Here is a 57,671-nt window from a genome sequence, read left to right as displayed (position 1 = left end):
GCCAGACGCGGCGCAATCCAATGGGCCAGCATCGACGCACTGGCCGAGAGGGTGATGGTCTTGCGGCGCATACCAAAGAGCTCTTCGGCGCTTTGGTCCAGCGTGGTCAGGCCGTGACTGACATAAGGCAGCCACGCCTCGCCATCGACCGAAAGAACCACCCCGCGCGCCTGCCGAATGAAAAGCCGCACCCCAAGCCGCGCCTCAAGCTGACCGATCCGCTGGCTGATCGCTGCTTGCGTCAGGCCGGTTTCCCGCGCCGCGCCGGTGAAACTGCCGGTCCGCGCCGCAGCCTCAAACGCACGCACCCAATCCAGCGGAATATTGGAGAGTTGAGATACTGACATAAGCAAAACGCCCCCTCAGATACGCATTCCCTAAATTGAACTTATGAACGGATGCAGCGACACTGTCATCTGAAAACAGACCGTTCAATTCGAGACTCAAGGAAGGTAACCCAGATGTCCGAAGTAAAGATCGACCCGCAGGGTCAGGTTCTCACCCTTTCCATCAACGGCGAAGACACGAGGTTCCACGCGATGTGGCTGCGCGACAATGCCTGGGATGAAGACACCCGCGCGCCCGGCAATGGGCAAAGGCTTGTTGCCCTGCGTGACATTCCGGCCAACACGGCGATATCTGCGGCCTCGGTTGAACGTGGTCTGCTGACTGTCACCTTCACGCCGGAAATGAAAACCGTCACTTACGATCTGGGCTGGCTGGCTGACAATGCCTATGACCGACCGGCGCCCGAGGCCCGTGGTTGGCTTGGCCCGCGCATTGAAGCCTGGAACAGCGATTTGATGCACAATGTGCCGGTCGGGGATTTTGCCGAACTTTCCAAAGGGGGCGATGCGCTGAAGGACTGGCTGGGAAAGGTTACCAAATACGGCTTTGGCAAGGTCGTGAACGGCCCGGTGGAAAGTGGTGCACTGTTCAAGGTTGTTGATCTGTTTGGCTATGTGCGTGACACAAATTACGGCAAGCATTTCGAGGTGCGCACCGAAGTGAATCCGACAAACCTTGCCTTCACCGGGTTGGGCCTGCAAGCCCATACCGACAACCCATACCGAGATCCCGTGCCGTCTGTTCAGGTGCTCTATTGCCTCGAAAGCTCGGCCGCTGGCGGAGAGAATATGGTGGTCGATGGGTTTGCCGCTGCCCTGCGTCTGCGCGACGAAAACGAAGAGTATTTCGACGTTCTGGCGGATCACTGCGCCCGGTTCGAATATGCGGGGGAAGAGGGGGTATGCCTGACCTCCCGCCGTCCGATGATTGAACTGGCCCCGGATGGGGAGCTGATTGGGGTGCGGTTCAACAACCGCTCGCTGGCCGCTGTGACCGACGTGCCGTTTGAAAAGATGGAGACCTATTACGCCGCCTATCGCCGCCTGGGTGAGATTATTGATGACGAGGCAATGGAAGTGACGTTCCGGCTCGACCCTGGCGAAGGGTTTGTGGTCGACAACACGCGTGTATTGCACGCCCGCAAGGGATATTCCGGCGAGGGCACCCGCTGGCTGCAGGGCTGCTACTCCGACAAGGACGGGTTGCGGTCGACCTATGATGCGATGGTGCGGTCCGAACAGAAGGAGGCCGCAGAATGAAGCCGGATATCGACCAGCTGACGCCTGAAAATATCGTCGCGTTCATCGGTGGGATTTTTGAACGCCGCGGGGGGGAGGAGTATCTTGGCGAACCCGTGACCATGGCCGAGCACATGTTGCAGGGGGCAACGATTGCCGAGCAGAATGGACAGTCGGAGGAGATCATCGTGGGCGCCCTTTTGCATGATATCGGGCATTTCACCTCGGAATTTGGCACCTATCACCCGGATGACACCGAGGACCGTCACCACGAAGATGCAGGCGCCGAGGTGCTGGAGCGGTTTTTTCCCTCGGTAATCACCGATTGCGTGCGCTATCACGTGGCGGCGAAACGCTATCTCTGCGCCACCAAGCCCGAGTATTACAAACGCCTGTCGCCTGCATCGGCCCATACGCTGGAATTGCAGGGCGGGCCGATGAATGCGGAAGAGGTGGCAGAGTTTGCAGCCAACCCGAACCTCAAGGAAATCATCGCGGTGCGCTATCTGGATGAGGCGGGTAAGCGCGACGATATGGAGACGCCGGATTTCTGGCATTTTGCGCCGATGGTGCAGCGGATGGTAGATCGGCATTGTGGCTGAGGCAGGCTGGGGGTTTCACACCCCCAGACCCCCGTGAGGTATTTCAAGCAAGAAAAAGGGCGGGGTGTTGACCCGCCCTTCGTCATTTTAGATGTATGGTCAGGATCAGTCGATCACGCGCACCGCGCCTTTCGCCGCGGAAGACGCCAGCATTGCATAGGCTTTCAGCGCCTTCGAGACCTTGCGCTTGCGCGGCTCGGCGGGTTTCCAGCCCTTGGCATCCTGTTCTTTGCGGCGCGCGGCCATTTCCGCGTCCGAGATGGCGAGATTGATGGTGCGGTTCGGGATGTCGATCTCGATCTTGTCGCCGTCTTGCACCAGACCGATAGCGCCACCTTCTGCCGCTTCCGGCGAGGCGTGGCCGATCGACAGGCCCGAGGTGCCACCCGAGAAGCGGCCATCGGTCAAGAGCGCACAGGCTTTGCCCAGACCTTTCGATTTCAGATAGCTGGTCGGGTAAAGCATTTCCTGCATCCCCGGACCACCGCGCGGGCCTTCATAGCGGATCACCACCACGTCGCCTTCCTTGACCTTGCCGGTCAGGATGTTGTTCACGGCCGCGTCCTGGCTTTCGCAGACATGGGCCGTGCCGGTGAAGGTCAGGATGCTTTCATCCACACCGGCGGTTTTCACGATACAGCCATCTTCGGCGATATTGCCGAACAGAACGGCCAGACCGCCGTCTTTCGAAAACGCATGTTCAGCCGAGCGGATCACGCCGGTTTCGCGGTCGGTGTCCAGTTCCTTGAACCGGTTTTCAGTCGAGAACGCCTTGGTGGTGCGCACACCGCCGGGGGCCGCTTTAAAGAGCTGTTCGGCCTCGGGGTTATTGGCGACCTTGATGTCCCATTTGGCGATCGCCTCGCCCATTGTGGAGGAATGCACGGTTGGCACGTCATTGTGCAGCAGCCCAGCGCGCGAGAGTTCGCCAAGGATCGAGAAGATGCCACCGGCGCGGTGCACGTCTTCCATGTGGACGTTGTGGATGTTCGGCGCAACTTTGCACAGGCAGGGCACTTTGCGCGACAGACGATCCATGTCGGTCATGTCGAAATCGACCTCGCCTTCGTTGGCGATGGCCAGAAGGTGCAGCACGGTGTTGGTCGACCCCCCCATGGCGATGTCCAGCGACATGGCGTTTTCGAACGCTTCAAAGGTTGCGATTTCGCGCGGCAGCAGGCCTTTTTCTTCACCCTGATAGTGACGCTTGGTGATCTCAACGATCTTGCGGCCCGCTTCCAGAAACAGGCCCTTACGATCCGCGTGGGTCGCCAGCGTCGAGCCATTGCCCGGCAGCGCCAGCCCCAGCGCCTCGGCCAGACAGTTCATCGAGTTTGCGGTGAACATGCCCGAACATGACCCACAGGTCGGGCAGGCGTTTTCTTCGATATGCTGGACCTGCTCATCGGTGAAGCTGTCATCGGCGGCGGCAACCATCGCATCCACAAGGTCGATCTTCTTGGCGTCCAGATCGGCAATGTCGATCTTGCCCGCTTCCATCGGACCACCGGACACGAAGATCACCGGGATGTTCAGGCGCATCGCGGCCATCAACATGCCAGGGGTGATCTTGTCGCAGTTCGAGATACAGACCATGGCGTCGGCACAGTGGGCGTTGACCATATATTCCACGCTGTCCGCGATCACTTCGCGCGATGGCAGGGAATAGAGCATCCCGTCATGGCCCATGGCAATGCCATCATCCACCGCAATGGTGTTGAATTCCTTGGCCACACCGCCAGCCGCTTCAACCTCGCGCGCAACCATCTGGCCCAGATCCTTCAGGTGCACATGGCCCGGCACAAACTGGGTAAAGCTGTTCACGATGGCGATGATCGGCTTGCCAAAATCGTCATCCTTCATCCCGGTCGCGCGCCACAATCCGCGGGCACCCGCCATGTTACGACCATGGGTCGACGTTCTGGAACGGTAAGCTGGCATGTTTTCTCGCCTCTTGCAGTCAATTCTTCGGCACAGGGATTAGCACTGATGACCGGGTGAGGCCAGCGCGGAGTTGTGGCTCTTGCCTTGTTTTCCAGCGCCAAACTGTCCGATCAGAGGGCCAGCCCCGCACGCCGCCCATCGTAAAAGGCTGCGGCGGCATTGCGTGGCGCATGGGCGTCCCCGATCAGAACCGGGTCAAACCCCATTGCCCGCAATTCCTGCTTCAGCCCCATGCCGACCCGTTCCGCGGTGGCAAGCACAAGGCTGTCGGCTGGGATCCGGCAGGTCTCTCCGGTCAGGATACTGGCACAGTCGGCCCCGCAGACAGCCCCCTGATCCGACCAGCCCGTCACCACGGTTTCGGTTACAAAGCGCACGCCAAGCCGGGCCAGTTGCTTGCGTGCCGGAAGATCGGCGGCAGATCGGAACAACTCTTTGCCCACCACCGGGTCCGGGGTGACAATGGTCACGTCATGACCGTCCTGGGCCAGCTTCCAGGCGGTGCCAATACCGCGCCAGTTGCCCCCTTCGTCCAATACGATCACGGCCTTCCCCAGACGGGCATCGCGGGCCATGACATCCTCGGCACTGAACACATTTCCCCGCTCGATACCCGGCAGGGTGCCGACATGTGCCAACCCCTTCTGAAACCCGTTTCCAGCCGGAACAGAGCCTGTTGCGTCGACGATAAGATCCGCGCCGAACGCCGCAATCTCGGCCGCATCCAGATAGCTGTTGTAGCGAATGTCGACACCCAACGCGATGAGCTGGCGTTGATACCAATCGATCAGGTCGCTGATCTGCGCGCGCCGTGGCTGCAGGCCCGCCAAGCGAAATTGCCCGCCAAGCTCCGGACCGGCTTCGGCCAAGGTGACCCGGTGCCCGCGTTCCGCCGCCACCCGCGCACATTCCAGTCCCGCCGGACCAGCCCCGACCACAAGCACATTGCGTGGGGATTGCACCTTGCTGAACCGATCCCCACCCCATTCATGTTCGCGCCCGACCGACGGGTTGATCAGGCATGAGATCCAGTAGTCCCGCCCCCGCCGTCCCCAGCATTGCTGGTTGCACGACAGGCAGCCACGGATATCCTCTGCGCGATCTTCGCCCGCCTTTGCCACCAGATGCGGATCGGCAATCTGGCCGCGCACGATAGAGACAAGGTCCGCCTCACCCGCACCCAGAACCGTATTGGCATTTTCCGGGGTTCGGATATGGCTTTCTGCCGTGACCAGCGCGTGTTTGACGACGGATTTCAGCCGGGTTGCCAGATCCACACCGAGCTTTTCGCCATAGAGAAAAGTGGGCATCAGCTTGTAGAAATCGAAATACCCACCCGACCCGCAGGTGACATAATCCATCAGTCGCTCCGCATCATGCAGCGCGACAATCTCGGCGGTGTCTTCGCGGCTGAGGGCAGCCTCGACATCCGGTTCATCGGCAACAGACAGCCCGATGATGAAGTTGTCGCCACAGGCAGACCGGATGCGTTTCAGAATCTCACGCGAAAACCGGGTGCGGTTTTCCAGCGACCCGCCCCATTGGTCCTCTCGCTGGTTCGAAAACGGGGTCCAGAACTGGTCAATCAGACAATGATAGGCGGCCCAGACTTCGACCCCGTCGAAACCTGCCTTTTGACATCTGACAGCCGCATCGACGAAAGACTGGATGGTCTCTTCGATCTCAGCTTCGGACATGGCATGGCTGCCATCATTGTCGTGATAGCTTGGCCCGCCCGAAGGTGACCAGTTGGCGTGCCAGGAATTGTCCCAATCCCCATGCGCGCCCACATGGTAAAGCTGCTGGATCATCACCGCGCCATGGGCCTGCCCCACCTCGGTGATCCGCCTGAAATGGGGGATCACCTTATCCGTGGAGGGGCGAAAATTGCCACGGGTCAGCACCGCCGCCGGATGCACCGGCATCGGCTCAACCACAATCATCGCAGCGCCCCCGATGGCGCGTTCGCGGTAATAGGCCAGATGCTGATCCCCGGGCAGGCCGTCTTGGGACATATTGGTGGTATGCGCCCCGAACACCACGCGGTTTTTCAGCGTCTTGTGGCGCAGCCGGACCGGTTTGAAGATATGGGGGAAAGGCATTGGCGCACTCCGGTTTCCGCGTCAGAGATCCTTGACCAGCCGCAACGCATCATAGATCGCGGCATGGCAATTGCGTGCGGATACGGCGTCGCCGATGCGAAACAGCTGGAACCTGCCCTCCGGGTTGCGCAAGAGCGTCTGCGGGCGCCCTTCGATCAGCGCCTCCTGATCAACCGCCCCCCGGTTCGAGCTTTCCTCGCGCAGTGCGAAATAGAGCTCATCCATCGGCAAGGTGCCATAGTTCACCACCACCTGATCATATTGCGCCGTGCGGGTGAAATCCGAATAATCAGTGCCGATCGTTGCGGTCAATTTGTTGCCATCCCTGGCCACATCCAACAGGCGGCGGGTGACGGTGAAGGTGACGTCCTTGTCCTGAAGCGCGCGCATATAGGGCACGAGATTCATTGCCATGATGTCCGGTGCAAAAGTGCGGTCCGGTGTCATAACCTCAACCTTGGACCCGGCATGGGCGGCCATTTCTGCGGCCTGCAGCCCCGGATGATCACCGCTTTCATCATAGATCAGCACATGCTCTGCGGGTTTCACATCGCCCGCGATAATGTCCCATGCGGTGACCACGTTGGCTGCCTCTCCGCGCTGCTCGAACAGTTCGGTATTGGGCAGACCACCCGTGGCAACAATGACCACATCGGGATCCAGCGCCAGCACATCCTCGGCCTCAGCCCAGCTGTTGAACCGAAACTCCACGTCGCGCGCAGCACATTGCGCCATACGCCAGTCGATGATCGAGATCATCTCGCGGCGACGTGGGGAAAGCGCGGCCAGGCGCAGCTGCCCTCCGGGATCCGGTTGCGCTTCGAACACGATGACTTCATGGCCGCGCTCAGCTGCAACCCGCGCGGCCTCCAGACCGCCGGGGCCGGCACCGATGACAACCACTTTCTTCTTCTCATCTGCGGGCGTGACCTCATGCGGCATGGTCAGTTCGCGCCCGGTGGCGGGGTTGTGGATGCACAGGGCCTCACCCGCGCCATAGATCCGGTCCAGACAATAGGTGGCGCCGACACAGGGGCGGATGTCATCCTCGCGCCCCTCAATGATTTTGCGCACCACATGCGGATCGGCCATATGCGCGCGGGTCATGCCGACCATATCAAGCTGGCCCGAGGCAATGGCGTGGCGCGCGGTGGCCACATCGGGAATTTTCGACGCGTGGAACACCGGCAGGGTGACCGCCGCCTTGACCCGCCCGGCAAAATCCAGATGCGGGGCATTTTTCATCCCCTGCACCGGGATCATGTCGGTCATGGCCGGGTCGGTATGGATGCGCCCCCGGTTGATATTGAGGTAATCCACATCGCCGTTTGCCTCGAAGATCCGGGCGATCTCGAGCCCCATTTCTTCGTCGATACCGCCGGCCTGCGCCTCGTCAGGTGCAAACCGCACGCCGACAACAAAGTCGTCCCCCACCCGTTTGCGGACAGAGGCGATGATGTCATTGGTCAGGCGCAGGCGGTTTTCCAGGGTTTTTCGCCCGTAAGGACCGTCCAGATCATTGGACAGGGGCGAGATGAACTGATCTAGCAGATGGCCATGGGTCATGATTTCAACCCCGTCCATACCGCCCGCTTTCATCCGCTCGGCTGCGTCGGTGAAATCGGCGATGACATTCTCAATGTCCCAGTCTTCCGCAAGTTTCGGAAAGGCATGGTGGGCGGGTTCGCGGTGTTTGGTCGAGGACACGGCAGGCAGCCAGTCCCCCTTGGCCCAATGGGTGCGCCGCCCCAGATGGGTCAGCTGGATCATCACCGCGCAGCCATGTTCATGACAGCCATCGGTCAGCTGCCGGATCCAAGGCACCACTTCGTCCTTATAGGCAAGGATATTGTTGAAAACCGGCGGGCTGTTGCGCGACACCGCCGCCGACCCCGCCGTCATCGCAAGAGCCACCCCGGCCCGGGCACGCTCCGCGTGATAGGCCGCATAGCGTTGTTTCGGCATCCCGTCCTCGGGGTAGGCCGGTTCATGACTGGTGGTCATGATCCGGTTTTTCAGGGTCAGATGTTTCAGCTGAAAGGGTTGCAGCAGCGGATCTTTGGACATCTGTCTCTCCTCAATACCACATGTCGGCCATCGCGGCCTTTTTGCGCGCCATGAAGTCACACAGCGCGTCGTTCACGGCGTCGTCCAAGGGCGGCGCTTCGTAGTCGTTCAACAGCTGTTTCCAACGCTGGTTGGCGCGGGTCGCAGCATCAATGCCGCCCTGTTCATCCCATGTTTCCCACGGCTGGTTGTCATCCAGCGCACTGTCATAATAGGCGGTCTGATAATGGCGCAGGGTGTGGGCGGTTGAGAACAGATGCGCCCCCGGCCCGCCTTCGGCCAGCGCCTCAAATCCAAGCGTGTCCTCGTTGACCGCAATCCCGTTCAGGTAGGCGTGCAGCGCACCACACATATCGGTGTCCATCACGAATTTCTCGTATGACATCGACAAAAGCCCATCCAGAAAGCCCGCCGAATGCAGGATGAAATTGGCCCCGCATTGCACAGCCGACATCATGGACATCATGGATTGCTGCATTGCCTGCGCATCCGGCAATTTCGAGGTCGAGAAATTGCCCGCGCAGCGCAGCGGCATGTTCAGGCGTCGCGCCAGTTGCCCCATCACCAGTGACCCCAGTGCCGGCTCCGGCGTTCCAAATGTGGGGGAGCCAGAACGGAGCGACATCGAGCTGAGGAAACTGCCAAGGATCGCAGGCGCGCCCGGCCGCTCCAATTGCGTAAGGGCCGCCGACACCATGGTTTCCGCCAGGCATTGCGCAATCGACCCCGCCATGGTCAGCGGGCTGACCGCGCCCCCCAGAAGGAAGGGCAGGTGGATGGACCCCTGCCCCGCCCGCGCATAGGCCCGGATGCCCTGCGTTGTGACCCCATCCATCACCATCGGTGAGGTGGTGTTGAAATTCCCCATGATCACACAGTTCTGATCCACGTAATCAGAGCCAAACAGGATACGGGTCATCTCGATGCTGTCTTCGGCCCGCTCGGGCGCGGTGATTGATCCCAGAAACGGCCGGTCGGAGAATTTGATATGGCTATAGACCATATCCAGATGGCGTTTGTTCACCGCGATATCGGTGGGTTCACAGATCGTGCCACCGGAATGATGCAGCCAGGGCGAGCTTTGCCCCAGCTTGATCAGGTTCTGAAAATCCTCGATCGTGCCATAGCGCCGCCCCTTGTCCAGATCCATGACGAAAGGCGATCCATAAGAGGGCGCAAAAACCATCGACCGCCCACCGATCTCGACATTGTTTTTCGGGTTGCGCGCGTGCTGGGTGAATTTGGACGGCGCGGTGGACAGGATCTGGCGGACCATGCCCGGTGCGAATTTCAGGTTCCAGCTCTCTGCGGTAAGCTCTGTCACCTCGGCCCCGGCCCGGCGGAACATCTCTACCGTGTCCGGGTCTTCACGAAACTCGATGCCGATCTCTGACAGGATACGCTCTGCGGTCTGTTCAATCTCGACCAGCGCCCCCTCTTCCAGAAGGTCATAGGTCGGGATGCCCCGCGTGATGAAGGGCACCTCAAGATGCGGATTCTGGCCGGGTTGGCCGCTGCGTATTTCGCCCGCACCACGTTTTCGCCGCCGGCTTCGCACCGGTGCTGCGCTCTGATCAACCATGGCGTCCTCCCATTCGCAAAGGTGTATAGACAGTAGCGTCATTAAAATTGACACTTGTGTCAAGAAATACTAAACTTGAATCATGACAAAGTTGGAAAGCTCCAAGCGCCAGGGGGCAGAAAATGCCTGGCTATCCGCCGCATATGAGGTCCTGACCGAAAGTGGTGTGGAGGCCGTAAAAGTTGGTGTTCTCTCGAAAAAACTGGGACTTACACGGTCCGGGTTCTATTGGTATTTCAAGGATCGCGAGGCGCTGCTGGACGCGATGATCGCCCGGTGGGACGCAAAAAATACCGGCAACCTGATCCGGCAGACCGAAGCCTATGCCGACACGATCACCGAAGCGATGCTGAACCTGTTCGAGTGTTGGCTGGACGCGGACCTGTTCGATTCCCGGCTGGATCTGGCAATCCGCAACTGGGCCCGCAATGACCCCGACCTGCAACGCAAGATCGAACACTCAGACCGCCTGCGCGCCCGCGCCATTGCCGATATGTATCGCCGGTTCGGATTTTCCGACAAGCAGGCCGAGGTGCGCAGCATGACGGTGCTATATACCCAGATCGGCTATATTTCGATGCAGGTCAGCGAGGCCCTTGAAGAGCGCATCAATCTCATGCCGGACTATGTAGAGGTATATACGGATAAAAAACCCTCTGAACGTGAATTCGCCCGCTTCAAATCCAAGTATTTCCCAACCTGACCCTAACCTTTTGAGCAATTGCGCCACCGTTTTTTCCCTCCTACGAGCACATGATGAGGAATACAGGGAAAAGATGGCTTTTCCCCGTCACAAAGCTAAGATCAACCCCAAGGCGCTATGGGGTGATGGCTGACGGACAGGATAAACAAACGGGCCAAACAAACAGGGCAGACAAACGGGGCAGGCAACGGGGGGACGCGATGCGGGAACTGATACTGGGGATCTGGTTTCTCACCCTCGGGCTTTGCCAAGCGGCGCTGGGGGACACTCCGAAAATGGCGCGCCAGCTGACCATTGATGATGGCCTGTCGCAAAGCACCGTCCACGCGATCTACCCGGCGCATGATGGCCGGATGTGGTTTGCCACCGGGGACGGGATCAGCATTTTCGACGGTGCCCGGTTCAGCTATTTATATCGCAGCGAAACCCCCAATCATGGCTTGCAGACAAACTATATCTTTGGGCTGAAAGAGGATCTTCAGGGGCGTATCTGGGTTGCAACATTGGGCGGTGGCGTCAGCGTCTACTCGCAATCTGCGGAGTTTCTAACCGGGTTTCGCGCCCCGGATGGCGCTGCCCAAACCACCCTGCTGAATGACACCTATGACTTTGCGTTCGAACCGGATGGCGCCGTATGGGTCACCACCGGGGCGGGTGTTGTGAAACTGCCGCCGGATCGGGTCAACGCGGCGCTGAAGGCCGCCCCTCCTCCGGGAATGCTTCCGGTGATTGACGCGGAAGACGTCATCGACCCCAATGCGGCCCTGCGCCTTTTGCATCTTAAGGACGGTCGCCTGCTGGTGGGCACACAGGCTCGGGGATTGCTTCTGATTGATGATGCGGGCGACAATATTCGCCCCATTCGCCGGGACAATTCCGACCTGAGCGGTGATCGGATCATGGCCCTGTTCGCAGATGATCAGGACCAGATCTGGATCGGCACCGAAGAGGGGGGGCTGAACCTTCTGGACCCGTCCAGCCTGACGGTTAGCCAACCGATCGATCTGCCCGACAATGATGTGGAAAGCATCAGCCAGGGGCAGGATGGGCGTCTTTGGTTTGGCACCTGGTCACATGGCATCTTCGTGCATGATCCTGTCACCGGAGACACCGTCAATTACCGGGCACATCCGGGTCAGCCCCTTCGCCTTGGAAGCGACACTGTCATTGCCCTGACCGCCGGGAAAATGGGTCGCATCTGGGCGGGAACCTATGACCGCGGCGTCAGCAACCTGTCGCAATACCCGGATCCGTTTGAAACCTATTTCGCCTATTCCGAGGGAGATTCGGGCCCCGTCTCTGCCACGATCTGGTCCATGACCGAGGGGGTGGGGAAGTCACTTTGGGTTGGGTCCAAAAAGGGGCTCGACCGGCTGATCCGGGACGAAAAGCGGTTTGAACGCGTGGATCTGGGCAAGGGCGACCAGGATGTGCGCGCCATCCTGCCACTGGGGGATCACCTGCTGCTCGCCCTTCGCCGCCGCGGTTTGCACCTTTATGACTGGCGCACAAAAACCCTGACCCCAGTGTCGGAAGAGGGCGGAAACGCGCTGTTCCATGACCGGTTCATCCGGCTTTTGCTGCAAGATCAGCACGGACAGATCTGGGTCGGCACCCATTCTGGCGTTTTCACGCTGGACGAAAACCTGCAAACGATCCGCCACCTCCACAAAGACAATGGCGCCCTGCCCCACAGCCGCACCCGCGGCCTTTACGAGGGCCCAGAGGGCAATATCTGGATCGGCACCAGCGGAGGCCTGACCCGGTTCAACCCGGAAACCGGTGAGACGCAAACCTTTTCGGGGGCGGCCTATTTCGATGACAATGACGTGCGGGCGATCTATTGCCTGCCCGATGGGCGCATGCTGGTTGGCACCCAGGCTGGCATAACCATCCTGTCAAAGGACATGGAGCGTCTGGACCGCATCGGGCGCGCGGATGGGTTGCCGAACGAGACCATCTACAGCCTTCTGCCCGACCAGCAGGGGCAGATCTGGATCACCACCAACAATGGGCTGGCCCGGTATTCCCCGAGCGACGGAGACATTGCGGTTTACAAAAGCCGCGATGGGCTGCAAGGGGCCGAGTTCAATTTCAACGCCTATACCGCGCTGCGCGATGGCACCCTGGCGGTTGGCGGTGTGAATGGTCTGTCTCTGTTTCACCCCGACATGTTGCAGTCCAATCATATGCCGCCACGTGTCAGTTACATCCAACTTGACGAACAGGGCAGGCAGGTCACCCCAGCTCCAAATTATGAAAGGGTCTCGCCCGCCACGCTTGATATGGCGATTACGGTGGCGCATTACACCGACCCTGTTGCCAACCGGCTGCGCTGGCGCCTGGATCCGGTGGATACCCAGTGGCAGGAGGCCACAGGCTCTGTGCACAAACTGCGCCGTGAAAACCTTCAGCCCGGCTCTTATGATCTGCGTTTTCAGGGGATCAGCGCCGGCAATGTCACAGGGCCGGAACAGGTTCTGAGCTTTTCAGTATCAGCCCCCCTTTACCTGCGCTGGTATGCGTGGGTGGCATATTTACTGCTCTTGGTTCCCGCAATCCTGTTCATCCCATGGCTGCGCAACCGGGCCCTTCAGCAACGCACATCCGTTCTGGAAGCCATGGTGCAGGAGAAAACCCGCAAACTGGTTGCCGCCGACAAGGACCGGGCGCAGTTTTACGCCCGTGCTGCCCATGAAATCCGCACCCCGATCTCATTGATCAAAGCCCCCCTGCAGAGCATCGAGAAAACCGCCAAGCTCAGCCCGCAGAACCAGAAACTCCTGACGCTGGTCACCCGCGCCGTGGCCCGGCTGACGCAGCTGAGCGAAGAGATGTCAGAAGGAAGCAGGCAGAACAGGACCGATCCCAGCCAGCATGTCATTGCCAATCTGGATGGGGTGATCGAGCCGATCCTGTCCCTTTACCAAGACAGTGCCGCCCTGCACGGCGTTCGCTTTCAGACAGGGCTGGGCAATCTGGGGGTCGCCACAGTTGACCTGGAGGCGCTTGAGCTGATCACCCACAACCTCCTGTCAAATGCAATCCGGCATACGCCAAGAGGGGGCGCAATTGAGGTGCAGATTGCCCTTGAAAACCAGGTATTGAAGATGAAGGTCAGCAATACATCAAGCCTGCCTGAGGAGTTTATCAGAACCCTTCAGGGGCACCTGCCAGAAGATCAGAACGTGCCAACCCGTGGCGGTGAAATTGTGGGCGCACTGGTGCAGCGCAGCGGCGCTGATATCCATGTGGTGCCTGATCCGGCGACAATCACCCTTCGGTTTCCTGCGCGCCATAATCGCCCATTGCATACGCAGGCTCGTAACTCAGATGGCCCAGACAGCGAAACGCAGCCTCAGATCCTGATCGTTGAGGATGACCGCGAGCTGCGCCATTACCTGACGGGTGCCCTTGGGGAGCTGGGTAAAATACACAGCGCAGCCTCCTGCAGCACCGCCCGCCGCATGGTGCAGAAATACCCCCTTCACCTTATTATCTGCGACGTCATGCTGCCCGATGGCAGTGGGTTTGACCTGATCCGCGAGATCAAGGAATGCCCGGAGACATCCCATATTCAGGTGCTGTTTCTGACCGCGCTGTCAGGGGACCATTCGATGCGCGAGGGTCTGTCGGTCAGTGCCGATGATTATCTGACCAAACCCTTCGATATCGAAACCCTGATCGCGCGGATACGTCTGCGGCTGAACAATTACGATGCAATCCGCACGCATGTGCGCGCGCAACACACACAACATGATGCGCCACTTGAGAATGTCGAACTTGCGCCCGCCGACGAAAGATTGCGGGGCCAGATCGAAGCCCACCTGGTCGCTCACCTTGATCAGCCAGATTTTTCCGTGGATGATCTGGCGCGGCTTTGTGCCCTCAGCAAACGGAGTTTGCAACGCAAGCTGACCCTCCTGTTCGGGCAAAGTTTTTCTCAGCTTCTGTCCCAGCGCCGGGTTGAACACGCCGCCACCCTGCTGCGCAGGGGCATGGCGGTCAAAGAGGTGTATCAGGCCTGTGGCTACACCCACCCCTCCAGTTTTGCGCGCCGTTTCCGCCAGATCTGGGGGATGCAACCCAGCGAGTTCAAGAAGGGTGGCGACGGAGAAACGCAACAATCCGCGCCAGAAAAGAAACGCAACGCGCCTGATGTTAAACATCCATGAGTTGAACGCTTTCACCGTCGGCCACCATGACCTACCTATACCGTATCGGCGGTTTGCCAATTGGGGATGGACTTGCCCACTCGCATGATGGGCATTGATCGCGAAAGAGCTTCCGGGGTGTGAGTGACCCGGAGTATTTGAGCACCATCTGCCCTGGACCCCTAAAAGATTTCCTATTCGGGTCCAGGGAAATTCTCCTGCCACGGTATTTAATCTCGAGCGGCACTTCCCTGTCTCAGGTGAAAGTCGAAACGTTTTCGCGCCTGAAAACAGCATCTGGACAAAGCCAGTGACACCATGCTTGATGTCGAAATCAAGGATCAGCAGCTTGTGGATTTCCACAAGCAAAGCAAGCCCCATGCACAAGATGCTAGGATTGACATGGCACATCCCTATATTCTGGTTGCCCCAAATGGTGCCCGTCGCACCCACAGCGATCACCCTGCCCTTCCCGTCACATTGGATGAGATAGTTGCCACCTCTGCTGCCTGTCACGCGGTTGGGGCAAATGGCGTTCACCTGCATGTCAGGGAGGGGGACGGCACCCACTCTCTGGATGCGGGACGTTATCTTGAGACAATCGCGGCGATTAAGGACGCAGCCCCCGGACTTGATATCCAGATCACCACCGAGGCTGCGGGCCTGTTTGATGTTGCGACCCAACTGGCCTGCCTGAAACAGGTTGCGCCAGAATGGGCGTCGATTTCCGTGCGCGAAATTTCCCGCGATCCCAGCCTTGCAGAACAGGTCTATGGGACATGTGCAGCGCAAGGCACACGTGTTCAGCATATCCTCTATGATACCGACGATGCGGCATTGCTGGCGCATTGGCAGACACAGGGAATTGTGCGCGCCGGGCAGGTTGACCGCCTTTTGGTGCTGGGACGCTATGCAACCGGGCAAATCTCGCGCCCTGCTGATCTGGAACCGTTTCTGACAAATGGCACACCCAAAGACCCCTGGATGGTCTGCGCATTTGGCCCGCAGGAACATGCCTGTCTCACCCGTGCCGCCCATCTTGGCGGCGACCTTCGGGTGGGTTTTGAAAATGGGCTGACCGACGAACACGACACCCCCTGGGCTGACAACGCAGCATCGGTTGCCGCCCTGATATCCCGCCTGAAAGGAGATGTGGCATGAGCCAGAAAAGCCACGTATTTCCCCGCCACACCAAAGTCACCCTTCCCACCGCCATGGCGGGGGACGGGGCTTATCTGATTGACGACAAAGGTCAGAAATACCTGGATTGCGGCGACGCCGCCGTGTCCTGTCTGGGGCATTCAAACCCGGCGGTGATCAAGGCGGTTCAGGAGCAGGTGGAGAAAATCGCCTTTGCCCATTCCGGCTTCATGACCTCAGAACCCGCCGAGGCATTGGCAAGGCTGCTGATCCAGCACGCCCCCGGCGCTCTCGATCGGGTCTATTTCGTGTCCGGCGGGTCAGAAGCCACCGAAAGTGCAATCAAGCTGGCCCGGCAGTATTTCCTTGAAATCGGTCAGCCGGAACGGCGCCGGGTCATTGCCCGCAAACAAAGCTATCACGGCAACACGTTGGGCGCCTTGTCTGCGGGGGGCAATGAATGGCGCCGCGCCCAGTTCGCCCCGCTTCTGGTTGAGATGAGCCATATTGCGCCCTGTTATGAATATGTGGGCCGGAATGACGACGAAAGCAGCTTTGACTATGGGCAGCGTGTCGCCAACGAGCTTGAGAGTGAAATTCTGCGTCTTGGGCCAGATAGCGTGATGGCGTTCATGGCCGAACCGGTGGTCGGCGCCACGCTGGGCGCGGTTCCCTCCGTGGACGGGTATTACAAACGCATCCGCGAGATCTGTGATCAATATGGTGTGCTGCTGATCCTGGATGAGGTGATGTGTGGCATGGGGCGTACCGGACATCTGTTTGCCTGCGACCATGACGGCATCGCCCCGGATATCCTGTGCATCGCCAAGGGGCTGGGGGCCGGGTATCAGCCAATCGGAGCGATGCTCTGCACCGACAAGATATATGCCGCAATCGAGAACGGATCAGGGTTTTTCCAGCACGGGCACACCTATCTGGGCCATCCGGTCGCCACCGCGGCGGCCCTGGCGGTGGTGACAGAGCTGACCAGCCGTGACCTGCCCGCGCGCGCGGCCGCAATGGGCGACAAGCTGCAAGCCGCCTTGGAGGCACGCTTTGGACAACACCCAAATGTGGGCGACATCCGGGGGCGCGGATTGTTCCGTGGCCTTGAACTGGTCGCCGACCGTGACACGAAAACCCCGTTTGATCCGGCAATGGGTGTGGCAGGCAAAATCAAGAAAGCGGCCTTTGCCGCTGGATTGATCTGTTACCCGATGTCCGGCACCCGTGACGGGAAACATGGCGACCACATCCTGCTCGCCCCGCCCTTTATCATTACGGAAGAGCAGATTGACGAACTGGTCGACAAACTTGCGACAGCCCTTGCCACGGTGCTGTAAACCTAAACCGGAAACCGTCTCCCACCGGTGAAATACAAAAGTGGGTTCGATTGACCGGGAATGGTTTTGCGCCTTGCGCAACGCCGATCAAGCGGTTAAACGAACCCCGGCAGCCTCAATAGCTCAGCTGGTAGAGCAGGTCCTTCGTAAGGACAAGGTCGGGGGTTCGAGTCCCTCTTGAGGCACCAGTTTTCCAAACATTCCAATCCCGAACGCCCCTTGCTGCGTGGCACAAGCGCCGCACAAACGGTTTGGAGCGGTCAGGAAATATCCGGGAACACTGCAGTCTTTTTCACCGTCCCGTAAACAAAACTCGTATCAATCGAGGCGATCCCGCCGATCGGGTGGATGCGGTTGCGGATAAAATCTTCATAGGCCTGCAGATCCGGCACCAGCACCCGCAGCTGATAATCCATCGCCCCGGTCATCACGTGGCATTCCAGAACTTCGTCGATCAACCGCACCCGCTTTTCGAAATTCTGCACGTCCGCCTCGTTGTGACGCTCCAATCGTACCCGTACAAAAACCGTGATTGCCAACCCGTAGGCCGAGGCATCCACATCGGCGCTATACCCCTGGATCACACCGCTGGCCTCAAGGTTGCGCACCCGACGCAAACAGGGGGAAGGCGACAGGTTGACCTTTTCCGCCAGATCCTGATTGGTCATTCGCCCATCACGCTGAAGGGCCCGAATGATTTGTCTATCTTTACGGTCCATACACCCTCTCATTGGCAGATAATGCCAATATTATGTCCTTAGTTAGCAATATTGGCAATCCATTGCCTGTAAAACAGGCGCATTATAGCTCCAACCCAGAGAGGAGCCAATCATGATCAACACCCCCGGCTTTGCCACCCGCGCCATCCACCACGCTTATGACCCGCAAGAAAATGACGGTGCTCTGACCCCGCCGCTTCATCTGACCTCAACCTTCGCCTTCGAAACAGCGGAAGCCGGAGGGGAGATGTTTGCCGGTGAGCGCCAGGGACATATCTACAGCCGGATTTCAAACCCGACCTGTGACCTGCTGGAACAACGCATTGCCACACTGGAAGGGGCCGAGGCCGGTCTGGCCCTGTCCTCGGGTATGGGGGCCATCACCGCCGTGCTCTGGACCCTGCTGTCACCCGGAGACGAGGTGATCGTGGACAAGACACTTTACGGCTGCACCTTCGCCTTCATGCAGCACGGGCTGGCGAAATGGGGGGTGACAATCACCCATGTGGACATGACCGACCCGGAAAACCTGCGCGCCGCGATCTCGGAGCAGACCCGCGTCGTCTATTTCGAAACCCCGGCCAACCCGAACATGCGCCTCGTGGATATCGCCGCGATGTCAGAGATCGCCCATGCCAGCGGGGCCAGCGTGGTGGTCGACAACACCTATGCCACCCCCTTCCTGACCCGCCCAATCGAAATGGGCGCCGATATCGTGCTGCACTCGGCGACAAAATACCTCGGTGGGCATGGCGACGTGGTGGCCGGGCTGGTCGTGGGGACGCTGGAACAGATCACCGAGATCCGTCTGGTCGGCATGAAGGACATGACCGGGGCCGTGATGGCGCCGTTCAACGCCATGCTGATCCTGCGTGGATTGAAAACACTGGCGCTGCGGATGGAACGTCACTGCGCGTCGGCGCAGGTTGTGGCGGCGTATCTTGAGGCGCATCCGGCCGTCCGCACTGTGCATTTCCCAGGGCTGGAAAGCTTTGCCCAACATGAGCTCGCCTGTCGCCAGATGGCGCAACCCGGCGCGATGATCGCCTTTGAGATTGACGGCGGCATGACCGGGGGGATTGCCTTTATGAACGGGCTGAAAATGATCCAGCGCGCCGTCTCTCTGGGCGATGCCGAAACGCTGATCCAGCACCCGGCCTCGATGACCCATTCGACCTATACGCCGGAAGAACGCGCTGAGCATGACATCTCGGACGGGCTCATCCGACTATCGGTTGGTCTGGAAGAGGTCGCGGACATCCTGGCGGATCTGGATCAGGCCCTGCCACCAGCCGTGATGCAGGCGGCGGAGTAATCCGGGTTAAGGCGTGCGCGCATAGCCAGCCTTGACCTGCCTGATCGGGATCGAGGACTGGATCGACGCCACGCCCTCAACCTTGGTCAGGCGCCCCACCAGGAAAGCCTCGAAATCGCGCAATCCGGTGGTCGCGACCCGCATCAGGTAGTCGCGGTCGCCGGTCATCAGCCAGCAATCCACCACCTCGGGAAAGCTGGCAATGGCGGTCTCGAACTTCACCAGCGCCTCATCGATCTGCTTGTCCAGCTGGACCGAAACAAAGACCGAGACATCGAACCCAAGCGCGGCTTCGTCGATCCGGGCACCGTAACCAGTAATGATCCCGACCTGCTCCAACCGCCGGACCCGGCGGGCGGTGGGGGTCGGGCTGAGGCCGATCCCGTCGCTCAGATCCTGAACCGAGATGCGGCCATCGGCACTCAGCCGACGCAGGATCTGAATGTCAAACGGGTCAAGCTGAACGGTATCTGCCACGATGGCTCCTGAACTTAGTGATTTCCGCCATGATCGGTGGAAATTGAACCCTAAATCGCCGGGACGCTTCAAAGCAACCCTGTTATCCTGAGACCACCCCATCCAACGCATGTGGCTCAGGCCAAGACCAAAGGACCACGCTATGACCGAGCAAACATCAGCGCGTATTCAGCAGCTCAAAACCATTGAACAGCGCCTTTTGTGGCTGTCCCACTGGATGATTCACCATGCAAATCACATCCGCCCCAAGGCGGACGGGATCAAGGTTGGCGGGCATCAGGCCTCTTCCGCGTCGATGGTGTCGATCATGACAGCGCTTTATTTCTCGACCCTGAAACCTGAGGATCGGGTGGCGGTGAAACCCCATGCCTCCCCCATTTTCCACGCGATGCAATATCTGATGGGCAACCAGACCCGTGAGAAGATGGAGAACTTCCGCGGCTTTGGCGGGGTGCAAAGTTACCCCAGCCGCACCAAGGATATTGATGATGTGGATTTCTCCACCGGTTCTGTTGGTCTTGGCGTGGCGATCACCTCTTTCGCGTCGATCATTCAGGATTACATCACCGCGAAATCCTGGGGTAAGGACGCCCCGATGGGCCGCATGGTGGCGCTGGTGGGCGACGCGGAACTGGATGAGGGCAATATCTATGAGGCCCTGCAGGAAGGGTGGAAAAACGACCTGCGCAACACCTGGTGGATCATTGATTATAACCGCCAGTCTCTGGACGGGATTGTGCGCGAGGGGTTGTTTGAACGGATCGAAAAGATCTTTGACGCCTTCGGCTGGGACGTGGTGCGGGTCAAGCATGGCGCGTTACAGCGTGCGGCCTTTGACGAACCCGGCGGCGACAAGCTGCGGGATTGGATTGATGCCTGCCCCAACCAGGAATATTCGGCCCTGACCTTTATGGGCGGCGCGGTCTGGCGCAAGCGGCTGATGGACGATCTTGGCGATCAGGGGGATGTCACCGCCTTGATTGACCGGCGCAGCGACGAAGAGCTTGCCGCGCTGATGGAAAACCTCGGTGGCAACTGTGTTGAGACAATGGCCAACACATTTGCCGCCATCGACCACGACCGCCCCACCTGTTTCCTTGCCTATACAATCAAGGGCTGGGGCACGCCGATTGCGGGTCATAAGGACAATCACGGCGGGTTGATGAACAACACCCAGTTCGAGGCATGGCAAAAGCACATGGGGGTGGCCAAAGGGGAGGAGTGGGAGCCATTTGCAACGGTCGCCCAACCGGAAGAGCTGCGTCAGTTCCTGTCAAACATTCCCTTTTTCGCAAAAGGGATGCGTCGCTATCACGACGACAAACTGCCTGTGCCTTCCATCGGGATCGACTCCTCGCGCGAGATCTCAACCCAGATGGCGTTCGGCAAGATCCTTGACGATCTGTCCAAAGGGGACAGCCTGCTGGCCGACCGGATCGTCACCACATCCCCCGACGTTACCGGCACCACCAACCTTGGCCCCTGGGTAAACCGCCGCAAGCTGTTTGCCCGCAGTGCACAGGCCGACGCCTTCATCGAAAACCGCATCCCCTCAACCGCCAAGTGGGAGTTCACCCCTGACGGTCAGCATATCGAGCTGGGCATTGCCGAAATGAACCTGATGTTGCTTCTGGGGGCGGCTGGCCTGTCGCATTCACTGTTTGGCAAACGCCTTATCCCGATTGGCACGGTCTATGATCCGTTTGTGGCGCGTGGCCTCGATGCGTTGAATTACGCCTGCTATCAGGATGCGCGTTTCATTCTGGTCGGCACCCCTTCGGGTGTGACGCTGGCCCCGGAAGGCGGCGCGCACCAGTCGGTTGGGTCACCGCTGATCGGCATGTCTCAGGACGGGCTGGCCAGTTTCGAACCCGCCTTCGCCGATGAGCTTGCCGTGATCATGCAATGGGGCTTTGACTATGTTCAACGTGATGGCGAGGGCGATCCCGATGAACGCACCTGGCTCAGGGATGAAACAGGCGGGGCGGTCTATCTGCGCCTGACCACAAACCCTATTGAGCAGCCCGGCAAGCGGGTGGACGAGGCGTTCCGACAAGGCGCGATCGACGGGGCCTATTGGCTGCGCAAGCCGGGTCCGAACTGCGATGTGGTGCTGGCCTATCAGGGGGCGGTTGCGCCCGAAGTGATCAAGGCAGCCGGCTTGATCGGCGAAACCCGCAGGGATATCGGCGTGCTTGCGGTGACATCTGCCGACCGGTTGAACGCAGGCTGGACCGCCGCCCAGCGCGCTCGGTCGCGCGGCAACCATGCGGCCCAGTCCCATATCGAAACACTCATGTCCAATTTGCCCCCGCATTGCAAAATCATCACCGCAATTGATGGCCACCCTGCAACCCTGTCCTGGCTTGGGTCGGTCGCCGGACACCAGACCATCCCGATGGGAGTCGAGCATTTCGGCCAGACCGGCACGATTGGCGATCTTTACCGCCACCACGGCATTGATGCCGCTGCCATCGTGGAAAAGGTAAATGGGCTGACGGCGGGAAAATACGTAAAGCCCGCCTGATAAATCCTATCGACAAAAAACAGAAAAGGCGCGGGGTCCCGGACCCTGCGCCTTTTCCCTGTCTCAGCTGAACGCCGAAACGCTTTAATGCGATTTCTCGGTTGATACGTGATCAGAGGGCGTTGCCACAACTTCGCCCTCCAGGGGCAGGTCCGGTGTGGTTTCCTCTGGTTCAGAGGCAACCTCGCTCACCCTCTCCACCTCGACCGGCGCATCTTCACCGACAATCAATGGCATCATGTCCGCACCGCCGGACATCTGCCCTTCGGTTTCAGGCGCCTTGCTCCAGGACAGCGTGTCAAACCCGCCGCAATTGCCACAGACCGGTGCCCAGTCAGCATGGATGTGATTACATTTGTCACACACCCATTGCGGGCCGCGCGGCGCGGTCAGCGCACGGGCCAGAAGGGCGCGCACGGTTTTGTCTTCGGCGCCTTCCCCGCGCTCAATCGCGGCCAGAAGGGTCAGCACCCGCTGCGTGGGGTCATTCTCTGACAGATTGCCCAGCGCCTTGCGCGCAGCAACATAGTCACCGGCGGCCAGGTTCAACTCGGCCACCAGCATCCGCGTTTCCGCATCTCCCTCACGATGTTTGGTCAGGGCGCGGAACCGGTTCAGTCGGGCTTTCGGGCTTTCATCCGGCTCAATCTCGGCAAAGGCGGCGGCAATATCCGGGTGGGGCTGGGCGGTCCAGGCTTTTGTCAGCACACGGGTGGCGTAACGCGGCTTACCCTGTTCGGCATAGGTTCGTGCCGCCATGACAGCTGCGGGCACAAGGTCCGGCGACAGGCGGTTGGCCTCAATCGCTGCCTCACGGGCCTCGACGCTTTTGCCCTCAGCCAACACATCTTTTGCCTCGGACAGGGCCAGCACAGCATCCCGTCGCTTATGCACGTCACGCGGCAGGTTTCCGGTTTTCAGCTTTGTGGTCAGGGTTTTGCGCGCACCGCTCCAATCCCCCTCAGCCGCCTGCATCCCCAACAGAGCATCCTGCGTGCCCACGTGGCGCGGCTTCAGCGCCAGCGCCTTTTCGGCAAGTCGCATGGCGGTGGCTGTGTCACCTTCTTCAAGCTTCTGCTTCATCAGCCCACGCACGCCGACAAACTTGGTGCGCTCATCCGTCAGCAGCTTTTTGTAAACCTGGGTGGCTTTGCGCTTGTCCCCGGCCATTTCCGCCGCCTGCGCAGTAAGAAGGTTGGTCAGCTCCGGTCGGCGCAGATATTTTTCGGCCCGGTTGGCCTTTGCCATCGCGGTGGCACTTTCGCCAGAGGCAAGCGCCATCATGCCATCTGCCAGCGCCTCATAGCCTTTCTTTTCGCGGGACCGATCAAAGTAGCGCGAAATCGCGGTTTCATCGCCATTCAGGAACCGCAGCACAGCGCGCAGCAATCCGAAAAGGACAATCACCAGCCAGACCACGACAATCAGCACGCCAAACAGGATCACCGCCTGCAACGGACCAAGGTTGAGCTCAACCCCGGCGACGGCAACCTGAATGCCGCCATCAAGTTCCAGCAACGCCCCTGCCCCAAGGGTCAGGCCTGCAATCGCCACGACGAAAAGGATAATCTTGAAAAGAGACCAAAGCATCGGCGTGTCCTTATTTGCTGTTCACGAGCTGGGCGAGCGCATCACCGGCGGTGAGCGCATCCTTGCGGGTGGTGGCGGCGGCGATCCAATCGCCAAGGGCGGGCTGCCCGGCCTCGGGCATGGTCGCAAGTTCGGCAAGCGCCGCTTCGAGCTGACCAGATTTCAACGCCGCTTCGGCCCGCGACAGGATCGCGTCGGGGTCTGCCCCCTCTTTTGGCGATAGTGACCGGGTGCCCAATTGAAGGCGGAAGAATGCAGAGACCCGATCCATCTCACCTGCGGCGACAGCCGACCGGACCGCGGCATCAAGTGCGGCACGGGCGGCCTCGGGGAAGGCGGATTGCAGCGCCACCAGCGTTGGCACGCCTTTTTCCGCCACCTCAGACAGCGCCACTGGCGCCTCAATCCCGGCCTGCTGGCTTAGATCAAACAGCGCATCACCAAAGGGGCGGCCAGTATCCAGCGCCGCCAGCACACGCGCAAGCGCGGCCCGCGCGCCCGCTGCCTTGGCGGCTTCGGCGGCGTTTTGTTCCAGCGTTTTTGCATCCGCTCTGGCATCGGTGATTTTCGCCAGCTCCGCATCCAGCATCTGTCGCATCTGCTGAAGTTCCCGCTCATACGCGGCGGCGGCTGCAGCGGCGGCTTCCATTCCGGATCCCTGTGGCAGTTTTTCAACCGTGTGCAGACGATTTTCGAGCGCGGAAAGTTGGCTGCTCATCGCTTCCAGCTGCGTGCGAAGCTGGGCGAACTCGCCCGAGATCTCTCCCCGTGCCACATCAAGGCTGTTATCCGCCTGAAGAGAGGCCAGGGTCTCTGCCTGTTGGCGGCTTGCCACTTCCAGTGCCTCAAGCCGCTGTCCCTGCGTCACCAGGGCGGTGGCCAGCGGATCTTCGACAGGTCCCATTACAAACGGCCACTGATCCGGGTAGCGCGCTGCGCCGAACCCGATCACGGCCGCAATCGCTCCTCCGAACAGCAAGGGCAGGACGGTGCTGGAGCGGCTCGGAGCGGCAACAGGTGTCTTTTGCTGATCCGAGGGCTGCTGATCCGAGGACGCCTTGGGCTTCTCCGCTGCAGATTTCTCATCCTTTTCAGCGGTCGCCTGCGGCGTGTTTTTGGCAGGGGAGGTGGCCGAGGGTTTGGCCATGGGTTTGGACTGAGTGGTGTCCTTTGCCTCATCCGGTTTCGGTGCCACCCGTTCACCCGCTGCCTTTTCGCCAATCGGCTTTTCGGCATCATCGCTTTTCAAGGATGTTTCCTTGCTGGATGTGGTGGGTTTGGCTTGGGGCTTTGTCGGAGTTTTCGACGGGTTGGCGGGAGTTTCAGCCGCCCCCTCGGTTGCTTTGGCCTTGGCTTTGGTCTGGGCTTTGGAAGGACCCGATGGGGTTGTTTTTTCAGGTGTAGCAGATGATTTGACCGTTTCCGCAGCTTTCTCTTCAATCACAACGGCGTCTTCGACGGATTTCTTTACTGTCTTGCCCGCTTTGGCATCCGTCGCCTTGGACGAGCCTTTCGCAGGTTTACGGGAATTGGCCAATGTCTGAACCTCTCGAATCTCACATTTCAAATGAAGCAGGATCGCGCTTCATCAGATTAGCCCGCGCCCACCGGACCCTCAAGCAACCTTACTGCCAAGCATAGGGCAATCAAGTGTTACGCAGGGATGCGACAATCCTGCTCACCATCTCTGCCTGTGTCGGAGCGGGGCAAATATCAATCAGGTCACGGGCACTCCTGGCCTCCTGCCAGGCCTTTGCAACCGCATCACTCATGGCGATCACCGTCACACCGGGTCGGTCCCTGGGTATTTCTTTTGCAACCAAGCGCGCTGAGCGGGGGGAAAAAAGGGGAAGGATCACCCGACGCTCCCCTCCAAACAGATCCAGAGCGGGTTTGGAAAGGGGGCGGTGCACCTGATCATAAACCACCTGTTCTTCACATCCAAAATGCGCCGCCAGATCGGTCGAAACATGCGCACCACGCAGGTAAACCATTGGAAGATCTGGATTTAAATCTTTCCGCATCAAGCTGTCGGCATCTGGAGCGATACAGTCCACACTTGCCCCGGCCGCCGCTGCGGCACGGGCGGTGCGCGACCCGACACAATAGGCCCGTTTACCGGAGAGATCCCCGCGCACGCCATGAACTGACGTCAGCAGGACCGAGGCGTATCGGGACAGATCCGGCCAAGGCCCCACCGGCACAATCTCCAAAACCGGTGACAACACCGCCGGGATCGCCCCCCCAAACGCGGCTTCACACTCGGCCAAAACCCGCGTATTGCCCGGTTCAGGACGTGTCAGCAGCAAAACGGGAAGGTCGAAGCGGTCTGGCGACATGGCGGGCCTGTTGTCTCATCTTTGATAGGGTGTTACCCCGACACCAGATTTATCGCAACTCTGCCTGCCAAAAGCCTGTGCAAACGGAAAGATGCCGTGATGACAAAACCGCTGACACTTCTCGGGTTGGAAAGCTCTTGCGATGACACGGCCGCCGCCGTGGTCCGACATGTTCCCGGCGCATTGCCCGAAATTCTGGCCTCTGTCGTGGCGGGACAGACCGAGCTTCATGCGGATTTCGGAGGGGTTGTGCCAGAGATTGCTGCGCGGGCACATACCGAAAAACTCGACCTGTGCGTGGAAGACGCCCTGAGGCACGCCGGGATGAGCCTTACAGAGATGGATGCCATTGCAGTGACCGCCGGACCCGGTCTGATTGGGGGCGTTCTGGCAGGTGTGATGTGTGCAAAAGGTCTGGCAGCCGGATCGGGCCTGCCACTGGTCGGCGTGAACCACCTTGCCGGACATGCCTTGACCCCACGCCTGACCGACCATGTGCAGTTTCCCTATCTGATGCTGTTGGTTTCGGGTGGGCATTGCCAGTTTCTGATCGTCAAAGGCCCGGAAGAATTCACCCGCCTCGGCGGCACAATTGACGACGCCCCGGGCGAGGCTTTTGACAAGACCGCCAAATTGCTGGCCCTGCCACAGCCGGGGGGGCCTTCGGTCGAACGCGAAGCACGGAATGGGGACGAAAAGCGCTTTCGGTTCCCGCGCCCGCTTCTGGATCGACCGGGATGTGATATGAGCTTTTCCGGCCTCAAAACCGCGCTTTTGCGCGAACGTGACCGGCTGGTGGCCGAATGTGGCGGTTTGCGTCGCACTGATCGCACCGATCTTTGTGCCGGGTTTCAGGCAGCGGTGCGGGACGTGCTGGTTGAGAAGTCACGTCGGGCCATGGAAGAATATATGACCCTGTCCCCCCACACGCCCACACTTGCCGTCGCGGGGGGCGTTGCCGCAAACAAGACCCTACGCGCTGGGTTAGAGACTGTTTCCGATGCGTTTGGCGTAACATTCCTTGCCCCCCCACTGGCACTTTGCACCGACAATGCGGCAATGATCGCCTGGGCAGGTCTGGAACGGTTTCGCTCCGGCAAAAGCGACGGCATGACCCTGTCCGCCCGTCCCCGATGGCCGCTTGACCGCTCGGCCCCGGCCATGCTGGGATCAGGCAAGAAAGGAGCAAAGGCATGAACATCTCTGTTCTTGGCGCGGGGGCCTTTGGCACCGCACTTGCCATATCCTTGGCCAACGAAAACCAGCCCGTCACATTATGGGCGCGCGATCCCGCCGACATGCAACAGGCCCGCGAGAACAAACGCCGTTTGCCGGGGGTGCAGTTTCCCACGCTGCTAACGGCCACGGCAGACCTGAACAGGGCCACAGAAGCAGAGATCCTTCTGCTGGCGGTTCCGATGCAAAAACTGTCCGCGTTCCTGCAGGACAATGGGGCGCGTCTGTCCGGCAAAACCCTTGTGGCCTGTTGCAAGGGGATTGATCTTACAACCGGGCTGGGACCGGCTGAGGTGATCCGCAAGCACATCCCTGATGCCCAGCCAGCCATCCTGTCCGGCCCCAGTTTCGCAGTGGATATTGCCGGGGGACTTCCCACTGCGCTGACACTTGCAACTGAGAATGGCAAAACGCTGCAACAGGCGCTTTCGACACGCAACTTACGCATCTATCGGTCCTCTGACCTGATCGGCGTCGAAATCGGTGGCGCGTTGAAAAATGTTGTGGCGATTGCCTGTGGAATTGCAATTGGCGCGGGCCTTGGTGAAAGCGCGCGCGCGGCCCTGATGACCCGGGGCTATGCCGAAATGCAACGGTTTGCCGTGGCCCAGGGGGCCCTGCCCGAGACGCTGGCGGGGCTGTCCGGATTTGGCGATCTGGCGCTCACCTGCGCTTCGGAGAAATCACGTAATTTTGCATTTGGCTTTGCACTTGGGCGGGCAGAAACCCTTCCGGAAGGCACAACGGTCGAAGGCAAGGCAACCGCCAAGGCGGTGGCGGCCCTGGCACGTGATCAGGGGATCGACATGCCGATCGCTGAAATGATCGTCGCGGTTCTGGACAAACATTTAACAATCAAAGAGGCGGTTGAGGCCCTTTTGGCCCGCCCCCTGAAGGAGGAATAAATCATGCTGGTGGCAGTCATTTGCACGGATAAGGAAGGCGCAATTGAAACGCGCAAAGCCAATCGTGACGCCCATGTGGCCTATCTGAAAGAAACCGGCGCAGTTCAGGCCGGTCCGTTTCTGAATGGCGAGGGCATGATGTATGGCTCTCTGATCATCCTCGATGTCGAAGATATGGACGCCGCCAGGGCCTGGGCCGCAAATGACCCCTATGCCAAGGCCGGTCTGTTTTCCGATGTCCGGCTGGAACAGTGGAACAAGGTGATCTGATGCAATACTGGCTGTTCAAATCCGAGGTCTCGACCTGGAGTTGGGACCAGCAGCTTGCCAAGGGGGACGCGGGCGAAGAATGGGATGGTGTGCGCAATTACCAGGCACGCAACCACATGCGGACCATGAAGATCGGGGATCTCGGGTTCTTTTACCATTCGCAGAAAGACAAGGTCATTGTCGGGGTTGTTGAAGTCTGCGCCGAGGCGCATCCTGACAGCTCAACGGATGATCCGCGCTGGGAATGTGTGGACATCAAAGCGGTGCGCACCCTGCCCAGGCCCGTCTCACTGGCGATGTGCAAGGAGGATCTGCGCCTGTCTGACATGGTGCTGGTCAATAACACCCGCCTGTCGGTCCAGCCCGTGACACCCGAGGAATGGGCCATCGTGCTGGAACTTGCCGGAGAGACCCCCTGAGGCCATACTTCCTTTCACGACGCAAACAGGAAGGAAATGCAGATGGGAAGTCTATCCGTTCTGGTGGCCGCTGTGGCAACCTATGCTTTCGGCGCCCTGTGGTACATGGCCCTCGCCAAACCCTGGGTGACAGCATCCGGTGTGGCGATTGGTGAAGATGGCCGCCCGTTGAATGCAAGAGACCCCAAACCCTACATCATCGCCTTTGTCATGGCGCTGCTGGTCGCGGGCATGATGCGCCACGTCTTTACGATGGCCGGCATTGAGGGGGCGGGCAAGGGTCTGGTGACCGGTCTTGGGCTGGGGCTGTTTGTGGCTGCCCCGTGGATCGTGAACAATGTGATGTTCTCGGATCGATCCAAGGCACTGATCTGGCTTGATGGCGGGTATGCTGCGGGTGGATGCGCTGTCGCAGGCCTTGTCCTCGGCATATTCTGAGGGCTGTTCTGCCCCACCAAAACAAAAAACCGGCCTCCGCCGGTCCATAAAAAAGGAGAGGGACCGCGACCCATCGGACCCTCTCCTTCCACCCCACGTGCTCCCTCAGCACCACACGTGTTCAAAAATCTAAGAGGTCCGACCGTCCTGGTCTTCATGTATCATCTAGCGGAATTTCTAAGAGAAAATCAATCTCGTTTCACTTCCAAAACTATTCAAAACCAACATGTTATTCGAAGGGTTTGTTAACCCGCCAGCAGATCTCACGACCCGGTTCATGGTCCAGAAAACACGTTCCCACAAAGCTCTGTCCGCGCCCAACCCCCGCCGACACCCCAGATCCACTCAAAACAGTCAATTTGTGTTATACTCTTGTCTTTTAGAGGAGAAATAACATGTGCGATCTATGTATTATTAACTCCGTCAAGAACCGAATGATTTCACGGAGAAACTTTTTCAGTTCTGCAGCTGCACTCGGTGCTGCCGCAGCTGTAGGAGCGTCCCAAACAACACCTGCGATGGCTGAAGGACACGCATCCGTTCAGGATATGACCTATGAGCTTTCGGAAGAATTTCCGACATATTTTGGGACACCGGGCATATCATCGGAAGCAATGTTCAACTTCGCAGAGCATGGTTTTAACGTGTCGCGCCTGACATTGAACGAACATACCGGCACTCATATCGACGCACCTCTTCACTTCTCGGCGGACGGCGCTGCGGTAAACGAAATCCCGGTTTCTCAACTTATTGCCCCCTTATGTGTCGTGGACATCGCCACGAGGGCCGCTGAAAACGCTGATACAAGTGTGACACCTGATGACATCAAAGCCTGGATTGCTGCACATGGACCCATTCCGGACGGTGCCTGTGTCGCCATGCATTCGGGCTGGGGTACACATGTCGCAACGGACAAGTATCGAGGAGCCGATGACAATGGCGTCCAGCATTATCCGGGTTTTCACGTAGAGGCCACACAGATGCTGCTGGAAGAGACCAAAGCAGCCTCACTTGCCTCAGACACGTTGTCGATAGATATCGGCGCGTCCACAACATTCGACACGCACTACGCTTGGTTGCCGGCCGGTCGTTTCTGCATCGAAAACATCGCCAACTTGGATCTGGTGCCACCCGCAGGCGCAACGCTTGTTATTGGTGCCCCCACCCATCGCGGCGGATCAGGCGGGCCAGCCCGAATTTTTGCGATGCTGTAAGGTTCGTGCCTTGGGGAAATTGTCCGGGTTCAAAGACTTGTTAGCGATTAAGGCTACTCGCTTTCGTTAAGCCCGAGGGCCTCACTAAGCCGGAGGGCCTCATTGATCAGAAAACAAAAAACGCGGCCCAACTGCTGGACCGCGTGAAAACGTGATATGTGGTGCTCTTAGCTGTAAACCGACTCTTTGCCGAAATGCTTGACCAGCATGTAATAGACCACGGCGCGGTATTTGTTGCGCTCAGAACGCCCATAGGTGTCAATCACCGCATTGATCGCATCCATCAGCTGCGGACCATCGGTCAGGCCCAGCTTTTTGATCAGGAAGTTGTTCTTGACGGTTTCCAACTCGCTTTCCTGCGTGGCAGCGACGGTTGATGCATCGTCATTGTAGATGGCCGGCCCACACCCGATTGTTACTTTGGTCAGCAGGTCCATATCCGGCGTCAGGCCGCATTTTGCCTTCAGGTCTTCTGCATATTTGGCAATCAGGTCGTCTCTCTTACCCATAATGGCGCTCCTAATAGTTGTTAAAAAGCTTAGCCTCTTCGCCCAAACCTTATGCGGAAAAAACAACAACACAAAGGAAAACATTGCTTGACAGTTCCCCCTATGAATTTGCGCGAATTTCAGCCAGATTTCCCCAAGCCAGTTATTTCAAGGAGGAAAACATGGGCCTGTGGAGTTTTGTGAAGGGCGCAGGTAAAGCGCTGTTCGGGGATGACGAAACGTCAACCGAGGAAACCCTGACCAAGGAAGTGGCTGATCTGGGCATCGACACATCCGGTCTCGACATCAAACTTGATGGCGAAAAAGTCACTGTATCCGGCGGTGAGTCCCTGAGCGCGGAAGACCGCGAAAAAGTCATTCTGGCGGTCGGAAACGTCGAAGGCGTGGCCGAAGTGGAAGCGGAGCTTGAGAACGAGCCGGTGTTCCACACGGTCGAAAAAGGGGACACGCTTTGGGCAATTGCCGAGAAGACCCTGGGCAATGGCGCACATTATCAAAAGATCTTCGAAGCCAACCGTCCGATGCTGTCGCATCCTGACAAGATCTATCCGGGTCAAAACCTGCGTATCCCGCAGTAATTTGCCCTCAGGATCCGAAACGCGCGACCGGCCCGCTCGGTCGCGCGTTTTATTTGTACGGTAATAAAATTACTTCACACATTCAGATGTCGCAATTTTTGCCTTGAGCCTCACGCCATTTCCCTGTCTGATCAGCGCGAATGACCGCAAATACAGAATTCTGACAGGAGATGCTTGCGCATGGGTTATCTGAAATCCACCCCGACCCGCGATGGTTACTTTGGCGAATACGGGGGGGCCATGTTGCCACCGCCGCTTGAGCCGCATTTCAAGGAAATTCGCGAAGCTTATGACCGCATTTCCAAATCTGCCGACTTCGTCGCTGAACTTCGCCATATCCGTAAACATTTTCAGGGGCGCCCAACGCCGGTGTCCTACCTGAAAAACCTGTCCGACATGTGTGGCGGCGCGCGCATCTATGCCAAGCGCGAAGACCTGAACCACACCGGCGCGCACAAGCTCAACCACTGCATGGGCGAAGGGCTGCTGGCCAAATTCATGGGCAAAACCAAGCTCATGGCCGAAACCGGCGCAGGTCAGCACGGCGTGGCACTCGCCACCGCAGCGGCCTATTTCGGCCTGGAATGCGAAATTCACATGGGCGAGATTGATATCGAGAAAGAAGCCCCCAACGTGACCCGCATGAAGCTTTTGGGCGCCAATGTGGTGCCTGTGGGCTTTGGCGGACGCTCTCTGAAAGAGGCCGTGGACAGCTGCTTCAACGCCTATGTGCCGCAAGCTGATACCGCCCTTTTCGCCATCGGCTCCGTGGTTGGCCCGCACCCCTTCCCCCTGATCGTACGCGATTTCCAGCATGTTGTTGGCATTGAAGCGCGCGAACAGTTCCTCGAGCTGACGGGCGAGCTGCCCGACATGGTTGGCGCCTGCGTCGGAGGCGGGTCCAATGCGATGGGCATCTTCTCGGGCTTCATCGACGACGAAGACGTGGCACTTTACGGTGTGGAGCCGATGGGCACCTCGTCGAAACTGGGTGAACATGCCGCAACCATCACCTATGGCGAAGACGGCGATATTCACGGTTTCCGCACCATGGTGCTGAAGGATGAAAACGGCGAGCCCGCCCCGGTGCATACCGTGGCCTCGGGCCTGGATTACCCCGGCGTCGGCCCGGAACATGCTCATCTCTATCGCACCGGCAAGGCCAACTACACCGCCGCTGACGATAAGGAAGCGCTGAACGCCTTCTACGCCCTGTCGCGCCACGAAGGTATCATTCCCGCCCTGGAAAGCGCCCATGCCGTGGCCTTTGCCATGCGCGAAGCCCCCAAGAACCCGGGGAAATCCATCCTGATCAACCTGTCGGGTCGCGGCGACAAGGACATTGATTATGTCACCGAAACCTTCGGCTTTGGCGATAATCGGTAAAGCCCCGGCTCATCCCTTTTTTCTTGCTGAAAAATACCTTGGGGTGAGCCTCGAAGAGGCGAGGGGCAAAGCCCCTCACATAAACCCAAAAAGCAAAGCGCCGCCCCTTGGGGCGGCGCTTTTCCGTTCTAAAACGGCGACGTGATCAATAGCGATAGTGTTCCGGCTTGAACGGGCCGTCAACGGTGACGCCGATATAATCCGCTTGTTCTTTCGACAGTTTCGACAGTTTCACACCGATCCGGTCGAGGTGCAGCTTGGCCACTTTCTCGTCCAGATGCTTGGGCAGGATGTAGACATCATTGTTGTACTCATCGCCTTTGGTCCACAGCTCGATCTGCGCCAGAACCTGGTTGGTGAAGGATGCCGACATCACGAAGGACGGGTGGCCGGTGGCATTGCCGAGGTTCAGCAGACGACCTTCGGACAGCAGGATAATGCGGTTGCCCGAAGGCATCTCGATCATATCCACCTGGTCCTTGATATTGGTCCATTTGTGGTTCTTCAGCGCGGCCACCTGAATTTCGTTATCGAAATGGCCGATATTGCCGACAATGGCCATGTCCTTCATCGCACGCATATGCTCGATGCGGATGATGTCCTTGTTGCCGGTGGTGGTGATGAACACGTCAGCCGAGGACACGGCGTCTTCCAGCTCAATAACTTCAAACCCATCCATTGCCGCCTGAAGCGCGCAGATCGGGTCGATCTCGGTCACTTTCACACGGGCGCCGGCGCCGCGCAGCGATGCGGCAGAGCCTTTGCCGACATCACCATAGCCGCAGACAACGGCCACTTTGCCGGCCATCATTGTGTCGGTGGCCCGGCGGATGCCGTCGACCAGCGATTCCTTACAGCCATATTTGTTGTCGAATTTCGACTTGGTGACCGAGTCGTTCACGTTGATCGCCGGGAAGGGCAGCTGGCCCTGTTTCACCAGATCATACAGGCGGTGAACCCCGGTTGTGGTCTCTTCCGACACGCCTTTGATGGCATCACGGGTTTTGGTGAACCAGCCCGGGCTTTCCTTCATGCGTTTGGCAATCTGCTTGTGGATCACCTCTTCCTCTTCCGACCCGGGCACACCCAGATCCTCACCGGCTTCGGCACGTGCCCCCAGCAGGACATAAAGGGTGGCGTCGCCACCATCATCAAGGATCATGTTCGGCCCTTCGGGGAACATGAACGAGCGATCCAGATAATCCCAATGCTCTTCCAGCGACTGGCCTTTGATTGCAAAGACCGGCGTGCCACCTGCGGCGATTGCTGCCGCGGCGTGGTCCTGGGTCGAGAAGATGTTGCACGACGCCCAGCGCACATCCGCCCCCAGTGCCACCAGTGTTTCAATCAGAACCGCTGTCTGAATGGTCATGTGGAGCGACCCAACGATGCGGGCCCCCGCCAGAGGCTTTGCCTCGCCATACTCTTCACGCAGTGCCATCAGGCCTGGCATTTCGGTTTCGGCAATATCGAGTTCCTTGCGGCCGAACTCTGCCAGCTTGATGTCTTTTACAATATAATCCTGGGTCACGGGCTATCTCCGGTAACAGTGTTTGGGTCGGCCTACCAACTTATCAGCCAAGTGGCAACAAAACACCGGCACTTCCGGCGTTCACATTGACACAACGCGGTGAAAATGGGATGGCGTCGCTACCTCTATTTCATAAATGTGAGCTAAAAATGACCGGGATCACGGCCAATCGCGCGGCAAATCATCGTCACACAATCCTGATGTGCTGTGACGACAATTACTTTCCCTTTGCCACTTTGCTCGCAAGCCAGATCGCAAAAGCCTATCCCGAGCGCAATTTTGACATCTGCATTCTATACAGCGGCACCTTTCCCGAGCACCCGATCATCAAGCAGCTGGATCTGCGCCTTGTGCAGTTCCCGATCCCCGAGGCCTGGCAGGGGCTGGCCACCTCCAAGAAAATCACCCTGGCGGCATATCTGCGGATCATTGCCCCGCGCCTTCTGGCGGATGATTATGACCGGGTTCTGTATCTGGACAGCGATATCTACTATCATCGCGGGGATATTCCCGCCCTTCTGTCCGCTGATCTGGGCGGCCACCCCGTTGCCGCGGTGCGGGACAGTTTTCAGCATCGTGAGATGACGAAACCCATGCGCGAGTTCAAGGCGGCCGGACTGGAACAGACCCGCTATTTCAATTCGGGGATGCTGTTGGTGGATGTGCCCCAATACCTGGCACAGGATATTGACGGGAAAGCCTTTGAATTTGCTGCAATGGACGGCGAGGACATCCGATACAAACATGACCAAAGCGCCCTGAATCTCGCCCTGCACAACAATTGGGCCGAACTTTCGCCGGTCTGGAACTGGCCCTGCATTCACCGCACCTACTTCCTGACCCATTTCCTGGACCCCTGCTTTTTCCATTTCCTCAGCGTGCGCAAACCATGGAAAGACAAGACGGGCCTGTATTCCAAGGAACATGTGCGTATTGCCCATGAGCATCTGAGCACACATTTCCCGGACCTGGCCAATGCCATGCCTGCCCGCCCAAAACCGGAAACAGCCCTTGGCAAATGGTTGTGGATCTTCATCCGGCAGGTGTGGGACCTGCGGCGCATCGCCCCTTATTTCAACCGCTTCGACGGGGATTTCGACATCAAGAAATAACCCCGCGCCGGGTCGGTCATGCCCCTGACAATACCCGGCTTGCTGCCCCCCGGCTTGCCACATTGACTCACAACCGTGAAAGTGTGATGCCGGGGCGTAACGCCCCTCTGGGCGAAAGGAGATTTTAATGTCCGGGTTTACCGCCAATCGTCCCGCCGAACATCGCCAGACCATTTTGATGTGCTGCGACGACAATTACTTTCCCTTCGCCACATTGCTGGCGCAGCAGATCTCGGATGCGTTCCCGGAACGCCAGTTTGACATCTGCATCCTTTATAGCGGCGATTTCCCGCAACACCCGATCATTGAAACACTGGGCCTGCGGCTGCTGGAAATTGAAATTCCGGAAAGCTGGCAGGGGCTGGCCACGTCGAAAAAAATCACCCTGGCCGCTTACCTGCGGATCATCGCCCCGCGGCTTCTGGCCGATGATTACGACCGAATTCTCTATCTCGACAGCGACATGATCTATCAGCGCGGCGATATCGAAAAGCTGATTGCGCTTGATATCGGGGATCACGCGGTTGCCGCCGTGCGGGACAATTACCAGCACCGCGCGCCCAATCGCCTTGCCGCGGAATTCAAGGCGAACAACAAAAGCGTCGCCCCCTATTTCAATTCAGGCATGTTGCTGATTGATGTGCCGAAATTCATTGAGCTGGGCATTGAAGAGAAAAGCTTTGAATGGACCAAGAACCGGGAGAAAGGGCCGCGCGTCAAGCATGATCAGCGGGCGTTGAACCTCGCGCTTCATGGCGACTGGGCCGAGCTTTCGCCGGTCTGGAACTGGCCCTGTTTTCATCGCTATTTCTTCCTGACCCATTTCATTGATCCGTGTTTCATCCATTTTCTCAGCTCGCGCAAACCGTGGCGGGATGTGAACGGGATCTATTCGGCAACACATGTCCGGGTTATTCACGACCATCTTGCCAAGCACTTCCCCGAAGCGGCCAAGGCGATGCCGGAGCGTCCCAAACCGGGAACGGAATTCGGAAAATGGCTGTGGATCTTTGTCCGCCATGCGCTCGATTACCGGCGCATTGCGCCTTATCTGAACCGGTTCTCGGGCGATTTTGACGTCAAAACCAAGTAGCCCCTGTTGGCCGAGGGGCGCGTTCCGGGTCCAGGGTCAGAATTTGAGGGCCTTACCCCTCCAGATCAGGCACCTTGGCCTTTTCGGGCGTGACCCCATGCCAGTTGCGTCCAGCGGCAACAATGCAGCTTACGCCGTTTGCATTGGTCACGAGGATGGTAAAACTACCGGTTTCCGGTGAGGACCACACCTCCAGCAATTCCTTGTGGTTTTGCAACCCACCACCAACCAGCCCTTCCCTATATTGGCCGGACAGCTTTTCAACCAGATCAGGTCTGGGGGCGCAGCTGGGCATGGCATGTGCAGCCGGGATCGGCGGTGCCAGAGAGGCCACTCCGAAGATCAGGGCCGAACTCACGAGACGTTTGAACATAACAGTTTCCTTTCCGTATGAACCGGACAAGCTGCACTGTTGTTGATAGTTGTTTACGCCTCTTGGGCAGCCCGCCCATCTGTGATTTATGTCTGTAATAGATATGGGGATTGCTCCGAAAACCTGCCCGTCGCAGGGCGACACAGTTTCGTGACCTTTCCCTCGCCTGTTTGGAGTATATCAAAAAATGGCTTCAAAACCAAGAGCTTGGCAAAGGATGCTGTCTGGACGAAGGCTTGACCTGCTGGACCCGACCCCGATGGATATCGAGATTGAGGACATTGCCCATGGGCTGGCATTTGTGGCGCGCTGGAATGGGCAGACCTTGGGGGATTATCCCTATTCGGTCGCGGAACACTCTCTTTTGGTTGAAGAAATCTACGCACGCCTTTATCCGAAGGCCCCCGTCAAATGGCGCCTTGCCGCACTTTTGCATGATGCCCCGGAATATGTCATCGGGGACATGATTTCGCCGGTTAAAGCGGCGGTTGGGGCGGGTTATGGCGATCTGGATGAACGGCTGACCACCGCGATCCACGTGCGGTTTGGCCTGCCCGCGAAGATCCCTGTGACGATCAAGAAAGCAATCAAACGCGCCGACAAAATTTCGGCCTGGCTTGAGGCCACGCAGATTGCGGGGTTTTCGGTGCAGGAGGGCAACCGCCTGTTCGGCACACCAAAGCCAGAAATCATTCATGGGCTGGATATTCAGCTGCGCCCACCCCGCAGCGTGCGCGAGGCTTTCACGGCCCGCCATACGGAATTGTTGCTGCAATTATGATCTCTGTTCGCCCCGCCACCCCCGACGATGCCGATGGCATGAGCGCCGTGATCACCCCGATCCTGCGAGGGTGGAACAGCAACCGGCGCGGCGATGCAGAACATATGCTTGAGAACTACATCCAACGTCCTCATTCGATCCGCTGCAGCGTCGCCACCTCCGAGGGGGGGCAGATTATCGGTTTCCAGTCATTGGTCCTCGCTACCAAGGATAACCCTTACGATACACCCGTAGGCTGGGGCATCATCGGCACGTATGTGGCGTTGGATGCCGGGCGGGGTGGAATCGGCCGTGCCTTGTTTTCCGCATCACAAAATGCGGCTCTAACCGCTGGATTAGAGACGATTGAGGCCGCAATCGGTGACACCAACGAGCTGGGCCTGGCATATTATGGCGCAATGGGGTTCAGGACCTATGCCGCCGAACCCGGGCTGATCCGTAAACGGTTTGATCTTTTCTGAAGTCTCTTACGGGGTGCAGGTCAGTCCGCTGGAGCGATCCCCGCTCTGCCATCCCACAAACCGCTCGCGGGTGAAGGCCAGAACAAGCGCGCCCCATTGATGCCGCGCGATGACCCCTGACGGGCAACCTTCCAGCAAAAGGGGGCGGTGCGCGCCCAGCTCTCGATCCAGCACCGGAATGACGCCAGATGGCGACCGGCCAAAATCAATGCGTTGCCCCTGCGGCAGAACCAACAGGCCCCCATCATCAGGCACAAGAGTGATCTTTGAAGGTCCGGGCTGAGGCACAGCCATCTGGCAGGCCGCCAGCAATGCAAACATCGCCAGCACCCGAAAGGGGCGCCAGGTCACGATCCCTGCGCCGCTTTTTGCGCCTCACGCTCAGCACGCAGAGCACGACGGCGCTGCCGAAGGTATTTGAAATATTCCTTATACCCTTTGCCGTATTCCAACCCGCTTTCTGCCCAGAGCGTCTTACGCTCCTCCTCGTCCAGATTGACCCAGGACGTGCTGTCGGAAATAAACCCGGCCTCAGCCAGCATCTGCCCGAGTTTGGCAAAATCCGGCTCACCATAGGACAGGCGATTCGACTTGGGCTTGTCTTCGGGCACCCATTCCGTGAGCAGCGCATCGAACTTGTGCGAGGTAACCCCGGTGAAACTGTCCACATGCATCTTGAGAAACCCGACTGCGCCATCTTCGCGCCGCAGGATCATGCCGATCTTCTGGTCCTTGTGACCAACCATTGCGGCGATGTGAAAGGCGGACCCGTCCAGCCCCAGAATGGTTTTGGCCGCTTTGTATTTTGCCACCTGTTCACGCAGGCTGTGCTGTTCGGGGTAGAACACTTCATACCCTTCATCCCGCATTTTCTGTTCAATGCGGGCCTCGCCCAGCACACCGCCAAGATGGCTGCGCAAAGCAGTGCGAGAGACATAAAGCCTTTCCGGCCCATCCGGCGCGACATCCTTGGCGAAATGATCATGGATCATGGCCCGCATGGGGGCGGTGCCGTTCGAAATCTCACCCAGGCCGAACCCCTGCCCCGGCACGATCAGCTCTTCCACCTCGGTCGGATCCGAAACAATCCTGATCTCCTTGCGAATGCCAAGCAGATCGAAAAAATCGGTCTGAAACCCAACCATTTTCGATTTGTTGCGGGGGCGTTTGGGGATGAAGATGATCCCTTCGATCTCATCTTCTAGCTCGTGATAAGGCCAGAGACGACCGGTGCTTTCGACCAGAAAATGGCCAAAATGCATCCACAGCACACCGCCCCAGAGCCACTTGCCCTTGAGCTTTTCCTTGGGTTCAGCGGGCGTGGGTTCCTCGGTCAGCGGGCGATAACGCCGCCACAGGGCTCCCTCGGCGACATACTGCCCGCCGGCTTCAAGAATACCTGCGTTCTGGACAAAATTGCTTTCGGTCGCCGGCAGGATCATGGCCTTTTCAACGCGGCGAATATCGACCGACCAGCCCCCATCGGGCATGGGCGGCTTCAGTTCAGATTTGCTGCCCATGGACCCTCACATCTTTACTTTGGACTACGCTTTGCAAGTATTCTTTGTAGCGTTCTGCGGTGCATATTCAAGCGCCGTGCGGTTTCAGAAACGTTACGATCGCAAAGTTCATAGACCCGCTGGATATGTTCCCAGCGCACCCGGTCGGCCGACATCGGGTTTTCCGGAGGCGGCGGCAGTTCGTCTGATTTTGCCAAAAGCGCATTGGTGATGTCATTGGCATCCGCCGGTTTCGACAGGTAATCCGTGGCCCCCAGCTTGACCGCAGCCACGGCGGTGGCAATCGCACCATATCCGGTCAAAACCACCACCCGAGCATCCGGGCGTTTCTCGCGGATCACCTCGACCACGTCCAGACCATTGCCATCCTCAAGCCGAAGATCCACCACCGCATAGGCCGGGGGACGGGCGGTTGCGATGGCCTTGCCAGCCGTGACCGAGCCCGCCATTTCCGGCTCAAACCCGCGTTTTTCCATCGCACGCGCCAGCCGACGCAGGAATGGTTCGTCATCGTCGACCAAAAGCAGCGACTTGTCTTCGCCAATTTCGTAAAGGTCCTGCTCTGACATGGCACCCTCCCTCGGGTCGCTTGCAATCACATGAATTTATGTAGGGGTTTGCTCCGCCGGGGTCAAACTCTCCGCAGCGTTATCAGCCATGCCGTCAGCGCAATCACCCGTTATTTGGCAGCATCAATGAAACAAGAAACCCGTTTTGCCATGTCCTGAGCGGTATCGTCGCGTTTGAAAAACTCCAAAAAACCATCTTCCGGCGTGACCAAGTAGGTGAAGGTTGAGTGGTCCACCAGATAGTATTCCGGATCCCCATCCTGTTTTCGGTAGTAAGTCTTGTAGGCCTGGCTTGCCGCTTTGACCTGTTCGGGCGTTCCGGTCAGACCAATCATGTCGGGATGAAGGTAGTCCGTGAAATCGCGCACCTCTTCCACGCCATCACGCTCCGGATCAATCGAGATGAAGGCCATCTGCGCATCATACCCATCGGCCTGCAGAAGATCGAGCGCCTCTGCATTGCGGGCATTGTCCAGCGGGCAGACATCCGGACAGAACGTATAGCCGAAATAAACCAGCGTCGGCTTGGTAATCACATCCTTGTCGGTCACCGATTTGCCGTTTTCATCGGTCAGCTCAAACGGCCCCCCGATCGACGCAACCCCGGTGCCCACAGCCGAGGCACGACATTGCGCAAACTTGTCCTCGCCCGCCCCGCTGGTCACATACCAGGTTGCCCCCAAAAGAGCGGCCACGGTCACAGCGGCCCCCACTGCATAAACGCGCATCATCGGCCTTCTCCTATCTGCCTGTTCTGCCCAAATCGGCTCGTCACCCCATGCCCCGAAACCGGAAAGCTTCCCCTCCCGTATCCGATTGCACATTTCAGATACAACACCACATCAAAACGCTTTAACAAGAGTGCAGGATGCCGCAACCCCTTGCCCCAACAAATTTGAGACAGGAGCGCCCGCACATGTCTGACCCCTCTCAAACTCCGGGAGTCGCCCCGGTCGGCGGGCAATGGGTTCGCCTGCGCACGCTGATTGTTCTGCGCTGGGCCGCCATTCTGGGCCAGATTGTCGCCATCGTGGTGGCGATCCGGTTTTTCTCACTCGACATCAATCTGCTGCTGGTAGGGATTGCGATCAGCATGGGGGCCTCAGCCAATCTGATTGCGTTGGCCTTCTACCCCCGCAATGCCAGGCTGAACGAACAGCAGGCCACGCTCTGGCTGTTGTTCGACACGTTGCAACTGGCCTTCATGGTGTTCCTGACCGGCGGATTGCACAATCCGTTCATGGTGCTGATCGTGGCCCCGGTGACGGTGGCCGCAACTGCTTTGTCAACGCGCTCGACCATGGTTGTAGGGGGCGCCGCAGTGGCGGCGACAACCATCGTGGCCGATTTCAACCTGCCGCTCCAGACCCAGGCCGGCTTTGCCCTGCGTATGCCCGAGATCTTCGTCTTCGGGCTTTGGGTTGCGGTGGTGGTGTCGATCGGCTTCATCGGGCTTTACACCCGCCGCATCTCCTCAGAAATCAAATCCATGTCAGAGGCATTGCTGGCCGCGCAGATGGCCCTGGCCCGTGAACAGAAACTCACTGATCTGGGTGGGGTTGTTGCCGCCGCCGCCCATGAGCTTGGCACGCCACTGGCCACGATCAAACTGGTTTCCTCCGAACTGGTTGAAGAACTGGACGGCCATCCCGACCTGATCGAGGACGCCCGCCTGATCAATGAACAGACTGACCGGTGCCGGGACATCCTGCGGTCCATGGGGCGCGCGGGCAAAGACGACATGCATATGCGCTTTGTGCCCCTGTCCGCCCTGATCGAGGCCGCCGCCGAGCCGCATATGGACCGCGGAAAAGAGATCAGCATCTCAATCGAAGGGGAGGAAACGGAACAGCCCATTCTGGCCCGCCGCCCCGAGATCATTCACGGGCTGCGCAACCTGATCCAGAATGCGGTGGATTTTGCCTCGACCGCCGTCTGGATCGACCTCAGCTGGACCGACCGCACCATCACAATCCGCGTGATTGATGACGGGCGCGGATATGCCCCGCATTTGATTGACCGGATCGGGGACCCGTTCCTGCGCCGCCGCTCCTCTGATCCGCAGAACCTCCAGCGCAGGGAATATGAAGGCATGGGGCTGGGCCTGTTCATCGCCAAGACGCTTTTGGAACGCACCGGGGCACGGCTGAGCTTTGCAAACGGGGCAGAGCCCTATACCGGGCGGCCACACCCGCGCGAAAAATCCGGCGCCATTGCCCAGGTAAACTGGCGGCGCGGCGATTCGGGCCTTGAACAGAAGGAGAACATGCAGGCCCTTGGCGAAAACCAGCAGTTCCAATAGCGTAAATTCCTTAGAAAAAAGGGGGACGGCGCCAAGGTTAAACGTTCATTAACCTTCCTCCCGCAAGATTTGGACAGGGTTAACAAACCCCAATCTTGGGACAGGAAAAATGCTGAACTCTCTTATGGCCGCCGCAATGGTGCTGACTGCTTTCTGTGTCGCACTCGCCGCTCTTTATGTTCTTACGCTGACCACCTCGAGGCGACACAAACCGCTTGGGCAGGTCGCAAATGCGGAACGTGACACCGCGATTTTCCTGTTTGACGATCAAAAGGTCATCGACGCAACTGAGCGCGGATGGCAGTTGCTTGAATCCACCGAGCGACCGAGTAATGCAACGGATTGGCAGCAGCTGACATCCCTGTTGCATAGCTACTTCCCTGACTTTGAAACCCGCATGTCCGAACTGGCCGAGTTCGGCGAAGTGGATCTGGCCGCCAAAGATGCCGATTGCCGCCTGCGCGCGCAATGGTGCAACGGACTGGCCCGAATCGAGTTTGTTGAAGAAGCCCATTCCAAAGGTGTGGACTACCATCGCCTACACGCCTTGAGCGATGAAGTGGCCAGCCTGCGCTCCACGACAGACAATCTGCCCTTCCTGATTTGGCGCGAAGACGAAAACCGTACGATCACTTGGGCAAATCATCACTATCTGGATCTGGCCGATACACAGTTTCCGAGCGGGAATGCAAGCTCATGGCCACCCCGCAAACTGTTTGACCGCCCGCAGCCTGCAGAAGAAATCGACCCGGACCAGCCCCGCCGCATCGCGCTGGCTGACGGGCAAAGCGGACAGCGGAAATGGTATGAGCTGCACGAAACCATTCTGGGGAATGAAACCGTCGTAACCGCCCTGCCGGTAGACCGGCTTGTCAAAGCCGAAAACAGCCTGTCGGATTTCGTCGCCACCCTGACCAAGACATTCGCGCATCTGCCAATTGGGCTGGCCGTGTTTGATCGCAAGCGTCAACTGGCACTGTTCAATCCCGCCTTGACCGATCTCGTCGCCCTGCCGATCGAATTTCTGGTTGGCAAACCCACGCTGTTCAGCTTCCTCGACCATCTGCGCGAAAAGCGGATGATGCCGGAACCAAAGGACTACAAATCCTGGCGTCAGCAAATGTCCGAACTTGAAACAGACGCGGTGAATGGCACCTATGAGGAAACCTGGTCCCTGCCCTCTGGTCAGACCTATCGCGTCACCGGACGCCCTCATCCGGAAGGGGCGGTGGCGTTCATGTTCGAAGACATCACTGCCGAGATTTCACTGACCCGCCGGTTCCGGACCGAGCTTGAAATGGGACAGTCAGCACTGGATTGCATCGATGATGCCATCGCCGTGTTTGCCCCCGGCGGCACTCTGGCCATGTCCAACACCGCCTATGCCCGGCTCTGGGGCAATGATCCCGAGACCTCTTTGATGGATGTGACCATTTCGGATGCCTGCATGACCTGGCGCCACAAGTCCCGTCCATCAGATATCTGGGACAGAATCCAGATCGCGGTGTCCAACCATGCCAAGCGCGAAACCCTGGATGGAACATGCTACCTGTTAAATGGGCGCGAAGTGACATGCCGCGTGATGCCCATGGTCCGTGGCGCCACAATGGTCCGGTTTACGCCCTCTGCCAAACTGCCGGCCTCTCCGACGCGCAACCGCACCCTGCAGCAAAAACACGACACGGCACCACCTTCGCTCACCGCCCCCCGCTCTGCGGTTTGAAACCATAACACCGGGTGAACCGCCCCCTTGGCGCAATCAGGCTTGCACCCGTTGGGACACAGACCCATAGTCGCGGCATGAGTATTGCCCACCCGATTGATCACCTTTTCGAAAGTGCCGACCACAGCGCCGCCTTTGCCATCCGCCTAGCCCCAATGCTGCACCCGGGGGATGTGATTTTGCTGCAAGGCGGGATTGGCACGGGCAAGACGCATTTTGCCCGCAGCCTGATCCAGGCCCGGCTTGCCGCCATTGGCATGTGCGAGGATGTCCCCTCGCCCACCTTCACATTGGTTCAGACCTATGAGGACGACAGAACCGAGATCTGGCACGCGGACCTTTACCGCCTCACCCACCCGGATGAGGTTGATGAGCTTGGCCTGATCGACGCTTTTGACGACGCCATTTGCCTGGTGGAATGGCCGGACCGTCTGGGCGATCTGACCCCCGAAGGTGCCTTGCTGATTGACTGGTCCACCACCGATACCGAGGGAGAGCGCCGCGCGCATTTCATCTGCCCAAGCCCGGATTGGGAAACCCGCATTCGTGAGGCGCTGGCATGACCAGAGACACCCTCAAAGCGGCCTTCCTGAATGAAAACGGATTGTCGGCCGCACCCCGCACACCTCTGGCTGGGGATGCATCCTCGCGCCGATACGAACGGGTGGCCGACAAGGACCGTTCTTTGGTGCTGATGGACGATCCCAGTGATACGGGGCAAAGCCTCACGGCTTTTCTTCACATGACCGCCCACCTGCGCCAGCTCAACCTGTCCGCGCCTGAAATCATCGCGGTCGATCTGCCCCACGGGTTCGCCCTGCTTGAGGATCTTGGCGACACGGTTTTTGCCCGAGAGGTCCTGCGGGATCCGACACTCGAATTGCCCCTGTATCTTGCTGCCACAGAGCTGTTTGAACCACTGCATCACACCCCGCCCCCAGAAGGCATCCCCCATTACGGACCGTCCGAAATGGCCCAGGCCACCGACCTCGCCTTTCTGTGGTATCAGGCCGATATGCAATCGGTCCTGAGCGCGGAGGCAAAGGCGGTAATGTCAAATCTGGAAACGCTGCTTCGTCAGCTTTCCGCCCCAACCGTGCTGTCGCTGCGGGATTATCACGCCGAGAATCTGCTCTGGTTACCTGACCGTGAAGGGCCAGCACGGGTGGGACTGCTGGACTATCAGGACGCCGTTGCAACCCATCCGATTTATGACCTGGTGTCCCTGATCCGCGATGCCCGGCGGGATGTGCATCCTGACATCGCCAATCAATGCCTGTCCCATTTTGCCACCATGAAGGGCATGTCGACCGAGGACACCCGTTTCGCCGCCGCCCTGATCGCCGTGCAGCGCAACCTGCGTATCCTGGGTATATTTGCACGCCTGTCACGTCAGATGGGGAAACCCGGATATGTCGATCTGATCCCCCGGGTCTGGCGCATGCTGCTACAAGATCTGGATCATCCTGAATTGTCAGGCTTGAAAACCCAACTGCGCCCATTGCTCCCTGACCCAACACCCGCATTTCTGACCAGACTGAGAGCCCCATGCCCAACGCCATCATGATTTTTGCTGCTGGATTTGGCACACGCATGGGGACCCTGACCGCGACACGCCCCAAACCAATGATCAAGGTCGCAGGCCGCCCCCTGATTGATCATGCCCTTTCGCTGGCAGAAGGGGCGGGGCTTTCGCGTATGGTGGTCAACGTGCATTACCTGCCGGACCAGCTCATCGGTCACCTCAGCTCAAAGAATGTTGCGATTTCAGACGAACGGGACGCAATCCTTGAAACCGGCGGTGGACTGCGCAAGGCACTTCCCCTGCTTGGTCAAGGCCCCGTGGTCACGCTGAACTCTGACGCCGTATGGACCGGCCCCAACCCGATCGACACCCTTCTGAGGGCATGGGACCCCGAAAAGATGGATGCCCTTCTGGCGCTTGTCCCCAAGGAGCGCGCCAAAGGGTATACCCGCCCGGGCAACTTTCTGATGCAAGATGACGGAGGCCTGACGCCGGGGGACGGGCTGGTCTATACCGGTTGCCAGATCATTCGCACCGAACGGTTTTCTACCCACCCAAAAACCGCCTTCTCCATGTGGGAGATCTGGAACCAGATGTTTGCCAAGGGCCGCGTCTATGGCGCGATCCACACCGGAGGATGGTGCGACGTCGGACATCCAGAGGGCATTGAAATTGCAGAAGAATTATTGACCTCAAATGTTTAACCCTTCAGAGTCCCCCCGCCTGTTTGCCCTTCCCCCTGGCGTTGATTTTCCGAAATCCGTGGTCGAAGGGTTGCTGGAACGCTGCTCCGGGATGCGCCCGGAAGACGTCAGCCGGATCGAGGTTTTCGTGAACACGCAGCGCATGCAGCGTCGCGTGCGCAAACTTTTTGCCGATGGAGGAGCACGGCTTCTCCCACGGATTAGGGTGCTCGGCGATATCGGGCGCGATCTCGATATGGCAGGGCTGCCCCCGGCGGTTTCGCCGCTCCGTCGCCGGTTGGAACTGGCCCAGCTGGTTGGCCGTCTGGTCGAGCAGGAGCCGGATCTGGCCCCTCGCAGTCTGATTTTCGATCTGGCAAACAGCCTGTCCGACCTCATGGATGAGATGCAGGGCGAAGGGGTCAGCCCGGACAAGGTGCACGCCCTCGATGTATCCGACCAATCAGGGCACTGGCAACGCGCGTTAAAATTTGTGTCACTGGTTGAACATTTTCTGGGCGACACCGCAAAAACCCAGCCAGACAAGGAAGGCCGTCAAAGACAGGTGATCGAAGCCCTTGTGGCACAATGGCTGGAAACACCTCCGGATCATCCTGTGATCATCGCCGGTTCCACCGGGTCACGCGGCGCAACAGCATTATTGATGCGGGCAGTCGCCAAATTGCCCCAAGGGGCGGTGATCCTGCCGGGGTTCGATTTCGACATGCCCGCCTCGGCCTGGGCGCAGCTGGATGATGCTTTGCTTGGTGAAGATCACCCACAATATCGTTTTGCATCCCTATTGCAGTCGCTGGACATGTCCGCAGAAGACGTGCGTTCATGGTCTGCAACTCCGCCGCCCAACCCCACGCGAAACCGGCTCCTGTCCCTTGCTCTGCGCCCCGCACCGGTGACCGATCAGTGGCAGATAGAAGGCCCCCGTTTTGGGAATGTTCAAACGGCAACGCGCAACCTGACCTTGATCGAGGCCCGATCTCCCCGGCACGAAGCCCTTTCCATCGCATTGGTTATCCGCGAGGCCGTCGAGCGTGACGACCCCATCGCCCTGATTACACCGGATCGCAATCTGACCCGCCAGGTGACAGCTGCGCTGGACCGTTGGGGCATCGAACCGGATGACAGCGCCGGACGCCCCTTGGTCCTGTCCGCACCAGGTCGCCTGCTGCGCCACGTAGGAGATCTGTTTCTGAAGGAGATCACTGGCGATTTGCTCTTGGCAATTCTCAAACATCCTCTGACCCATAGTGATCAGGATCGCGGCAATCACCTGCGCTGGACCCGAGATCTGGAGCTGGAGGTGTTGCGGCGCGGCTTGCCTTACCCCACACCTGACGCTCTGCTCAACTGGGCCGCAAAGCGAGAGGCGGATGAAGACCTGCAGGAATGGGTAAGTTGGATAAATAAGTCTCTACTTCGGCCAATAGACACGAAATCACAGTCACTAGCGGACTGGGTTGACCATCATATCGCTCTTACAGAAACCATTGCATGCGGCCCCAAAGGTGAAGGCTCGGGGGCGCTTTGGGAAAAAGCAGCGGGGCGCGAGGCACTGAAAAAGGTCACCGAACTGCAGGCCGAAGCCCCCTATGGCGGGGACATGTCCGTGCAGGACTATATCAGCCTGTTCGCCAACCTGATGAACCAGGGCGAAGTGCGTGATCCTGTCACCCCGCACAAGGGGGTTATGTTTTGGGGAACGCTGGAAGCACGGGTGCAGGGCACAAACACCGTGGTGCTGGCCGGGCTGAACGAAGGAAGCTGGCCGGAACCGCCAGCGCCCGACCCGTGGATGAACCGTGTAATGCGCCAGCAAGTGGGACTGTTGCTGCCCGAGCGCCGTATTGGGCTGTCTGCACATGATTTTCAGCAGGCGGCCGCCGCAGAAACGGTCTATCTCACCCGCGCCTCGCGGAATGAGGAGAGCGAAACAGTGCCGTCCCGCTGGGTCAACCGTCTGGTCAACCTTCTGGAAGGCATGTCGGAAGACGGGGCAAATGCGCTTGCGGATATGAAGGCACGAGGTGCCAAATGGACAACTTGGGCCGAGAAACTCGACACAAAAACAGACCCTATTTCACCACAAAAGCGCCCCTCTCCCCGCCCACCTGTCAGTGCGCGTCCGACCCGGCTTTCCGTTACTCGCATCTCAAAACTGATCCGGGATCCCTATGCAATCTATGCGGAGCAGGTGCTGAAATTACGACCTCTGCGCCCGCTCCACCAACCCCCGGACGCCCCGCTGCGCGGCACGGTTCTTCACAAGATATTCGAGCGGTTCATTTCTGAGCGCCCCGAGGATGAACGCGAAGACGCTGCCAAACAGCGCCTTCTGGCCGTGGCCGAAACCATACTTTCTCAAGAGGCCCCCTGGCCCGCGACGCGCGCGCTGTGGCTTGCAAAACTCGAACGGGTTGCCGATTGGTTTGTTCAGGAAGAGGCCAAGCGCCGGGAAGTTTCAAAAAATATCGCCAACGAGGTGAAAGGGCAGATAACTCTGGAGGAACTGGGATTTACCCTCTCCGGCACGGCTGATCGCATTGACCAGAATCTGGACGGGTCACTTAGGATTTATGACTATAAAACCGGCAGCCCCCCCACCGAAAAAGTGCAGAAACACTTTGACAAGCAATTGCTTCTCGAAGCGGTCATGGCGGCTGAGGGTGGGTTTGAAGGCATCGCCGAAACTCCGGTCAGCCACGTTGCTTATATCGGTCTGGGGGCCAAACCCGGCACCAGTGAAATCCCGCTCAGCCCGCCGGAAATCGAGCAGATCCGCGCCGAGTTGGTCACACTTATCAGTGCCTATTACAGCCCAAAACAGGGGTATTTGTCCCGCCGCGCGGTTCAGGAGCAGCGTTTTGGCGGCGACTATGACCACCTCGCCCGGTTCGGGGAATGGGATGACAGTCAGGAAGGCAGTGACGAAGAGGTGAGCCTGTGATGTTCAACGAAGCCACGCAGCGCCAGATTGATGCCGCAGATCCCGGCAGCTCCACCTGGCTGTCCGCCAATGCTGGGTCGGGAAAGACACGCGTGCTGACAGACCGTGTTGCGCGTCTGCTGCTGGACGGGGTCAGCCCGCAGAACATTCTGTGCCTGACCTACACCAAGGCCGCTGCCAGCGAAATGCAGAACCGGCTGTTCAAACGGCTTGGGGAATGGGCGATGAAGGACGATGACGCCCTGCAGAACGCCTTGGCGGACCTTGGCATCCCCACAGCTGCGCACGACTTACGCCAGGCCCGCCGACTGTTTGCGCGGGCCATCGAAACCCCTGGCGGTCTGAAAATCCAGACCATCCATGCCTATTGCGCTGGGTTGCTGCGAAAATTCCCGATGGAGGCCGGGGTCTCTCCGCAATTCAAGGAAATGGACGATCGCGCGGCAAAGCTTCTGCGAACGGAAATCATCGACCAAATGGCGCAGGAGCAGCCTGAATTGGTTGCCAATCTCGCCCGCTATTATACCGCCGAAGACTTTGATGGTCTTGCCGCGGACATTACTCATAACCGTTCCCATTTCCTGACAAACATATCTGAAAGCGACATTCGGAAATGGTTCGATATTCCTGCCACCCTTACCGAGCAACAGGTGCTGGAGAGGGCGTTCGCACCCGGAGATGGGCTGGTTCTGGAACGGCTTCTCCCCCTTCTGAACCCGGACAACCGAAATGACGCGGCATCAGCACGGAAATTGGCCGCGATCTTGCCGTTAAAAGCGTCAATTCAGTCTCTCATCCAGCTTGAAACGCTCTTTTTGTCAGAAAAGGGCGCGGGGGCCGGGCGCCCGAAAAAGACATTTCCCAGTGCCGCCGTCAAGAAGGACACTGGCAAGGACCTGATGCCACATCTGGAACAGATGATGGAGCGGGTTGCAGATACAAAACCTCTCCGATCTGGGCTGTATTCGGCGCTGAAAACAACTGCCCTACATCAATTCGCCACCCGGTTTGTTGCCCATTACGAATTGGCCAAACAACAACGCGGCTGGCTTGATTTTGATGATCTGATTGTCAAGGCAGGTGATTTGCTGACCGACCCGGCGGTTGCGGCCTGGATCCTCTACCGTCTGGACGGTGGCATTGACCACATCCTGGTGGATGAAGCGCAGGACACCAGCCCGGCCCAATGGCGCGTGATTGACAAACTGTCACGCGAATTCACCAGCGGTCTGGGCGCGCGCGATGACGTCAACCGCACCATTTTCGTGGTCGGAGACCCCAAGCAATCCATCTATTCCTTTCAAGGGGCACGTCCGGACAAGTTTGAAGAAATGCGGGACAGTTTCCGCGACAAGCTTGGGCAGATTGGAAAGCCGTTTCAGGACCTCCCCATGGAGTTTTCCTTCCGCTCATCCCCGGCCATTTTGCAATTTGTCGACCATGCCCTGCATGATCAGGGTGGGCTGGGGGATGCGTTCAAACACCGCGCTTTTTTCGACAAACCGGGTCGGGTTGACCTGTGGCCGGTGATCGAACCGGTGAAGTTCGAGGAAACCCGCGACTGGTTCGATCCCATCGACAAGCTGGGGGAAGAAGATCACCGCATTCAATTGGCCCGCAAGATTGCCCGTGAGATCAAAAGGATCATCGAAACAGAGTCTCTTCCCGCGGAAAATGGCGAAAGCAGGCCGGTTCATGCGGGGGACTTTCTGGTTCTGCTGCGCAAGCGCAGCGACCTGTTTCATGAAATCATTCGCGCCTGCAAGCAGGAAGGATTGCCTATTGCGGGCGCAGATCGGCTGCGTATTGGGGGGGAGCTGGCGGTTAAGGACCTGAAGGCCCTGCTCTCATTTCTTGCCACGCCTGAAGATGATCTTTCCCTGGCCTGTGTGCTGCGCTCACCTCTGGCGGGTCTGAGCGAACAGGACCTGTTTAGGCTGGCCCATCCCCGCGGCAAGAACACCTATCTCTGGCGGGCGCTGCGGGATCAGCGTGAACACTTTCCGACGCTGGTTCAAATGCTAACAGAGCTGCGGGATGATGCCGACTTTCTGCGCCCGTATGAACTGATTGAACGGGTGCTGACGCGGTTCAATGGTCGCAGCAAACTGCTGGCGCGTCTGGGGCAAGAAGCCGAGGATGGCATTGATGCGCTGCTTGCACAGGCGCTTGCCTATGAACGTCTGGAAACACCCAGCCTGACCGGTTTTGTGAACTGGCTCGAGATGGAAGAGGTCACCATCAAGCGCCAGATGGATACCGTGGATCAACAGATCCGCGTGATGACCGTGCACGGATCGAAGGGATTGGAAGCCCCGATTGTCATCCTTCCCGATCTTGCCCGCAGTCAATATCGCAACCGGGACGAGCTGGTTGAGCTGGACGGCGGCCACGCGATCTGGAAACCCTCGACGACAGATCGCACAACAGCGGTTGAGGCAGCCTTGGCGCGCGATCGCCAGGCACAGGAAGAAGAGGCCACACGGCTGCTTTACGTGGCGATGACCCGCGCGGAGCAATGGCTTATTCTGGCCGCCACCGGGACAATCGGGAAAGCACCAACCGAGTGGTACAATATCGCCACCGAGGCCATGGAGCGTGCAGGCGGCACGATTGTCGACTTGGGCGAGAACAGCTTCCGCAGGTTCGAACTCGGGCTCTGGCCTGCCCAGGCGGCGGCGCAAACAAAACCAGCACCCCAGACCGAAGTGTCAGACAGCTTGCCGAAATGGGCAGCGGAACCAGCAAAGCTTCCCACCGAGGAACTGGCTCTGGTCTCCCCTTCCGATCTGGGGGGAGCAAAAGCCATTTTCGACCCTAATCAGGCGGAACTTGACGAAGAAAGTGCCAAGCGGCGCGGCCGGCAAATCCATCTGTTGCTGGAGCATCTGCCGAGTTATGCACCCTCTCTCTGGTCCGAATACTCCCAAACCCTTCTGTCCACCGGGGATGACAGTGCCCCGCCTGAAGACATTGCAGAAATCCTGAAAGAGGCGCGAGGGGTTTTAACCTCGGCTGAGCTGGCACATATTTTCACACCCGACACCCTTGCCGAGGTTGAGGTGACCGCCCCATTGCCCGGATATGACCGGGTGTTGTATGGCATTATCGACCGGTTGATCGTGGCCGAGCACACCGTCACCGTGGTCGATTTCAAGTCAAACCGCGTGGTGCCAGCGTCTGCAGCCGACACGCCCGAAGGGGTATTACGGCAGATGGCAGCCTATCGGGCAGCACTTTTGCAGATCTATCCACAGCACAGCATTGAGGCCGCGATCCTGTGGACCCATCACGCAAAACTGATGCCGCTTGACCCCAACTTGCTGGAGGAGGCATATCGGCGCCTTGACGTTGGCGGGGCGGCTCCATAGGTTCAGGGCCAACTCGAATTCTCAGGAGATATGACATGGCTACTGTTGCCGTTACCGACGCCACTTTTGACGCAGAAGTGCGCAATTCCGACATCCCCGTTGTGGTGGATTTCTGGGCTGAATGGTGTGGTCCGTGCAAGCAGATCGGTCCGGCACTGGAAGAGCTGTCAGCCGAATATGAAGGCAAGGTGAAAATCGCCAAGGTGAACGTGGACGAAAACCCGAATTCTCCGTCTCAGCTGGGTGTGCGCGGTATTCCGGCCCTGTTCCTGTTCAAGGATGGGCAGGTTGTATCAAACAAAGTGGGCGCCGCACCGAAGGCCGCACTGCAATCCTGGATCGACGAAAGCATCTGATCCAAGTTGATTTCACGTGGAAAGCCCCGCAATTTGCGGGGCTTTTTGTTTTGCGGATCAGGCTGGCACGCCTGCCCCTTCTTTTTGTCCCAGATTGATCTGCACCACCGCACTGATATTCATCATCACGGCATAGAGCAGCCCGGGCACCATCAAGGCAGGTTGGGCCAGAACGGAACCAGCGACAAACATGGCCACGGCCACGTTCTGCAACGACGCCTCGACCATGATGGCGCGCGCCTGCGACCAGCCAAGGTTTGCCGCACGGGCCGCCATCGCTGCCAACGCCAGGGCGCCAAGGTTCAGCGCGACCACGGCCATGCCGACTTCGGCCAGATTGTCCTGCATCGGTCCCCAGTTCTGCACAAAGGTTGCCAGAACCATCGCCGCAAAGATTGCTTTGGCCATCGGCTCCAGCACACGGGCAAGACGCGCCTGCCAAACCCTGGAAACGGCCCCCAATCCCATGCCCAAAAGCATCGGCACGATCGACACTGCCAGCATGGCGCCACTCAGCTTGGCGATACTGGCAATTCCCGAAAATCCAGCCACGTCAAAAAAGGCAAGAACGGCTGGAATAGAGACTGATGCAAGCAGGGTCGTGACAAGTGTCATCCCCGTCGACAGGGCCAGATCCGCGCGGGCCAGATGGGCAATATAGTTTGAGGTCACACCGCCGGGCGCCGCCGCCACCAACACCAGCCCCGCCTGCATGACGGGGGACAGGCCCAACGCCTGACCAAGCAGATAGGCCAGAACCGGCAGGGTCACCATCTGCACCAGCAATCCGATGCCCAGCGCCTTGGGATTTCGAAAGACCACGGCAAAATCGCGCGGGGACAGGCGCAGACCAACCACCAGCATCAAAAGCGCCAACCCCAAAGGCAAAAGTTTCGCCAGCAGTTCCGTCATCACCCATACCTTTCTGTGAACATGTTTCGGTTCACTTTACGGGTAAACTGCGCGCCCATCATGACAAATATCAAGGTTTTCGACGGCCTGAACCGCTAATCAGAAACGGAAACTGGAGACCACAATGCAAAACCGCCGTTCCTTTCTTATCACCACATCGCTGGCCTCTCTTGGGCTGAGCCTGCCCGCCTTGGCAGATACCAACCTGCCTGCAGATACCACTCAGGATGATCAACCTGTGCGCCGTCGCTATCTGATGGAAGACACCTATGGAAACATCGTCAAGGATGAGGATCTTCAGGGTAAATTCGTGATGATCTATTTCGGGTATATGAGCTGCCCGGATGTCTGCCCGACGTCGCTGTCGACCATCGCCAATGTGATGGAAAAGCTGAGCCCTGAAGATATCGACGGGCTTGCGGTTCTGTTTGTCACCGTCGATCCGAAACGCGACACCCCCGAGAAACTGCGCGAATACCTTGCCTTTTTCGATGAGCGCATCATCGGTCTGCGCGGCCCCAAAGCCTATACCGATCACATGGTGAAAGCGTTCAACGCAAGATATGAGTTCTACGTGCCAGACCCGGAACATCCGGAAGATTACGGTGTTGATCACACCGCCTCGATCGCCTTTGTGGCCCCTGATGGCAGCCTGATCAAACGTTTCCCGCACGGGATGCACGAAGAAAAGATCCAGGCCTATATCGAAGCCGCGATGCGCTCGGCGCGTGAAATGCAATGAAGCTGAGCCGCCGTCATACATTGCTGGGGTTGGCCGCGAGTATGGCCAGCCCGGCCTTTGCGGATAAGGGCGCAGTGGGCGACCCCCTTCCCTTCGCAGCAGATCTAGCACAAACGGTTGAGAACGGCCCCTCCGCCCTTGCCCTGAAAATCAAGGATGAGGACAAACAGCCTGTCGATATTGCCAACTGGCTGGGCAGTTGGACATTGCTGAGCTTCTGGGCGCCCTGGTGCAAGCAATGCCGCAACGAAATGCCCTCAATTGCCCGGATGAACCGGCAGTTGGACCACGAACGCGTGCGCCTTCTTCCCTTAGCGTTCGATTGGCGTGGCCCCTATTTCGTGCGGAAATTCCTTGATGAGATCAACGTGACGGATCTACCGGTCTACATGGGTGATGGTGAAAACCTTGACGCCACGCTGGGGCTGTCCCGGCTGCCCACCACGGCCATTCTGGACCCGGAAGGCGTGTTGCGCTTTACCATTGCAGGTGAGGCGATCTGGGATGATGAAAAGACCCTGACCTGGCTGAACTCGCTTGAAATCTGAGTTTCCAAATTAATAAAGGGGCGGTTGAGCGCCCCTTTGGACTGTCATTTCGACTGTTGTTTTCCCATGGATGTCAGACCAGGTCCGATCGGCTGAACCGCCAGAAGCCCAGCCCCGCAAAGATCAGCCCCAATGCGATCGGATAACTCAGCGCCCAGAGCACATATCCCACCACACCGAAATTATCCAAGATCACGTAACTTGCCGGCCCCAGCAGGATCAGTTGCGGATCAAACAGGATCATGGAAGCGGTGCGGAAACTTTGCAGCGGGTTGGCCAGCGCGATGCCAATCACGAACTCGGGGATAAACTGCGCCTTGATCAGGATCGACAGGAACAGAAGGTCCAAGAGCGCCACCAGAATCAACCAGATCAGAAGGCTTGCACCCAGCGCAATTTCTGTGGATCGCGACAGGGATGACAGCAGGAAGCCCAACCCCAGAAAACACGTCGCCAAGGCGGCTGTCAGGCCGGAATAGAGACCAACATGGCGCCAGGGGATCTCATGCCCCTTAACCGCGCCAAACAGGGCCGCAATGGCCAGTGCCATCAGAACGGGAACCAGGATAAGCGCCAGCCGGGCCAGAAACCGGCCCCAGAACCAGGTGCCCAGACCGATGGGAAAAGCCAACATATACTCGAGGTTTCCCGCCTCGCGGTCCCCGACCATGGAGCGCGCCGTGACCACGATGATAAACAATGGCAACACCGCCATCGTGATCTGAATATAGGTAACCAGCAGGCGGGACAGCCCGGTAAAGCCGAGCACCCGGCTCTCTGACACGCCGGTAAAGATCAGCAGCAGCATAAGACCAATGGTCACAGCTGCGTAGAAATGGAACCAGCGCGACCGCAGGCTTTCCTGGAGCTCAAGCCGAAGCATTTGCCCCAAAGAGGTACGAATAGGTTTTGTCATTATGATGCGATCTCTTCCACAGGCAGGCAACGGCTTGACAGGCCACGCGCCTTTACCGTTTTCACCATGTCCTCAAAGCGAACCGTTCCCGGTTCGGCGCTTGGAACGGCAGCAAACCCGTAATCCATCGGGCTGACGGTGTCCGGGTGGTAATAAGACGTGCGGGCATCAAGCCAATCTTCGCCGTTATTGCTGTCCATCACCCAAAACTCAACATCAGGTTGGTCTTTCCAGTCCTGCATGTCCAACCAATGCACCGCATCGCCAATGTCATCAAACTTGACCAGACGCCGGTCCGGCCCGCCGCGCACCTCGGCGCCGTAGCGGGGATCCGAGATGATCATGCCGCAAATCTCACAGGTTTCACGCCCCCAGCGAATGGGTTCCGGCCCCTCGTTCTTTGGCTTGCAGGCAGCGACAACCGGCGTGGCAACAAGCATCGCCAACACGGCTCGTCGGGAATGATTTTGCGAACAACGGCACATGGCGCGGTCCTTTTCCTAGACGTTGTCTGAACCGTCCGTTTCCAGCGACAGACGGTCCACAAGACTTGCATATCGACTGAGCAATCCCAAAAACCGCAGCGTGTCGCCCGCGGGAACCTGCCCTTCGAACAGAGTGTTGTCCGCAGTGACAAACCCCCATTCCGCAAGCGCGCTTGCAAAAGTGGGATGCGGGTCCGACAGGCCGATGCGACAGGAACGGAATTGCCCGGCCTTGAGCCTGTCTACCACACTGTCGTCAAGCACCACTTGACCACGGTCAAGCTCGATCACCCGGTTCACCAGCGGCGCCACTTCCTCCAGCCGGTGGGATGCAATCAGCATCGAGGCGTCCCGGCGTTCGGCCAGAAGATCGATAAACACCGCCCGCGCAGCCGGGTCGAGATTAGCAGCGGGTTCGTCAAAGATCAGCAGATCCGCCGGGCGCGCCAGCGCAATGGTCACAAGGACCTTCTGTTTCTGCCCGCCAGACAGCCTGTAAAACGGGCGCGAAGCGATCTCTTTCAGATCAATGCCCATTTCCCCGGCAATCATATCCATCTT

Annotated in this window: 51 protein-coding genes and 1 tRNA gene (2 of these 52 cut by a window edge); 31 read left to right on the top strand and 21 right to left on the bottom strand. The window is 58.7% G+C overall.

Annotated elements, in window-relative coordinates; translation table 11 throughout:
- Positions 1-347: the 5' portion of a LysR family transcriptional regulator gene (locus K3J57_RS14550; protein WP_259785502.1), read on the bottom strand. It extends 511 nt beyond the left edge of the window; 347 of the gene's 858 nt are visible here — the first part of the coding sequence; its start codon is at positions 345-347; its stop codon lies off the left edge, out of view.
- Between the two features lie 114 nt (positions 348-461).
- Between K3J57_RS14550 and tmpA the strand changes: the two genes are divergently transcribed.
- The gene (tmpA, locus tag K3J57_RS14545; protein WP_259796455.1) at positions 462-1,607 is read left to right on the top strand and encodes a 2-trimethylaminoethylphosphonate dioxygenase; all 1,146 of its coding nucleotides are present in this window, start codon (positions 462-464) and stop codon (positions 1,605-1,607) included.
- Positions 1,604-2,188 (top strand): (R)-1-hydroxy-2-trimethylaminoethylphosphonate oxygenase, encoded by a 585-nt coding sequence (tmpB, locus tag K3J57_RS14540; RefSeq protein WP_259796452.1) that lies wholly within the window; start codon positions 1,604-1,606, stop codon positions 2,186-2,188. Before tmpA ends, tmpB begins: the two co-directional genes overlap by 4 nt.
- 105 nt (positions 2,189-2,293) lie before the next feature.
- Here tmpB and ilvD read toward each other — a convergent pair whose 3' ends face one another.
- The 4 genes from ilvD to K3J57_RS14520 form a co-directional block, all read right to left on the bottom strand.
- Positions 2,294-4,129: a dihydroxy-acid dehydratase gene (ilvD, locus tag K3J57_RS14535; RefSeq protein WP_259792776.1), complete on the bottom strand. Its 1,836-nt coding sequence runs from the start codon at positions 4,127-4,129 to the stop codon at positions 2,294-2,296.
- Positions 4,130-4,242: 113 nt separating this feature from the next.
- Entirely contained in the window at positions 4,243-6,234 is a 1,992-nt protein-coding gene (locus K3J57_RS14530) for an oxidoreductase (protein WP_259792775.1), read from the bottom strand.
- Between the two features lie 21 nt (positions 6,235-6,255).
- Positions 6,256-8,301, bottom strand: coding sequence for an NADH:flavin oxidoreductase (locus K3J57_RS14525; RefSeq protein ID WP_259792773.1), 2,046 nt, complete (start codon positions 8,299-8,301; stop codon positions 6,256-6,258).
- Between the two features lie 10 nt (positions 8,302-8,311).
- A complete protein-coding gene (locus K3J57_RS14520) occupies positions 8,312-9,883 on the bottom strand; it encodes a trimethylamine methyltransferase family protein (RefSeq protein WP_259785494.1) in 1,572 nt (523 codons plus the stop codon).
- A gap of 82 nt (positions 9,884-9,965) precedes the next feature.
- On the opposite strand from K3J57_RS14520, the gene K3J57_RS14515 reads away from it, so the two are divergent.
- The 5 genes from K3J57_RS14515 (at position 9,966) to K3J57_RS14495 (ending at position 17,411) form a co-directional block, all read left to right on the top strand.
- Positions 9,966-10,586, top strand: a complete 621-nt coding sequence (locus tag K3J57_RS14515; RefSeq protein ID WP_259785493.1) for a TetR/AcrR family transcriptional regulator — start codon at positions 9,966-9,968, stop codon at positions 10,584-10,586.
- Positions 10,587-10,786: 200 nt separating this feature from the next.
- A complete protein-coding gene (locus K3J57_RS14510; RefSeq protein WP_259796451.1) occupies positions 10,787-14,761 on the top strand; it encodes a hybrid sensor histidine kinase/response regulator transcription factor in 3,975 nt (1,324 codons plus the stop codon).
- 297 nt (positions 14,762-15,058) lie between these two features.
- Positions 15,059-15,901 carry a beta-keto acid cleavage family enzyme gene (locus tag K3J57_RS14505; RefSeq protein ID WP_311196489.1) on the top strand — a complete coding sequence of 281 codons (843 nt, stop codon included), beginning with the start codon at positions 15,059-15,061 and terminating at the stop codon, positions 15,899-15,901.
- Positions 15,898-17,223: an aspartate aminotransferase family protein gene (locus K3J57_RS14500; RefSeq protein ID WP_259796449.1), complete on the top strand. Its 1,326-nt coding sequence runs from the start codon at positions 15,898-15,900 to the stop codon at positions 17,221-17,223. Before K3J57_RS14505 ends, K3J57_RS14500 begins: the two co-directional genes overlap by 4 nt.
- 112 nt (positions 17,224-17,335) lie before the next feature.
- Positions 17,336-17,411, top strand: a tRNA-Thr gene (locus K3J57_RS14495).
- 72 nt (positions 17,412-17,483) lie between these two features.
- On the opposite strand, the gene K3J57_RS14490 is transcribed toward K3J57_RS14495, so the two are convergent.
- Positions 17,484-17,942 (bottom strand): Lrp/AsnC family transcriptional regulator, encoded by a 459-nt coding sequence (locus K3J57_RS14490; RefSeq protein ID WP_259773548.1) that lies wholly within the window; start codon positions 17,940-17,942, stop codon positions 17,484-17,486.
- Positions 17,943-18,054: 112 nt separating this feature from the next.
- On the opposite strand from K3J57_RS14490, the gene K3J57_RS14485 reads away from it, so the two are divergent.
- On the top strand, positions 18,055-19,257 hold the full coding sequence (locus K3J57_RS14485) for a methionine gamma-lyase (protein ID WP_259796446.1): 1,203 nt from the start codon (positions 18,055-18,057) through the stop codon (positions 19,255-19,257).
- Between the two features lie 6 nt (positions 19,258-19,263).
- Here K3J57_RS14485 and K3J57_RS14480 read toward each other — a convergent pair whose 3' ends face one another.
- Positions 19,264-19,737, bottom strand: coding sequence for an Lrp/AsnC family transcriptional regulator (locus tag K3J57_RS14480; RefSeq protein ID WP_375542847.1), 474 nt, complete (start codon positions 19,735-19,737; stop codon positions 19,264-19,266).
- A gap of 139 nt (positions 19,738-19,876) precedes the next feature.
- On the opposite strand from K3J57_RS14480, the gene K3J57_RS14475 reads away from it, so the two are divergent.
- Positions 19,877-22,261, top strand: a complete 2,385-nt coding sequence (locus K3J57_RS14475) for a thiamine pyrophosphate-binding protein (RefSeq protein WP_259796443.1) — start codon at positions 19,877-19,879, stop codon at positions 22,259-22,261.
- Between the two features lie 84 nt (positions 22,262-22,345).
- Here K3J57_RS14475 and K3J57_RS14470 read toward each other — a convergent pair whose 3' ends face one another.
- The 3 genes from K3J57_RS14470 to K3J57_RS14460 all read right to left on the bottom strand — a co-directional run bounded on the left by K3J57_RS14470 (position 22,346) and on the right by K3J57_RS14460 (position 26,190).
- Positions 22,346-23,851 carry a heme biosynthesis protein HemY gene (locus K3J57_RS14470; RefSeq protein WP_259792759.1) on the bottom strand — a complete coding sequence of 502 codons (1,506 nt, stop codon included), beginning with the start codon at positions 23,849-23,851 and terminating at the stop codon, positions 22,346-22,348.
- Positions 23,852-23,861: 10 nt separating this feature from the next.
- Positions 23,862-25,388, bottom strand: a complete 1,527-nt coding sequence (locus K3J57_RS14465) for a COG4223 family protein (protein WP_259792757.1) — start codon at positions 25,386-25,388, stop codon at positions 23,862-23,864.
- 109 nt (positions 25,389-25,497) lie between these two features.
- Positions 25,498-26,190, bottom strand: coding sequence for a uroporphyrinogen-III synthase (locus K3J57_RS14460; RefSeq protein WP_259792756.1), 693 nt, complete (start codon positions 26,188-26,190; stop codon positions 25,498-25,500).
- 99 nt (positions 26,191-26,289) lie between these two features.
- Between K3J57_RS14460 and tsaD the strand changes: the two genes are divergently transcribed.
- From tsaD to K3J57_RS14430, 6 genes are all read left to right on the top strand, one after another.
- The gene (gene tsaD, locus K3J57_RS14455) at positions 26,290-27,387 is read left to right on the top strand and encodes a tRNA (adenosine(37)-N6)-threonylcarbamoyltransferase complex transferase subunit TsaD (RefSeq protein WP_259792754.1); all 1,098 of its coding nucleotides are present in this window, start codon (positions 26,290-26,292) and stop codon (positions 27,385-27,387) included.
- Positions 27,384-28,331, top strand: coding sequence for an NAD(P)H-dependent glycerol-3-phosphate dehydrogenase (locus tag K3J57_RS14450; protein ID WP_259785484.1), 948 nt, complete (start codon positions 27,384-27,386; stop codon positions 28,329-28,331). Before tsaD ends, K3J57_RS14450 begins: the two co-directional genes overlap by 4 nt.
- A gap of 3 nt (positions 28,332-28,334) precedes the next feature.
- Positions 28,335-28,601: a YciI family protein gene (locus K3J57_RS14445; RefSeq protein WP_259785482.1), complete on the top strand. Its 267-nt coding sequence runs from the start codon at positions 28,335-28,337 to the stop codon at positions 28,599-28,601.
- Positions 28,601-29,020: an EVE domain-containing protein gene (locus K3J57_RS14440; protein ID WP_259792741.1), complete on the top strand. Its 420-nt coding sequence runs from the start codon at positions 28,601-28,603 to the stop codon at positions 29,018-29,020. The genes K3J57_RS14445 and K3J57_RS14440 overlap by 1 nt, the downstream gene beginning before the upstream one ends.
- Positions 29,021-29,062: 42 nt before the next feature.
- Positions 29,063-29,458 (top strand): DUF1761 domain-containing protein, encoded by a 396-nt coding sequence (locus K3J57_RS14435; protein ID WP_259785481.1) that lies wholly within the window; start codon positions 29,063-29,065, stop codon positions 29,456-29,458.
- A gap of 395 nt (positions 29,459-29,853) precedes the next feature.
- Positions 29,854-30,672: a cyclase family protein gene (locus K3J57_RS14430; RefSeq protein ID WP_259796441.1), complete on the top strand. Its 819-nt coding sequence runs from the start codon at positions 29,854-29,856 to the stop codon at positions 30,670-30,672.
- Positions 30,673-30,839: 167 nt separating this feature from the next.
- On the opposite strand, the gene K3J57_RS14425 is transcribed toward K3J57_RS14430, so the two are convergent.
- Positions 30,840-31,181, bottom strand: coding sequence for a DUF2853 family protein (locus K3J57_RS14425; RefSeq protein ID WP_173486159.1), 342 nt, complete (start codon positions 31,179-31,181; stop codon positions 30,840-30,842).
- Between the two features lie 161 nt (positions 31,182-31,342).
- Between K3J57_RS14425 and lysM the strand changes: the two genes are divergently transcribed.
- Both lysM and trpB read left to right on the top strand, forming a co-directional pair.
- The gene (gene lysM, locus K3J57_RS14420; protein ID WP_055191266.1) at positions 31,343-31,759 is read left to right on the top strand and encodes a peptidoglycan-binding protein LysM; all 417 of its coding nucleotides are present in this window, start codon (positions 31,343-31,345) and stop codon (positions 31,757-31,759) included.
- A 180-nt stretch (positions 31,760-31,939) separates the two neighbouring features.
- Positions 31,940-33,145 carry a tryptophan synthase subunit beta gene (gene trpB / locus K3J57_RS14415; RefSeq protein ID WP_259792732.1) on the top strand — a complete coding sequence of 402 codons (1,206 nt, stop codon included), beginning with the start codon at positions 31,940-31,942 and terminating at the stop codon, positions 33,143-33,145.
- Between the two features lie 145 nt (positions 33,146-33,290).
- Here trpB and ahcY read toward each other — a convergent pair whose 3' ends face one another.
- A complete protein-coding gene (gene ahcY / locus K3J57_RS14410) occupies positions 33,291-34,676 on the bottom strand; it encodes an adenosylhomocysteinase (RefSeq protein WP_055191241.1) in 1,386 nt (461 codons plus the stop codon).
- 149 nt (positions 34,677-34,825) lie between these two features.
- On the opposite strand from ahcY, the gene K3J57_RS14405 reads away from it, so the two are divergent.
- Both K3J57_RS14405 and K3J57_RS14400 read left to right on the top strand, forming a co-directional pair.
- Positions 34,826-35,788, top strand: coding sequence for a glycosyltransferase family 8 protein (locus K3J57_RS14405; RefSeq protein WP_259796437.1), 963 nt, complete (start codon positions 34,826-34,828; stop codon positions 35,786-35,788).
- Positions 35,789-35,915: 127 nt separating this feature from the next.
- Positions 35,916-36,881, top strand: coding sequence for a glycosyltransferase family 8 protein (locus tag K3J57_RS14400; protein WP_259785474.1), 966 nt, complete (start codon positions 35,916-35,918; stop codon positions 36,879-36,881).
- A gap of 52 nt (positions 36,882-36,933) precedes the next feature.
- Here K3J57_RS14400 and K3J57_RS14395 read toward each other — a convergent pair whose 3' ends face one another.
- A complete protein-coding gene (locus K3J57_RS14395) occupies positions 36,934-37,254 on the bottom strand; it encodes a hypothetical protein (protein WP_259796433.1) in 321 nt (106 codons plus the stop codon).
- Positions 37,255-37,441: 187 nt separating this feature from the next.
- Between K3J57_RS14395 and K3J57_RS14390 the strand changes: the two genes are divergently transcribed.
- Positions 37,442-38,035: an HD domain-containing protein gene (locus K3J57_RS14390; RefSeq protein WP_259773531.1), complete on the top strand. Its 594-nt coding sequence runs from the start codon at positions 37,442-37,444 to the stop codon at positions 38,033-38,035.
- Positions 38,032-38,496, top strand: a complete 465-nt coding sequence (locus K3J57_RS14385) for a GNAT family N-acetyltransferase (RefSeq protein ID WP_259792723.1) — start codon at positions 38,032-38,034, stop codon at positions 38,494-38,496. Before K3J57_RS14390 ends, K3J57_RS14385 begins: the two co-directional genes overlap by 4 nt.
- A 6-nt stretch (positions 38,497-38,502) precedes the next feature.
- Here the strand turns inward: K3J57_RS14385 and K3J57_RS14380 are convergent, their stop codons facing one another.
- The 4 genes from K3J57_RS14380 to K3J57_RS14365 all read right to left on the bottom strand — a co-directional run bounded on the left by K3J57_RS14380 (position 38,503) and on the right by K3J57_RS14365 (position 41,316).
- Positions 38,503-38,847 carry a hypothetical protein gene (locus K3J57_RS14380; protein WP_259792720.1) on the bottom strand — a complete coding sequence of 115 codons (345 nt, stop codon included), beginning with the start codon at positions 38,845-38,847 and terminating at the stop codon, positions 38,503-38,505.
- Entirely contained in the window at positions 38,844-40,016 is a 1,173-nt protein-coding gene (locus tag K3J57_RS14375) for a glycosyltransferase family 61 protein (RefSeq protein WP_259796429.1), read from the bottom strand. The genes K3J57_RS14380 and K3J57_RS14375 overlap by 4 nt, the downstream gene beginning before the upstream one ends.
- Positions 40,017-40,030: 14 nt before the next feature.
- Positions 40,031-40,585, bottom strand: a complete 555-nt coding sequence (locus K3J57_RS14370) for an ActR/PrrA/RegA family redox response regulator transcription factor (RefSeq protein WP_173486169.1) — start codon at positions 40,583-40,585, stop codon at positions 40,031-40,033.
- A 110-nt stretch (positions 40,586-40,695) separates the two neighbouring features.
- Positions 40,696-41,316: an SCO family protein gene (locus K3J57_RS14365; RefSeq protein WP_259792714.1), complete on the bottom strand. Its 621-nt coding sequence runs from the start codon at positions 41,314-41,316 to the stop codon at positions 40,696-40,698.
- Positions 41,317-41,501: 185 nt separating this feature from the next.
- Between K3J57_RS14365 and regB the strand changes: the two genes are divergently transcribed.
- The 8 genes from regB (at position 41,502) to trxA (ending at position 53,507) form a co-directional block, all read left to right on the top strand.
- Positions 41,502-42,887, top strand: a complete 1,386-nt coding sequence (gene regB, locus K3J57_RS14360; RefSeq protein WP_173486171.1) for a sensor histidine kinase RegB — start codon at positions 41,502-41,504, stop codon at positions 42,885-42,887.
- Between the two features lie 109 nt (positions 42,888-42,996).
- A complete protein-coding gene (locus K3J57_RS14355) occupies positions 42,997-44,610 on the top strand; it encodes a PAS-domain containing protein (protein WP_259792710.1) in 1,614 nt (537 codons plus the stop codon).
- A 77-nt stretch (positions 44,611-44,687) separates the two neighbouring features.
- A complete protein-coding gene (tsaE, locus tag K3J57_RS14350; RefSeq protein ID WP_259792708.1) occupies positions 44,688-45,173 on the top strand; it encodes a tRNA (adenosine(37)-N6)-threonylcarbamoyltransferase complex ATPase subunit type 1 TsaE in 486 nt (161 codons plus the stop codon).
- Positions 45,170-46,177 carry an aminoglycoside phosphotransferase family protein gene (locus tag K3J57_RS14345; protein WP_259792706.1) on the top strand — a complete coding sequence of 336 codons (1,008 nt, stop codon included), beginning with the start codon at positions 45,170-45,172 and terminating at the stop codon, positions 46,175-46,177. The genes tsaE and K3J57_RS14345 overlap by 4 nt, the downstream gene beginning before the upstream one ends.
- Positions 46,159-46,839, top strand: coding sequence for a nucleotidyltransferase family protein (locus K3J57_RS14340; RefSeq protein ID WP_259792703.1), 681 nt, complete (start codon positions 46,159-46,161; stop codon positions 46,837-46,839). The genes K3J57_RS14345 and K3J57_RS14340 overlap by 19 nt, the downstream gene beginning before the upstream one ends.
- A 58-nt stretch (positions 46,840-46,897) precedes the next feature.
- Positions 46,898-49,780: a double-strand break repair protein AddB gene (addB, locus tag K3J57_RS14335; protein WP_311196488.1), complete on the top strand. Its 2,883-nt coding sequence runs from the start codon at positions 46,898-46,900 to the stop codon at positions 49,778-49,780.
- Positions 49,780-53,151, top strand: a complete 3,372-nt coding sequence (gene addA / locus K3J57_RS14330) for a double-strand break repair helicase AddA (RefSeq protein WP_259796425.1) — start codon at positions 49,780-49,782, stop codon at positions 53,149-53,151. Before addB ends, addA begins: the two co-directional genes overlap by 1 nt.
- Positions 53,152-53,186: 35 nt before the next feature.
- Complete coding sequence (gene trxA, locus K3J57_RS14325; RefSeq protein WP_173486178.1) at positions 53,187-53,507, top strand: thioredoxin; 321 nt, start codon at positions 53,187-53,189, stop codon at positions 53,505-53,507.
- Positions 53,508-53,564: 57 nt separating this feature from the next.
- Here the strand turns inward: trxA and K3J57_RS14320 are convergent, their stop codons facing one another.
- The gene (locus K3J57_RS14320; RefSeq protein ID WP_259796421.1) at positions 53,565-54,419 is read right to left on the bottom strand and encodes a bile acid:sodium symporter family protein; all 855 of its coding nucleotides are present in this window, start codon (positions 54,417-54,419) and stop codon (positions 53,565-53,567) included.
- Positions 54,420-54,543: 124 nt separating this feature from the next.
- Here K3J57_RS14320 and K3J57_RS14315 point away from each other — a divergent pair, with 124 nt between their 5' ends.
- The gene (locus K3J57_RS14315) at positions 54,544-55,161 is read left to right on the top strand and encodes an SCO family protein (protein WP_259785450.1); all 618 of its coding nucleotides are present in this window, start codon (positions 54,544-54,546) and stop codon (positions 55,159-55,161) included.
- Positions 55,158-55,709, top strand: coding sequence for a TlpA disulfide reductase family protein (locus K3J57_RS14310; protein WP_259776187.1), 552 nt, complete (start codon positions 55,158-55,160; stop codon positions 55,707-55,709). The genes K3J57_RS14315 and K3J57_RS14310 overlap by 4 nt, the downstream gene beginning before the upstream one ends.
- 73 nt (positions 55,710-55,782) lie before the next feature.
- On the opposite strand, the gene K3J57_RS14305 is transcribed toward K3J57_RS14310, so the two are convergent.
- The 3 genes in view from K3J57_RS14305 to K3J57_RS14295 are tightly spaced (at most 54 nt apart) and all read right to left on the bottom strand, a layout consistent with a single transcriptional unit that may run on beyond the window.
- The gene (locus K3J57_RS14305; RefSeq protein WP_259796418.1) at positions 55,783-56,625 is read right to left on the bottom strand and encodes an ABC transporter permease; all 843 of its coding nucleotides are present in this window, start codon (positions 56,623-56,625) and stop codon (positions 55,783-55,785) included.
- Complete coding sequence (locus K3J57_RS14300; protein ID WP_259776185.1) at positions 56,625-57,071, bottom strand: hypothetical protein; 447 nt, start codon at positions 57,069-57,071, stop codon at positions 56,625-56,627. The genes K3J57_RS14305 and K3J57_RS14300 overlap by 1 nt, the downstream gene beginning before the upstream one ends.
- 54 nt (positions 57,072-57,125) lie before the next feature.
- Positions 57,126-57,671: the 3' portion of an ATP-binding cassette domain-containing protein gene (locus tag K3J57_RS14295; RefSeq protein ID WP_259778403.1), read on the bottom strand. 315 nt of this gene lie beyond the right edge of the window; only the last 546 of its 861 coding nucleotides appear in the window; its start codon lies beyond the right edge, outside the window; the stop codon is at positions 57,126-57,128.

This window comes from Aliiroseovarius crassostreae (assembly GCF_025137635.1).
GTDB lineage: Bacteria > Pseudomonadota > Alphaproteobacteria > Rhodobacterales > Rhodobacteraceae > Aliiroseovarius > Aliiroseovarius crassostreae.
The sequence above is the reverse complement of the archived record's forward strand: the minus strand, read 5'-3'. Positions and strand labels throughout refer to the sequence as shown.

What these genes read in the sequence shown, in the direction of transcription:
- tmpA (WP_259796455.1), top strand. Translation starts at nt 462, where the DNA reads ATGTCCGAAGTAAAGATCGACCCGCAGGGTCAGGTTCTCACCCTTTCC.
- addA (WP_259796425.1), top strand. Translation starts at nt 49,780, where the DNA reads ATGTTCAACGAAGCCACGCAGCGCCAGATTGATGCCGCAGATCCCGGC.
- tmpB (WP_259796452.1), top strand. Translation starts at nt 1,604, where the DNA reads ATGAAGCCGGATATCGACCAGCTGACGCCTGAAAATATCGTCGCGTTC.
- K3J57_RS14445 (WP_259785482.1), top strand. Translation starts at nt 28,335, where the DNA reads ATGCTGGTGGCAGTCATTTGCACGGATAAGGAAGGCGCAATTGAAACG.
- K3J57_RS14430 (WP_259796441.1), top strand. Translation starts at nt 29,854, where the DNA reads ATGTGCGATCTATGTATTATTAACTCCGTCAAGAACCGAATGATTTCA.
- K3J57_RS14485 (WP_259796446.1), top strand. Translation starts at nt 18,055, where the DNA reads ATGATCAACACCCCCGGCTTTGCCACCCGCGCCATCCACCACGCTTAT.
- K3J57_RS14490 (WP_259773548.1), bottom strand. Translation starts at nt 17,942, where the DNA reads ATGGACCGTAAAGATAGACAAATCATTCGGGCCCTTCAGCGTGATGGG.
- tsaD (WP_259792754.1), top strand. Translation starts at nt 26,290, where the DNA reads ATGACAAAACCGCTGACACTTCTCGGGTTGGAAAGCTCTTGCGATGAC.
- lysM (WP_055191266.1), top strand. Translation starts at nt 31,343, where the DNA reads ATGGGCCTGTGGAGTTTTGTGAAGGGCGCAGGTAAAGCGCTGTTCGGG.
- K3J57_RS14315 (WP_259785450.1), top strand. Translation starts at nt 54,544, where the DNA reads ATGCAAAACCGCCGTTCCTTTCTTATCACCACATCGCTGGCCTCTCTT.
- K3J57_RS14400 (WP_259785474.1), top strand. Translation starts at nt 35,916, where the DNA reads ATGTCCGGGTTTACCGCCAATCGTCCCGCCGAACATCGCCAGACCATT.
- K3J57_RS14390 (WP_259773531.1), top strand. Translation starts at nt 37,442, where the DNA reads ATGGCTTCAAAACCAAGAGCTTGGCAAAGGATGCTGTCTGGACGAAGG.
- K3J57_RS14500 (WP_259796449.1), top strand. Translation starts at nt 15,898, where the DNA reads ATGAGCCAGAAAAGCCACGTATTTCCCCGCCACACCAAAGTCACCCTT.
- trxA (WP_173486178.1), top strand. Translation starts at nt 53,187, where the DNA reads ATGGCTACTGTTGCCGTTACCGACGCCACTTTTGACGCAGAAGTGCGC.
- K3J57_RS14370 (WP_173486169.1), bottom strand. Translation starts at nt 40,585, where the DNA reads ATGTCAGAGCAGGACCTTTACGAAATTGGCGAAGACAAGTCGCTGCTT.
- K3J57_RS14470 (WP_259792759.1), bottom strand. Translation starts at nt 23,851, where the DNA reads ATGCTTTGGTCTCTTTTCAAGATTATCCTTTTCGTCGTGGCGATTGCA.
- ilvD (WP_259792776.1), bottom strand. Translation starts at nt 4,129, where the DNA reads ATGCCAGCTTACCGTTCCAGAACGTCGACCCATGGTCGTAACATGGCG.
- K3J57_RS14530 (WP_259792775.1), bottom strand. Translation starts at nt 6,234, where the DNA reads ATGCCTTTCCCCCATATCTTCAAACCGGTCCGGCTGCGCCACAAGACG.
- K3J57_RS14510 (WP_259796451.1), top strand. Translation starts at nt 10,787, where the DNA reads ATGCGGGAACTGATACTGGGGATCTGGTTTCTCACCCTCGGGCTTTGC.
- K3J57_RS14375 (WP_259796429.1), bottom strand. Translation starts at nt 40,016, where the DNA reads ATGGGCAGCAAATCTGAACTGAAGCCGCCCATGCCCGATGGGGGCTGG.
- K3J57_RS14345 (WP_259792706.1), top strand. Translation starts at nt 45,170, where the DNA reads ATGACCAGAGACACCCTCAAAGCGGCCTTCCTGAATGAAAACGGATTG.
- K3J57_RS14395 (WP_259796433.1), bottom strand. Translation starts at nt 37,254, where the DNA reads ATGTTCAAACGTCTCGTGAGTTCGGCCCTGATCTTCGGAGTGGCCTCT.
- K3J57_RS14365 (WP_259792714.1), bottom strand. Translation starts at nt 41,316, where the DNA reads ATGATGCGCGTTTATGCAGTGGGGGCCGCTGTGACCGTGGCCGCTCTT.
- regB (WP_173486171.1), top strand. Translation starts at nt 41,502, where the DNA reads ATGTCTGACCCCTCTCAAACTCCGGGAGTCGCCCCGGTCGGCGGGCAA.
- K3J57_RS14440 (WP_259792741.1), top strand. Translation starts at nt 28,601, where the DNA reads ATGCAATACTGGCTGTTCAAATCCGAGGTCTCGACCTGGAGTTGGGAC.
- K3J57_RS14385 (WP_259792723.1), top strand. Translation starts at nt 38,032, where the DNA reads ATGATCTCTGTTCGCCCCGCCACCCCCGACGATGCCGATGGCATGAGC.
- K3J57_RS14305 (WP_259796418.1), bottom strand. Translation starts at nt 56,625, where the DNA reads ATGACAAAACCTATTCGTACCTCTTTGGGGCAAATGCTTCGGCTTGAG.
- K3J57_RS14355 (WP_259792710.1), top strand. Translation starts at nt 42,997, where the DNA reads ATGCTGAACTCTCTTATGGCCGCCGCAATGGTGCTGACTGCTTTCTGT.
- K3J57_RS14310 (WP_259776187.1), top strand. Translation starts at nt 55,158, where the DNA reads ATGAAGCTGAGCCGCCGTCATACATTGCTGGGGTTGGCCGCGAGTATG.
- K3J57_RS14525 (WP_259792773.1), bottom strand. Translation starts at nt 8,301, where the DNA reads ATGTCCAAAGATCCGCTGCTGCAACCCTTTCAGCTGAAACATCTGACC.
- K3J57_RS14515 (WP_259785493.1), top strand. Translation starts at nt 9,966, where the DNA reads ATGACAAAGTTGGAAAGCTCCAAGCGCCAGGGGGCAGAAAATGCCTGG.
- K3J57_RS14520 (WP_259785494.1), bottom strand. Translation starts at nt 9,883, where the DNA reads ATGGTTGATCAGAGCGCAGCACCGGTGCGAAGCCGGCGGCGAAAACGT.
- K3J57_RS14435 (WP_259785481.1), top strand. Translation starts at nt 29,063, where the DNA reads ATGGGAAGTCTATCCGTTCTGGTGGCCGCTGTGGCAACCTATGCTTTC.
- K3J57_RS14505 (WP_311196489.1), top strand. Translation starts at nt 15,059, where the DNA reads ATGCTTGATGTCGAAATCAAGGATCAGCAGCTTGTGGATTTCCACAAG.
- K3J57_RS14425 (WP_173486159.1), bottom strand. Translation starts at nt 31,181, where the DNA reads ATGGGTAAGAGAGACGACCTGATTGCCAAATATGCAGAAGACCTGAAG.
- K3J57_RS14340 (WP_259792703.1), top strand. Translation starts at nt 46,159, where the DNA reads ATGCCCAACGCCATCATGATTTTTGCTGCTGGATTTGGCACACGCATG.
- K3J57_RS14460 (WP_259792756.1), bottom strand. Translation starts at nt 26,190, where the DNA reads ATGTCGCCAGACCGCTTCGACCTTCCCGTTTTGCTGCTGACACGTCCT.
- trpB (WP_259792732.1), top strand. Translation starts at nt 31,940, where the DNA reads ATGGGTTATCTGAAATCCACCCCGACCCGCGATGGTTACTTTGGCGAA.
- tsaE (WP_259792708.1), top strand. Translation starts at nt 44,688, where the DNA reads ATGAGTATTGCCCACCCGATTGATCACCTTTTCGAAAGTGCCGACCAC.
- K3J57_RS14450 (WP_259785484.1), top strand. Translation starts at nt 27,384, where the DNA reads ATGAACATCTCTGTTCTTGGCGCGGGGGCCTTTGGCACCGCACTTGCC.
- K3J57_RS14475 (WP_259796443.1), top strand. Translation starts at nt 19,877, where the DNA reads ATGACCGAGCAAACATCAGCGCGTATTCAGCAGCTCAAAACCATTGAA.
- K3J57_RS14405 (WP_259796437.1), top strand. Translation starts at nt 34,826, where the DNA reads ATGACCGGGATCACGGCCAATCGCGCGGCAAATCATCGTCACACAATC.
- K3J57_RS14320 (WP_259796421.1), bottom strand. Translation starts at nt 54,419, where the DNA reads ATGACGGAACTGCTGGCGAAACTTTTGCCTTTGGGGTTGGCGCTTTTG.